The sequence below is a fragment of the Methylobacterium sp. WL1 genome, assembly GCF_008000895.1.
Taxonomy (GTDB): domain Bacteria; phylum Pseudomonadota; class Alphaproteobacteria; order Rhizobiales; family Beijerinckiaceae; genus Methylobacterium.
In genome coordinates this window covers 4499107-4556777 of sequence record NZ_CP042823.1, presented here as the reverse complement: position 1 = coordinate 4556777, position 57671 = coordinate 4499107, and the positions used below count along the sequence as shown (strand labels likewise).

49 protein-coding genes, 1 tRNA gene and 2 pseudogenes (2 of these 52 only partly in view) are annotated in these 57671 nt (G+C 69.2%); 32 read left to right on the top strand and 20 right to left on the bottom strand.

Going from position 1 to position 57671, the window contains the following annotated elements; genetic code table 11:
- The 4 genes in view from FVA80_RS22165 to bcsA are tightly spaced (at most 9 nt apart) and all read right to left on the bottom strand, a layout consistent with a single transcriptional unit that may run on beyond the window.
- On the bottom strand, positions 1-1363 hold the 5' portion of the coding sequence (locus tag FVA80_RS22165; RefSeq protein ID WP_147909450.1) for a hypothetical protein. 614 nt of this gene lie to the left of the window's left edge; the window shows 1363 of its 1977 coding nt (coding positions 1-1363); the start codon lies at positions 1361-1363; its stop codon lies off the left edge, out of view.
- Positions 1348-2493, bottom strand: a complete 1146-nt coding sequence (locus FVA80_RS22160) for a glycosyl hydrolase family 8 (protein ID WP_147909451.1) — start codon at positions 2491-2493, stop codon at positions 1348-1350. Before FVA80_RS22160 ends, FVA80_RS22165 begins: the two co-directional genes overlap by 16 nt.
- A 9-nt stretch (positions 2494-2502) precedes the next feature.
- A complete protein-coding gene (locus tag FVA80_RS22155) occupies positions 2503-5085 on the bottom strand; it encodes a cellulose biosynthesis cyclic di-GMP-binding regulatory protein BcsB (protein WP_246692447.1) in 2583 nt (860 codons plus the stop codon).
- A 5-nt stretch (positions 5086-5090) separates the two neighbouring features.
- Positions 5091-7481, bottom strand: a complete 2391-nt coding sequence (gene bcsA, locus FVA80_RS22150) for a UDP-forming cellulose synthase catalytic subunit (RefSeq protein ID WP_147910591.1) — start codon at positions 7479-7481, stop codon at positions 5091-5093.
- A 435-nt stretch (positions 7482-7916) separates the two neighbouring features.
- On the opposite strand from bcsA, the gene FVA80_RS22145 reads away from it, so the two are divergent.
- The 3 genes from FVA80_RS22145 to FVA80_RS32025 all read left to right on the top strand — a co-directional run bounded on the left by FVA80_RS22145 (position 7917) and on the right by FVA80_RS32025 (position 11685).
- Positions 7917-10325, top strand: coding sequence for a response regulator (locus FVA80_RS22145; protein ID WP_147910592.1), 2409 nt, complete (start codon positions 7917-7919; stop codon positions 10323-10325).
- 171 nt (positions 10326-10496) lie between these two features.
- On the top strand, positions 10497-11309 hold the full coding sequence (bcsS, locus tag FVA80_RS22140) for a cellulose biosynthesis protein BcsS (RefSeq protein WP_147910593.1): 813 nt from the start codon (positions 10497-10499) through the stop codon (positions 11307-11309).
- A gap of 244 nt (positions 11310-11553) precedes the next feature.
- Positions 11554-11685 (top strand): hypothetical protein, encoded by a 132-nt coding sequence (locus FVA80_RS32025; RefSeq protein ID WP_281408666.1) that lies wholly within the window; start codon positions 11554-11556, stop codon positions 11683-11685.
- 636 nt (positions 11686-12321) lie between these two features.
- Here FVA80_RS32025 and FVA80_RS22130 read toward each other — a convergent pair.
- Positions 12322-12543: pseudogene (locus FVA80_RS22130) on the bottom strand (transposase); the annotation flags it as partial.
- A gap of 728 nt (positions 12544-13271) precedes the next feature.
- On the opposite strand from FVA80_RS22130, the gene FVA80_RS22125 reads away from it, so the two are divergent.
- Genes FVA80_RS22125 through FVA80_RS22115 form a run of 3 tightly spaced genes read left to right on the top strand, consistent with a single transcriptional unit; the run spans position 13272 to position 15906 of the window.
- Entirely contained in the window at positions 13272-13805 is a 534-nt protein-coding gene (locus FVA80_RS22125; RefSeq protein WP_147910871.1) for a DUF3489 domain-containing protein, read from the top strand.
- A 41-nt stretch (positions 13806-13846) separates the two neighbouring features.
- Entirely contained in the window at positions 13847-14338 is a 492-nt protein-coding gene (locus tag FVA80_RS22120; RefSeq protein ID WP_246692083.1) for a DUF2924 domain-containing protein, read from the top strand.
- On the top strand, positions 14335-15906 hold the full coding sequence (locus FVA80_RS22115) for a recombinase family protein (RefSeq protein WP_147957875.1): 1572 nt from the start codon (positions 14335-14337) through the stop codon (positions 15904-15906). The genes FVA80_RS22120 and FVA80_RS22115 overlap by 4 nt, the downstream gene beginning before the upstream one ends.
- Positions 15907-16408: 502 nt before the next feature.
- Here FVA80_RS22115 and FVA80_RS22105 read toward each other — a convergent pair.
- Positions 16409-16484, bottom strand: a tRNA-Ala gene (locus FVA80_RS22105).
- A gap of 122 nt (positions 16485-16606) precedes the next feature.
- Here FVA80_RS22105 and FVA80_RS22100 point away from each other — a divergent pair.
- Both FVA80_RS22100 and FVA80_RS22095 read left to right on the top strand, forming a co-directional pair.
- A complete protein-coding gene (locus FVA80_RS22100; protein ID WP_147853438.1) occupies positions 16607-16909 on the top strand; it encodes a YggT family protein in 303 nt (100 codons plus the stop codon).
- A gap of 12 nt (positions 16910-16921) precedes the next feature.
- Positions 16922-17965: a MaoC family dehydratase gene (locus FVA80_RS22095; RefSeq protein WP_147910727.1), complete on the top strand. Its 1044-nt coding sequence runs from the start codon at positions 16922-16924 to the stop codon at positions 17963-17965.
- A 313-nt stretch (positions 17966-18278) separates the two neighbouring features.
- On the opposite strand, the gene FVA80_RS22090 is transcribed toward FVA80_RS22095, so the two are convergent.
- Positions 18279-18962, bottom strand: coding sequence for a hypothetical protein (locus FVA80_RS22090; protein WP_147910726.1), 684 nt, complete (start codon positions 18960-18962; stop codon positions 18279-18281).
- A 38-nt stretch (positions 18963-19000) separates the two neighbouring features.
- Positions 19001-19246 carry a hypothetical protein gene (locus FVA80_RS22085; protein WP_147910725.1) on the bottom strand — a complete coding sequence of 82 codons (246 nt, stop codon included), beginning with the start codon at positions 19244-19246 and terminating at the stop codon, positions 19001-19003.
- Positions 19247-19486: 240 nt separating this feature from the next.
- Between FVA80_RS22085 and FVA80_RS30695 the strand changes: the two genes are divergently transcribed.
- Positions 19487-19651: a hypothetical protein gene (locus tag FVA80_RS30695; RefSeq protein WP_187193470.1), complete on the top strand. Its 165-nt coding sequence runs from the start codon at positions 19487-19489 to the stop codon at positions 19649-19651.
- Between the two features lie 139 nt (positions 19652-19790).
- The gene (locus FVA80_RS22080; RefSeq protein ID WP_246692082.1) at positions 19791-20774 is read left to right on the top strand and encodes a helix-turn-helix domain-containing protein; all 984 of its coding nucleotides are present in this window, start codon (positions 19791-19793) and stop codon (positions 20772-20774) included.
- A 44-nt stretch (positions 20775-20818) separates the two neighbouring features.
- Here FVA80_RS22080 and FVA80_RS22075 read toward each other — a convergent pair whose 3' ends face one another.
- On the bottom strand, positions 20819-22255 hold the full coding sequence (locus FVA80_RS22075; RefSeq protein WP_147910724.1) for a diguanylate cyclase: 1437 nt from the start codon (positions 22253-22255) through the stop codon (positions 20819-20821).
- Between the two features lie 193 nt (positions 22256-22448).
- Between FVA80_RS22075 and FVA80_RS22070 the strand changes: the two genes are divergently transcribed.
- The 4 genes from FVA80_RS22070 (at position 22449) to FVA80_RS22055 (ending at position 25488) form a co-directional block, all read left to right on the top strand.
- Positions 22449-23366: an MFS transporter gene (locus FVA80_RS22070; protein ID WP_187193469.1), complete on the top strand. Its 918-nt coding sequence runs from the start codon at positions 22449-22451 to the stop codon at positions 23364-23366.
- Positions 23306-23857, top strand: coding sequence for an MFS transporter (locus FVA80_RS22065; RefSeq protein ID WP_187193468.1), 552 nt, complete (start codon positions 23306-23308; stop codon positions 23855-23857). The genes FVA80_RS22070 and FVA80_RS22065 overlap by 61 nt, the downstream gene beginning before the upstream one ends.
- Before the next feature lie 206 nt (positions 23858-24063).
- Positions 24064-24321, top strand: a complete 258-nt coding sequence (locus FVA80_RS22060; RefSeq protein WP_147910942.1) for a hypothetical protein — start codon at positions 24064-24066, stop codon at positions 24319-24321.
- A gap of 177 nt (positions 24322-24498) precedes the next feature.
- A complete protein-coding gene (locus FVA80_RS22055) occupies positions 24499-25488 on the top strand; it encodes a helix-turn-helix domain-containing protein (RefSeq protein WP_147910941.1) in 990 nt (329 codons plus the stop codon).
- Here FVA80_RS22055 and FVA80_RS22050 read toward each other — a convergent pair.
- On the bottom strand, positions 25481-26593 hold the full coding sequence (locus FVA80_RS22050; protein ID WP_246692081.1) for a hypothetical protein: 1113 nt from the start codon (positions 26591-26593) through the stop codon (positions 25481-25483). The two genes, FVA80_RS22055 and FVA80_RS22050, sit on opposite strands and share 8 nt — an antisense overlap.
- Positions 26594-27326: 733 nt before the next feature.
- The gene (locus FVA80_RS22045) at positions 27327-27887 is read right to left on the bottom strand and encodes a L,D-transpeptidase (RefSeq protein ID WP_147854512.1); all 561 of its coding nucleotides are present in this window, start codon (positions 27885-27887) and stop codon (positions 27327-27329) included.
- 665 nt (positions 27888-28552) lie between these two features.
- On the opposite strand from FVA80_RS22045, the gene FVA80_RS22040 reads away from it, so the two are divergent.
- Complete coding sequence (locus tag FVA80_RS22040; RefSeq protein WP_187193467.1) at positions 28553-29248, top strand: DUF2807 domain-containing protein; 696 nt, start codon at positions 28553-28555, stop codon at positions 29246-29248.
- Positions 29249-29343: 95 nt separating this feature from the next.
- Here the strand turns inward: FVA80_RS22040 and FVA80_RS22035 are convergent, their stop codons facing one another.
- Complete coding sequence (locus tag FVA80_RS22035) at positions 29344-29676, bottom strand: hypothetical protein (RefSeq protein WP_210249473.1); 333 nt, start codon at positions 29674-29676, stop codon at positions 29344-29346.
- A gap of 15 nt (positions 29677-29691) precedes the next feature.
- Between FVA80_RS22035 and FVA80_RS31525 the strand changes: the two genes are divergently transcribed.
- The 9 genes and pseudogenes from FVA80_RS31525 to FVA80_RS21995 form a co-directional block, all read left to right on the top strand.
- Positions 29692-29856, top strand: coding sequence for a hypothetical protein (locus FVA80_RS31525; RefSeq protein ID WP_246692080.1), 165 nt, complete (start codon positions 29692-29694; stop codon positions 29854-29856).
- A gap of 11 nt (positions 29857-29867) precedes the next feature.
- Positions 29868-30134: a hypothetical protein gene (locus FVA80_RS31520; RefSeq protein ID WP_246692079.1), complete on the top strand. Its 267-nt coding sequence runs from the start codon at positions 29868-29870 to the stop codon at positions 30132-30134.
- A gap of 286 nt (positions 30135-30420) precedes the next feature.
- On the top strand, positions 30421-31779 hold the full coding sequence (locus FVA80_RS22025) for an efflux RND transporter periplasmic adaptor subunit (protein WP_246692446.1): 1359 nt from the start codon (positions 30421-30423) through the stop codon (positions 31777-31779).
- A gap of 18 nt (positions 31780-31797) precedes the next feature.
- Entirely contained in the window at positions 31798-34986 is a 3189-nt protein-coding gene (locus FVA80_RS22020) for a multidrug efflux RND transporter permease subunit (protein WP_246692078.1), read from the top strand.
- Between the two features lie 293 nt (positions 34987-35279).
- Positions 35280-36896, top strand: a complete 1617-nt coding sequence (locus FVA80_RS22015) for an ABC transporter substrate-binding protein (RefSeq protein ID WP_147910354.1) — start codon at positions 35280-35282, stop codon at positions 36894-36896.
- Between the two features lie 9 nt (positions 36897-36905).
- A complete protein-coding gene (locus FVA80_RS22010) occupies positions 36906-37886 on the top strand; it encodes an ABC transporter permease (protein ID WP_147910353.1) in 981 nt (326 codons plus the stop codon).
- A 7-nt stretch (positions 37887-37893) separates the two neighbouring features.
- Positions 37894-38865 carry an ABC transporter permease gene (locus tag FVA80_RS22005; protein WP_147910352.1) on the top strand — a complete coding sequence of 324 codons (972 nt, stop codon included), beginning with the start codon at positions 37894-37896 and terminating at the stop codon, positions 38863-38865.
- On the top strand, positions 38862-39842 hold the full coding sequence (locus FVA80_RS22000) for an ABC transporter ATP-binding protein (RefSeq protein ID WP_147910351.1): 981 nt from the start codon (positions 38862-38864) through the stop codon (positions 39840-39842). The genes FVA80_RS22005 and FVA80_RS22000 overlap by 4 nt, the downstream gene beginning before the upstream one ends.
- Positions 39839-40801, top strand: a pseudogene (locus tag FVA80_RS21995) (oligopeptide/dipeptide ABC transporter ATP-binding protein); the annotation flags it as partial. The gene FVA80_RS22000 and the pseudogene FVA80_RS21995, both read left to right, overlap by 4 nt.
- 754 nt (positions 40802-41555) lie before the next feature.
- Here the strand turns inward: FVA80_RS21995 and FVA80_RS21990 are convergent.
- Positions 41556-42560 (bottom strand): helix-turn-helix domain-containing protein, encoded by a 1005-nt coding sequence (locus FVA80_RS21990; RefSeq protein ID WP_147910908.1) that lies wholly within the window; start codon positions 42558-42560, stop codon positions 41556-41558.
- Positions 42561-42850: 290 nt separating this feature from the next.
- On the opposite strand from FVA80_RS21990, the gene FVA80_RS21985 reads away from it, so the two are divergent.
- Positions 42851-43054 (top strand): hypothetical protein, encoded by a 204-nt coding sequence (locus tag FVA80_RS21985; RefSeq protein WP_147910909.1) that lies wholly within the window; start codon positions 42851-42853, stop codon positions 43052-43054.
- Positions 43055-43406: 352 nt separating this feature from the next.
- Here the strand turns inward: FVA80_RS21985 and FVA80_RS21980 are convergent, their stop codons facing one another.
- Both FVA80_RS21980 and FVA80_RS21975 read right to left on the bottom strand, forming a co-directional pair.
- On the bottom strand, positions 43407-43847 hold the full coding sequence (locus FVA80_RS21980) for an MEKHLA domain-containing protein (protein ID WP_187193466.1): 441 nt from the start codon (positions 43845-43847) through the stop codon (positions 43407-43409).
- Positions 43848-43928: 81 nt separating this feature from the next.
- Positions 43929-44969, bottom strand: a complete 1041-nt coding sequence (locus tag FVA80_RS21975) for an L-dopachrome tautomerase-related protein (protein WP_147910911.1) — start codon at positions 44967-44969, stop codon at positions 43929-43931.
- Positions 44970-45878: 909 nt separating this feature from the next.
- Here FVA80_RS21975 and FVA80_RS21970 point away from each other — a divergent pair.
- Positions 45879-46604 (top strand): ParA family protein, encoded by a 726-nt coding sequence (locus tag FVA80_RS21970; protein WP_147910569.1) that lies wholly within the window; start codon positions 45879-45881, stop codon positions 46602-46604.
- On the opposite strand, the gene FVA80_RS21965 is transcribed toward FVA80_RS21970, so the two are convergent.
- Complete coding sequence (locus FVA80_RS21965; protein ID WP_147910570.1) at positions 46595-47980, bottom strand: M20/M25/M40 family metallo-hydrolase; 1386 nt, start codon at positions 47978-47980, stop codon at positions 46595-46597. The genes FVA80_RS21970 and FVA80_RS21965 overlap by 10 nt on opposite strands.
- A 257-nt stretch (positions 47981-48237) precedes the next feature.
- Between FVA80_RS21965 and FVA80_RS21960 the strand changes: the two genes are divergently transcribed.
- From FVA80_RS21960 to FVA80_RS30690, 4 genes are all read left to right on the top strand, one after another.
- Complete coding sequence (locus FVA80_RS21960) at positions 48238-48762, top strand: (2Fe-2S)-binding protein (protein WP_147910571.1); 525 nt, start codon at positions 48238-48240, stop codon at positions 48760-48762.
- Positions 48759-49766, top strand: coding sequence for a xanthine dehydrogenase family protein subunit M (locus FVA80_RS21955; RefSeq protein ID WP_147910572.1), 1008 nt, complete (start codon positions 48759-48761; stop codon positions 49764-49766). The genes FVA80_RS21960 and FVA80_RS21955 overlap by 4 nt, the downstream gene beginning before the upstream one ends.
- Positions 49767-49776: 10 nt before the next feature.
- Complete coding sequence (locus FVA80_RS21950; RefSeq protein WP_147910573.1) at positions 49777-52029, top strand: xanthine dehydrogenase family protein molybdopterin-binding subunit; 2253 nt, start codon at positions 49777-49779, stop codon at positions 52027-52029.
- Between the two features lie 305 nt (positions 52030-52334).
- Positions 52335-52490, top strand: coding sequence for a hypothetical protein (locus FVA80_RS30690; RefSeq protein ID WP_187193465.1), 156 nt, complete (start codon positions 52335-52337; stop codon positions 52488-52490).
- A 9-nt stretch (positions 52491-52499) separates the two neighbouring features.
- Here the strand turns inward: FVA80_RS30690 and FVA80_RS21945 are convergent, their stop codons facing one another.
- The 4 genes from FVA80_RS21945 to FVA80_RS31510 all read right to left on the bottom strand — a co-directional run bounded on the left by FVA80_RS21945 (position 52500) and on the right by FVA80_RS31510 (position 55757).
- The gene (locus FVA80_RS21945; RefSeq protein WP_147910574.1) at positions 52500-53180 is read right to left on the bottom strand and encodes a glutathione S-transferase family protein; all 681 of its coding nucleotides are present in this window, start codon (positions 53178-53180) and stop codon (positions 52500-52502) included.
- A 167-nt stretch (positions 53181-53347) separates the two neighbouring features.
- The gene (locus FVA80_RS21940) at positions 53348-54760 is read right to left on the bottom strand and encodes a M48 family metalloprotease (RefSeq protein WP_246692445.1); all 1413 of its coding nucleotides are present in this window, start codon (positions 54758-54760) and stop codon (positions 53348-53350) included.
- Positions 54761-54857: 97 nt separating this feature from the next.
- Complete coding sequence (locus FVA80_RS31515; protein ID WP_246692077.1) at positions 54858-55151, bottom strand: hypothetical protein; 294 nt, start codon at positions 55149-55151, stop codon at positions 54858-54860.
- Positions 55152-55478: 327 nt separating this feature from the next.
- Positions 55479-55757 (bottom strand): hypothetical protein, encoded by a 279-nt coding sequence (locus FVA80_RS31510; protein WP_246692076.1) that lies wholly within the window; start codon positions 55755-55757, stop codon positions 55479-55481.
- A 582-nt stretch (positions 55758-56339) separates the two neighbouring features.
- Here FVA80_RS31510 and FVA80_RS21930 point away from each other — a divergent pair.
- Positions 56340-56750, top strand: a complete 411-nt coding sequence (locus FVA80_RS21930; protein WP_147909408.1) for a helix-turn-helix transcriptional regulator — start codon at positions 56340-56342, stop codon at positions 56748-56750.
- Positions 56751-56918: 168 nt separating this feature from the next.
- A protein-coding gene (metK, locus tag FVA80_RS21925) for a methionine adenosyltransferase (RefSeq protein ID WP_147909404.1) crosses the window boundary here: on the top strand, positions 56919-57671 show its 5' portion. Its footprint extends 426 nt past the window's final position; 753 of the gene's 1179 nt are visible here — the first part of the coding sequence; its start codon is at positions 56919-56921; the stop codon falls past the right edge of the window.

Sequence of the window (57671 nt, the reverse complement as noted above, 5' to 3'; positions counted from 1 at the left end):
GCTGCCGCTTCAGCCGCTGGAGCGTCAGGGCGTAGCCGAACACGGTGCCCTCGCTCGGCATCCAGGCGACGCCCCGCTGAAACCATTCCAGGGCCGTGTCGAACTGGCAGGAATTGTAGGCGTACCACGCGAGTCCCTGGGCGCCCTCGCCGGAGGTTGTCGCGGTAACGACCTGGGCGTAGCGGGCGATGCGCGCGGGCTCGATCGCGGGCGGGCGCGGCAGCGTCAGCTTCTGCTCCAGGATGTCGATGTAGAGCAGCTCGTTGCCCACGAACCGGTCGCGCCATGCATAAGCGACTTCCTCGGCCTCGCGCTGCATGTCGAGCTGGCGCAGGGTGAGGGCGAGCCCATGGGCGACCATGGCGTCGCCGCCCCGGGCGATCGCATGCTTGAACCATTCGAGCGCCTCCCGGTACTGCCGGCGCTTGTAGGCGTACCAGCCGAGCAGGCTGGTCTGGCTGGGATCGCCGCTCTTGCGGGCGACGGTCTGGAAGGCCGCGAGGTCGGCCGGGGTGGGGGATTCCGCACTCTCCTCGTGCAGGAAGGCGGCAATCCGCGCGCGGGTGATGTCGAGGCGGATCGCGTCGAACTCGGAGGTCCCGTTCGGGCCGCGGTGTCCCATCTCGATCAGGCGTTCCGCCTGCGCCATGCGCAGGTGCGCCATCGTCTTCTGGATGGTGGCGAGGCGCACGCCGGAATCGGCGTTGCCGTCGAGGATCGACTTGTACAGTTCGAACGCCTCGTCACCCGAACCGGAATCGCCGAGGGCATCGGCGACCATCCAGATGCTCTGGACGTCGAGGGGATCGAGGGCTCCGGGATCCGCCCGGTAGAGATCGATGATCGCGCTGGATTCCTTGCCGGTCAGCGCGGTGATCCGCGACCGGAACTCGGCCCGGCGGAGCTTGCGCGCCAGTTCCTCGGAGGGCTGCCAAGCGGGATCGATCGAGCGGCGGGCGGCGATCGCCGCGCGCAGATCGTCGAAGCGCCCCGCGGTGAACAGGTCCCAAAGGGCCGCCTCCTCGGGCGGGCTCGGCTGCAGGGCGTTGAGATCCGGGGGCTCGTTCCAGCCCGGATAGAGCCGCTTGAGCCGGGCGATCTCGGCCTTCATCCGGGCGGTCTGCTTCTGGGCGGCGTAGTAGCGCAGGGCGCTCTCGTCGACCATGTCGGTGGTGCGGGACGTGGCCGGGTCGGCCAGGATCGCGGGCGCGCGCGGGCCGTCGCCGTAGATGATGCGGGGCTCGGGCCGGGCCGAAGGGACGGCGTTCTGCGCCGCGGCGGGCGCGGCAACGAGCGCCAGCAGAAAGCAGGGACCGGCCCGCCGCATGCGGGCCCGGGAACGACCGGTCAGGACTTCAGGCATGAAGGGTAGCGCATGCGGGCCGCGGTCAGGGCGAGTAGGCTCAGGGTCGCCGGATAGTAGTTCTGATTGCCGATATCGCCCCGCGCATCCTCGGGAAAGGGCGTGCCGTCGAGGGCGCAGGCCACCAGCGCCGGGATCCCCAAATAGCCGGCCTCGGTGAGCCATTCGACCTTGCGCCCGTCGCCGGTATCGACGATCGGCAGCCGCTCCCGGTCGGCGCCCGACCACAGCGCCTGGAACGGCGCGAGGTCGTCGGGTCGCACCAGCCCAGCCCAGGCGAGGTAGAGCGGGATGCGGATGGCGTTGTAGGAGAACAGCGGCGGAAAGCCCGTGGCCGGATGCGGGGCGTCCTTGGCGGAGATCCACTCGGTGGGCAGGTTGCTGGGGCCGAAGCGGGACTGGCGCAGCAGCGCGAGGCCGCTGCGCGTCAGGGCCGCCCAATCGTATTCCGGCGCTACCAGGGCGAGGCGCGGGAAGGCGGGAAAGATCCAGTAGGACAGGTTGACGAGCGGCCCGTCCGGCCGCTCCCGGGCGGAGAAGCCGGAGACCGCAGGCAGCAGCAGCGCCCCGTGCGGATCCTTGAACAGGATGGTCTTGCGCCCGAACTCGATGGCGATCCGCCGAGCGGCGGTGCGGTAGCTCGGCTCGTTCCAGGCCTCGGCCGCCTCGGTCAGGGCCCAGGCGACGAGGATGTCGCCGTCGGTGGCGTTGTTCATGTCGGCCACCGCCGGCCTCTTGTCCGGAGACCAGCGCCACGCCAGCAGCTCGTCGCCGCGGACCATCAGGTTGGCGCGGGTCCAGCCCCAGATCCGCTCGAACGTCACCCGGTCGCCCGCCGCCACGGCGAGCAGCATGCCGTAGCCCTGGCCTTCGCTGTGGCTGATCTGGCCGTTGGCGGTGTCGACCACACGGCCCTGATCGGTGATGAACCGGGTGCGGTAGGCACGCCAGGCGGCATCGTTGCCGAGCTTGCCGGCGAGTCCCGAATTCGCCGGGCGGGAAGCCTGAGCGGGCTGCGCGCCCGGTTGCGCGGTGCTCGGCGGGACCACCGGCTGCTCCTGGGCCGAGGCGGGCAGGATTGCCGCGACGAGGATCGCCGCGGCGAGCGGGGAGCGGTCGCGGCGGCTCATGAATTCTTCCTACCGACGTTGCGCACGAGACTCGTGGTGGCGAGGCCGAGGCAGAGGGCCATGGCGAGGGTCATGCCGACGTAATATTCCGGGTTGATCGACAGCCAGGCCGCGGAGACGAGGCGCAGGTTCGCCAGGGAGCGCGGCTGCGTCTCGACGATCTCGATCCGCTCGGGCCGGGACGTCACGAGCGCGCCGGTCGAGGCATCGAGAAAGGCGGCGCTGCCGCCCAGCCGGGCCCAGACCACGGGATCGACGAGGCAGGAAACGGATGCCTTCAGCAGCGACGCGTTCGGCGCCGTGACGATCACGGTGTTGCTCGACTGGACCGGCGGCCCCTCGGCGATCAGCAGCGAGGCCGTGGCCGGGACCTCGACCGCATCGTCCGTTCGCATCTGCGCCGTCACCGTCTGGCGCAGGGATCGCACCGTGCCGGTGATCTCGTTCCAGACGGCGTCCAGGGCCGACCAGATCTGGCGCGAGCCGCGCGTCGAGGCTTCCCAGCGATCGATGAGGTCGCGGTCGGAGGAGAGCGCGGAGGTCTGGGACGGGCCGGCGGCCGCCTCGGCCTGGGGCGGGGACTGGGCCGGCTGTGTCTGGGTCGGCGGGGTCTGGGCCGGGCTGGGCCTGCCGGACCTGCGAGATCAGGGTGGGAAGGGCGCAGCGCATCGGCAGGTTGCGGCGCAGGCGGTCGAGGGTGAGCACGCCCTCGGGCCCGAACTGGCCGGGCGTGGCCACCATGTCGGCGCGGCCCTCCCAGACCCGCTGAATCTGCTGCGGATCGAATCCGACCGCCTCGAGCAGCGCCGGGTCGAGGGCGCGGGCGGGGGCGACCACGAGCTGGCTCGCATCGAACGCCACCTGCTGCTGGGTGACCACCTCGAAGTCGATGACCCGCTCCGAGGCCATCGCTAGCCGGGCGGCCAGGGTCGCGGCGGCATCGGCGCTGTCGCGGTCCGGTGTCGGCAGCACGAGACGCGGGCGCTGTCCCGGCACGACGAAGGGCACCGCCCCCCCCTTGATCGCCGCGAGGTCGGGGCTGCGCGCCGCCCGGGCGAAATGCGGGATCTCGATCCGGGAGCGATCGAGGAACAGGTAACGCGCCTGCTTGGCCGCCGGGCTGAGGGTGTCGCAGGTCTGGTCGGCGGCGTTGGGGAGCTGCGCCGAGATCTCGACGTGGTTCACCCCCGGGCGCCACAGGCTGAAGGGCAGGGGGATGGCGCTGTCGTCGAACACCTCGCCGCGTGCGTCCGGGAGCGGAATGCTGGCGGCGTTGCGTCCGTTGATGTCGATGACGATGCGGGCCTCCGAGGAGAGCCCGGCCACGTAAGCGCCGGCGAGGTGCAGCATGGCCTTGCCGTAATCGGCCGGGACGAAATCGCCGGGGAAGCGCAGGTCGAAGCCGACATGCAGCAGGCGTCCCGAGAACTCACGCGACGCCGCGCCGAGACGGTCGAGGGTCAGGTTCTCGCCGCCATAGACCATGTAGCCGCGGAAGAGCTGCACGGCTTTGAGCCCGCCGGGCGTCCCGGTCTCGGCGGAAACGGCGAGGTTGGCGATCGCCTGCCGGACGTCCTCCTCGCGGGACCCGGTGACCACGAGGGTCGGCGGTACGTTCGGCCGCGTCGGCAGCATGGCGAGACGGGGCCCGGTGATCGGACCGAGGTCCGAGACCCCTTCGATCCCGCCGATCTCGGAGGCGGTGCCGACGACGAGATTGATGCCGTTGCGGCCTTGAAGGGGCGGCCCGAAGGTCACGGTCGGACGGGCGACGCGCCCCACGAGCGCAAGAGCCTGCACCGCCTCGATCATCCGCTCCAGCCGCGCCAGGTTCGGGCGCTCGTTCAGGATCACCTGGATCGGCAGCGCACCGCTCTCGTCGGGCTCCGCGGCGGCGAGGGAGCGGACATCCATGTCCGTGGCGGTTCCGACCACGAGGCCCGACCGCGACGGATCGATCTGAGTCCACAGTTCGTAGGTCGCGGCCGTCGAGCAGTCGACGCGGTGGCGCTGGCTGGCCGTGAAGGTCACGGCATTGTAGCCGGGCTTGAGCACGCCCTCGCCGATGGCGAATTCCACGACCTTCACCGCGCCGGGAGCCTGGATGCGGGTCCAGCCGACCTTGGTGCCGTTGACGAAGGCGGCGAGTTCGGAACTCTCCGGCGCCACCGAGATCGCGGACAGGTAGGAGAGACGCAGCCGCGCCGGCCCCCGCGTCTGCGCGTCGGTGAGATAGACCGGATAGCGCAGGGAATCCTCCTCCCCGGTCAGGCGGAAACCCCGCGGGCCGGACGGAAGCCGCCGCGCCGGCGCGATGGTCGATTGGATCACCCCGCGCGGCACCGCCTGCGGGGCCGAGGCCCGCGGTGGCTCCGCGGCGCGCGGCACCGCCGGTCTCTGCTCCGCCGCCGGGGCATCCGGGCTCCGCGCCGGAGCCGTCCCGTCCTCGGTCGGAGCCCGCAGGGCGTTGCCGCTCGGCGGCACCGTCAGCCGCTCGGCCGGACCGCGGCCGAGGAAGCTCTGGGCCAGAGCGGGATGGCCCGCGAGGGCTAGCAGCAGCACCAGCGCGGAAAGGCCCAGCCGGACACCCATCGCCGTCACGCCGCGCTCGAGCGCCGGCCGCGAAGCTCGGCCAGGGTGCGCTCGTTCTCGTAATCCATCATCAGGCGGACCCAGTCGTCCCCACTCTCGGCGTCGGCGGTCTTGGCGGCAGCGGGAACGGGCGCCGCATGGCTCCCCGCTTCCGGAACGGGTACCGACGGGACGGCGGGCAGGGAGGCGGCGCCGGACGGTACGTCGTAGACCAGCGCCTCCCCGACCTCGACCGGCCGGGGGCGGCGGCTGGCCAGGAGATAGCTCAGCGCGCGGAACGGTTCGACCAAGCCCCACCACGCGAATTGCAGCGTGCCGGTGGGAATGTCCTTGTGCCGCCGCCGCCGGAGCTGGAAGCGGCGCATCGCTTCGGCGTCGCCGTACATCAGCCCCGCCAGCGCCGGGTAGTCGCGAACGGCCAGCTCGCCGAAGCTCAACCGCAGGACCAGTTCCCGACCGTCACGCGTCGCCTTTTCGAGATGGACCGGCAGGGGCGCGGGCCGCCTGGCCCCGGCCGTCGGCTCGACGCTGAGCGCCCCGCGCAACGAAGTACGGACGAGCCCCTGATCGAAGGCGCCACTCAGGAGACGGACAGTGCAGGCCTTGGCAGAGACCAGCTCAATCGCCACGTCGGTGCTGCGCCCCGACAGGCTGAGGACGCCGCGGCGATCGATCGCCAGCGATGGGGTGCGCTCGAGTTGGCGCCGCTCGGCGCAGACGCCGAGTGAGGCGCCCGCCGTGAGCAGGTTGAAGAAGTTCCACAGCCCGACCACCAGCATCAGGTTGGTCACGCCGGGCTCGAACAGGTAGCGCCACGCCGCGACGGCGCACCCGAGCATCAGGAGCAGGTATATGAGGAAGAACGGCAGTGCCAGCGACGAGATATGGTCGTGGTCGAGCGTCGCGCCCTTGTTGGTGACGTTGAAGGTCGGCTTGCGCGGCGAGGCGATGACCGAGACGATTGCCTTGGCGAGATAGACGCCCTGGATGTACTCGTAGAGCTCCGACACGAACGGCCAGCGGAACTTGCCGTAGATGTAGTTCTGGATCATCAGATTGATGATGATGTAGGTCAGCGTGTAGGCGATCGACTCGTCCACGCTGGCCACGAAAATCTTCAGATCGAAGAAGATGTGGAGCAGCGGCGCGAACATGAAGATCAGCCGCGGAATCGGGAAGAACCAGAAGGTCATGCTGGAGAGGTAGGCGATCTTCTGGACGGGCTTGAGACCCTTCTGGAAGATCGGGTTCTTCAGCATCAGGATCTGGAACATCCCCTGGCACCAGCGCGAGCGCTGGCCAATGAAATCCGTCAGCGTGTCCGGCTGCAGGCCGGCGATCAGTGGCCGGTCGACATAGGCGCTGGTCCAGTTGCGCGAGTGCAGCTCGAAGGCGGTCTCGCAATCCTCCGTGATGGTGATGCCCGAGAACCCTCCGGCCTCGTCGAGGGCGATGCGGCGCAGCAGAGCCGCCGAGCCGCAGAAGAACGAGCCGTTCCACTTGTCGAGGCCACGCTGCGTCACCGCGTAGAACATCTCGTTCTCCGCCGGCATGCGCTCGAAGGTGCGCAGATTACGCTCGATCGGGTCCGGATTGAGAAAGGCGTGCGGCGTCTGCACCAGGAAGAGGCGCGGGTCCTGCGCGAAATAGCCCACCGTCTCGGCAAGGAACGAGCGGAACGGGACGTGGTCGGCATCGAGCACCGCCACCAGTTCCCCCTTGGCATGGGCCAGGCCGTTGTTGAGATTGCCGGCCTTCGCATGCTCGTTGCGGGCGCGCGTGAGATAGCGGACGCCGAGTTCGTCGCATAGCGCCTGCAGTTCCCCCCGGCGCGCCCGCGCCGCCGCGGCCTTGGCCGGGTCGGCATCGCTGCACTTCTGGTCGGTACCGCCGTCGTCGAGCAGCCACACGGTCAGCTTGTCGGGCGGATAGTTGAGCTGCCGAGCCGCCGCCAGGGTCATGGCAAGGATCGCGGCATCCTCGTTGTAGCTCGGCACGAACACGTCGACCGTGGGCAGGTCGGCGGCCGCGGCCTTGGCCGGCGGGTCGCGCTGCAGCGGGTCCGCGTTGATGATCAGGCTGACGAACAGGATGAAGACGCAGTACAGCTCCGCCACCAGCAGGATCAGGCCGAACCCGAAGCTGATCGGATCGCCCGGCGAGGGCAGTGTGCTAGTGAGCCGCCACAGGATGTAGCGCAGCACCACCAGGCTGCCGAGCGCCATGAAGACGAAGCGCGTCCGCGGCCCGTCGAACACGGACCACAGCACGATCATCGCCGCCATGGCGGCGAGGCTCATGGCGAGCTGGGCCTGCGTCCCGACCGGCTGGCTGAGCACGGCGAGGCTGGCCAGTGTAGCCCCAACCCAGGCCAGCCAACGCAACGCCTGCCTCACGCTACCGCCTCCCGGGCCAAAAATCCCTCGGATCGAGGTGCAACGGCTCTAGGGCCGGATTTGTACAGCGATGAGGGTCAATGGACAAATGCCGTGATAATATCCAGCTCGATTTATGAGATCGGCAATTACGGTTAACTTAGGAAAACGGCCCATTGAGCAGACGGCGATCGCGCGACAGTCGATCGCTCTTCAAAAGCGAAATTGAGGCTTTGGCAACGCCATGAAAACTCTTTCCGCCAAACCGGCATCTTCGCGATAACCGACGATGACAGCGCGCAGGGCGGCATAGTGAGGCGGATATTTCGAACCGTTCTGGCGGCCCTCAGGACCCGTCGCCGCTGACGCCGTCGTCGCTCCCTGCGTCCGCCGACGGGCTTAATCGACCCTTAACGAAAATCGCGCCTCGCTCGGGACAGCTCCCCGGACGGACGGATGATCGCGAAGCCGCTGCAGATTTCTCTCAGACTCCTGAACGCGCTGCAGGTGGCGATCGCGGCCGCGGCGGGGTTCGCGGCCGCGCTCCTCGTCGTCGTTCCTGCCACGCAACCCGGCGTGCCGCTGTCCGTCCGGGATTCGGTGGGCGCGGCCTCGCGCGCCTACGTCGCAGCCATCACGGAGCGGCTGCGGCAGACGATCGGGGATGCCCGCAATGCCGCCCTGGCGCTGCGCGACGACGAGGGCCTGCTCTCGGCCGATCAGCGCGCCGCGCGCCTGCGCGAATGGCTCGGTCTGAATCCGATCTATCGCGATGGCCTGCTCGTGGCGTCCGACGGCACCGTGCTGGCAGCCCAAGACGAGCGGCTGGTCGGCCGCAGCGTCGCCCGGCAGACCTGGTTCCTGCGCGGCCGTGCGACCGGCGTGAGCGTGGTGACCGAGGAGACGGATGCCGAGGCGCCGTTCGGCGCCGTCGTCGCGCTGGGCGAGCGCGGGCAGGGCGGCCTACTGCGCCTCGATGCCGCACCGAGCTACTTCACCGGGATCGAGGAGGACGTCCGCCGCACCCTGACCATGCCCGAGACACTCGGTTTCGTCGTCGCCACCGCGGACAGCCGGGTCCTCGTCGGCACGCCGAGCCCGTTCCGGGCGGCCAGCGTGTCGGCCACAACGCCGATGCGCGCGGCGGCCGAGATCGGTTCCCCGGGATGGCTGGTGACGGCGCAGGCCGTTCCCTCCGGCGCGTCCCTGGCAGGCTCGCCGGACTGGCGGATGCCCGGCATCGGCCTCGCGCTCGTGGCCTGCGCGGCGGCCCTCGGCTTCGTCGCGGGGACGCGTCTGACGCGGCCGTTGCGGCGGCTGCTGACGGGCGAAGAGGCGGACGAGGCCGTCGGCGCGCGGACATGGATCGGCGAGTTCGCGGCGCTGTCGGACGCGTTCGCCGGGCAGCGGCGCAGCACCGGGCTGCTGGTGGCGGGCGTCGATTCGGAAGTCGCGCGGCTCAAGGCGCGGCTGACCACCTTCGAAACCGTGTCGGGCTGGGCCTGCTGCGAGATAGATCCCGAGACCGGCCGGACCCTGTTGAACGCCCGGAGCGAGGGCGGCGGCGAGGGAGCCCCGTTCGCCGCCTGCTTCGTCGCGGCCGACCGCCCACTTCTCGAGAGGACGCGCCTTGCCGCCCTCGCCGCCGACGGCCCGCACGACGCGGTCCTGCGCCTGCACGACTGGCCGGACCAGCAGGTGCAGGTGAGGCTGCTCTGCCTGCCCGATGTCAGAGGCGATCGGCGGCTGTTCGCGCTCATGCGGAAGCTGCCGGGCCACGCGGACGCGACCCTGCCGCAGCCGGTTGAGCCGCGCCGCAATCTCGTCCTGCGGCGGGTGACCGACGGGATCGTTCACGAATTCAACGACGTCCTCACCGTCGTCCTGACCAATCTCGCCCTGCTGACGCGCCGCCACTCCCTCGGCGACGAGCAGGACCGGCTGGTCGGGCGGGCGATGGTCGGTGCCCGCCGGGGCGCCGCGCTCACCCGTCGGATGCTGCACCTCGTGCGCGGCGACGAGACCGACATCACCCTCGCCGAGACCGACCTCGCCACCACCTTCGAGGCCTATCTACCGTTCCTGGAGGCGAACGCCCTCGGCGACATGCCGGTGCTCAATCGCATCCCCGCCGGCCTGCCGACGGTCCTGTGCAGCGAGCGCGTGCTGGAACTGCTGCTCCTCAACCTGGCCTTCCATATCCGCGACGCCTGCCTCGCCGGCTTCGCCATCGCGGCGGCCGAGGGCGTTCTGGATGACCCGAACGCCGAGGCGCCGCCCACCCCCTACGTGCGCATCCTCGTCAGCAGCGGCCGTCGCCCGGAGACGGCCTTGCCGCCGTCCGAGACGGGACGGACTTTGACCGCCGCGGCGGCGCTGGTCGCCGAGAGCGGCGGCGAGTGGCACGTCGTCCGCGACGGCAGCGGCGGCGAGCCCTTCCTGGCCGAGTTCTGGCTCCCGGCGGCGCGTCCGGCCGCGGCGAGGCTCTCTTCGCTCCCTGCGGTGACCAGGAAGATCCTGCTGGTGGAGAGCGACGGCCTCGTGCGGGCGAGCGTCGCCGAGGTAATCGCCGATCTCGGTCACGGGGTGGTCCAGGCCGCCTCCGGGGTGCACGCCCTCGAGGTGCTCGCGCGCGACGCCGCCTTCGACGCGATGATCGTCGATCAATCGATGCCGGTGATGGCCGGCCTTCAGCTCGCAGCTACCGTGGTCGAGCGGTATCCGGACATCCGGATCATCCTCGCCAGCCCGCACGGCCAGCTGCCGTCCTCCGCCGACGCCTTCCTGCGGATCGACAAGCCCTTCCGCAACGAGGACCTGCAGGTCGTCCTTGACGTCGCCATCAATCGCGCGCGCGCCGCTTGATCTCGAAGCGGCCCGGCCGGCCCGGGGCATCAGGCGAAGTCGCGTGCGCCTCGGCGCCCGATCTTGGCCGCAGGCGCACAGTTGGAAAGCAGTCTTTCCAAAATCCAATGTTAACCATTGTCGGCGAGTGTTGGCTAAAGCGTAAATCGTAGCTTAACGGAGCCGGTGAGTATGGGCGGGATCGCGGGACCGATTGCCCGAAAGCTGCCGTCTCCGTTTACGACAGCGCTCGCCGTTTTGTGTGCCTGCGCGGCTGCCGTCTCCGCCGCCGACGCGGCCGACCTCGCGGTGCGGTCGACGGGCGCCGACTGGTACACCGGCGCCTCGCAGCAGGCGGTCGATGACAGCTGGGCCGTCGCCGTCGACGGCTCGACCAGCGTCACCTCGAACAGCTCGGCCTTCGGCTCCGTCACGGTGACCGCCGCGCCCAACGGCTCACCCACGCGAGACGGCCTGCGGGTGCGCGTCGACGCCATCGCCGGCACCTATTCGTATCCCGGGCGGTCCGTGGCCACGCGGGTCACCGGCTACCAGGAGGAGGGCGCCCTCCAGGCGGGTTACGAGTGGGTCTGGAAGGACGCGGCCCTCGCCGGCTACATCGGCTTCAATGTCCGCAGCAATCAGCTGTCCGTCCCCGATCCGGGCAATCCAGTCGTGGGCACGGGCGTCGGGCTGAAGGTCGCCGGCAACTTCTACGCGACGCCGAGCGACCGGACTATGGTCTCGGCCTACGGCTCGTACTCGACCAAGTTCAACGCCTATTACTCCCGTCTGCGCGTCGGCTACATGGTCGCCGACGGCGTTTATATCGGCCCCGAGGCGCTGTTCCTCGGTGATGACTTTTTCCGGCAATATCGCATCGGCGCGCATCTGACCGGCGTCCGGTTCGGGCCCGTGCAGATGTCCGTCGCCGCCGGCTATGTCCGCGACCGGATCCAGGGCTCCGGCTATTATTCCAGCGTCGAGGCCCGCTCGACCTTCTAGCCCTTGGCCGGCGCGCAATCGGAGCGCGTCTGCGGCAATTCCGATCCTCTGACCCGCTGCCAGGGTGGGACGGCTCGGTTCGGTCGCCGGTCATCGCCGTCGCTTGCCCCGACCATCCGGCCAGGGCTGCTCCCCGGGATCATCCCGACGGCGATCGACGGGACGGGCTTACCGGGACGTTGCCAGGAGCTGGCTTGGCTTCAGGGGATCCCAGACGCCTTCCAAGACGGGCTGCATCGCAGCGTTGAGCGACTGCGCCGAGGAGACCGGCGAGGGGACCACCCTGGGCTGGAAGTCGATGAAGGAGGCGAACACCCCGACGAGCCCCACGGCGCAGAGACCAGCGATGATCCACCGCGGCGCCCCCCAGGTGTGAAGGACCCCGGCGAGGGTCGCGAAAATGGCAATTAGACCGATAAATTGATGCATTGGACACCTCTAGGCGGCGTCTAGTGCTAGATTAGAGCCAATGACTTCGTTCCAGAATGGAACATGATCTCAGATACGGCTTGTCATTTCCGGCCTTCGCCGCGCCGCTGCGGTCGAATGCGCCGTGCCCGTCCCGCGGGCGGGCAACCGGATCAATGCATCCCGGAGATGCCGATACTCTGAAGGTGGGACGCTGTATCCAGCTCCCTCGTCGGGAGGAGCCGAAGGTGGGGATTGGCGCAGACGGGAACCCACCGCACCTGATCGTTCACCACCATGTCCGTCTCCTCCCCGCGCGGCGGAGGCGAGAGCGCAACGCTCGGAGCGCGTTGGATGGTCGTAGCCCGAGCGCGAGGAAGGATGCGCGCCGATGCAGAGCCCGAGGCGCGGTCCTTAGATCGAGCGCCGCTCAAGCAGAAAGGCCTCGTCCCGCGGGATTGCACCCGGGGTTTTGCGGCGATGTCGCTTCTGCGCTTGATCTTCGTCTACGAGCAGGAAATTCAGCCGGACCCGTTACTCGAGCCCCTATTCTGCCAAGCCCCGTAACCGTCCACAGAAACGGCTCTTGCTCACTTTGCGTGGATCAGGTGGCGAGGACCATACGGCGCTGTAGGAGATCGAGACCCGCTCGACCGTAGCTTTGGCGCTTGATCAGCTTAAGCCGGTTGATCTGGCCTTCGGCCTGGCCACTGCTCCAGGGCTCGGTCAGGGCCGCCCTGACCGCGGCAGCGTCACCGTTCAGTCCCGAAGCGAAGGTGGCGATGGCAAGTGCGCCGGAAGCCTTGGCCTCTGTGATCCAAGGGTCGAGATCCGCGGCGGCACCCCGCGGCTTGCAGATGCCGCACTTCGTTGTAGATGGCCCGCCATCGCGTCCGGCTCAACGGCGGAACGTCCGCTTCGGGACGGAAAGCCAAGGTCCGGTTGCCACCCCGAGCCGAAATTGCCGGAGGGCTTACGAACGGCCGCTTTCGGGAAGCGCCAACGGCTTCTCAGGCGGCTGGGTTGGGTCGGTAGCAGGCCGTCGGCTTTTACGGCCGGCCTTCACTGAAGCGGACATTCTGCTTTCGGCAACCTTCGGTCATTCTGGTTCGATCAGACCTCCAGCAAGCAGACCTTCTGAAGGTCTGAGAAGGGTCACGAGCTTCCGTTCGCAGTGGACAACGGCGCGAAGTTTCGGACCGTTTCAGCCCAACCGTAGCTTCGACTTGACTGTCGAAGCGAACGGAGCGTGTGTGGTCTCCAGCCCGACGCACGGAAACTGGCTAATCATTATGACAAGCCTGAGCGTATCCCATAGAATCGACGCGTTGATCACAAGACTAAGCGACATTGGCGCGGTCACCAAGACTGTATTTGTATGGATCAGCCACAGTCTGGAAGTAGCGGAGTGGCAACGCGACGGCTGACGCATTCCTCTTTTCACTAGGTTGTCATTCCGACCATCCACGCTTTGCCCCGCCGGCCGGCCTTGCGCCGCCCGCGGGGTCCGGGTCGTGGCAGGGCCTGACCTGCCCCCGACGGAGACCCCGACCCATGACCACCATTTCGCTCACCCGCACCGAGACCAGCATCCTGCAGACCGCCGCATGCGAGGGCCGCCTACGCTTCGCACCAGAGATGAAACCGGCCAGTCGCAAACGGCTCATTGGCCGTCTCCTACGCGACGACCTCATTACCCCATCGGATGCGCCGGACGGACAGCATCGCCTGACGCCCACGGGCTACCTGGCAATTGGCCTCACCCCGCCCGCCCGGACCAACACAGCGTGCCGCCCGAACAAGAAGGTGCTGGTGCTGACGCTGCTGACGAGAGACAACGGAGCTACGCTCGCTGAGCTCATCGCGGCGACGGGCTGGCTCCCGCACACGACGCGCGCGGCCCTCTCTCGGATCCGGTCCGGGGGACAGCCGCTGGCGAAGGCAGCGCGGCCAGACGCGACGACGGCCTACCGCATCCTTCCACCCTCGCCCGCCGCTCGCACTCGCTCGCGGCGCAAGCGGGAGACGCTGACGCGGGGCGCTGAGGCTGAGCCGCAGGCTGGCATGCCGATTCCGGCCGTCGCCTGATGGCGCGGACCCAGCCCATTTTGGGGAGCGAGGCGGACCACGTGTCCGCCTTGCTCGACGCGCTCGCCGGGATGGACGCGGCGGCACTGGAACGGCGCTGGCGCCAGGTCTTCGGCGCAGCCCCGCCTCCCGGCCTCCCGCCGGCCCTGCGCGCGCGGGTGATCGCCTACCGCCTGCAGGCTCTGGCCTATGGTGACCTCGATCGCGATACCGCGCGGGCGCTCGAGCGGCTCGCACAGGCACGGGGCCCAAGAGGCCAGAGCGGGGACGATATGCCGATCCGCGTGTCGGTGCCGGTGCCGGACCGACGCGGGCACACACCCGGCGTGACGCTCTCGCGGGAATGGGCCGGTGTGATGCACACCGTGCACGTGTTGGACGCGGGCTACGCCTGGAACGGGGCGACCTATGACAGCCTGTCCCGCGTGGCGCAGGCTATCACCGGCACCAAGTGGAACGGCCCCCGCTTCTTCGGCCTGCGCGCCAAGACCACTGGCGGTGGGGAGATCGGTGTGGGGAGGGTTGAGGCATGAGTGCCCGGTCGTCCAAACCACGACAGGCACCGCCCCCCGGCACACGGCCGACGCTGCGCTGCGCGATCTACACCCGGGTCTCGACCGAGCACGGGCTCGATCAGGAGTTCAACTCCCTCGACAACCAGCGTGAAGCCGCCGAAGCCTACATCCGCTCTCAGGCGCACGAGGGCTGGCGCCTGCTACCCGGCCGCTACGACGACGGCGGCTTCTCCGGCGGATCGCTCGAACGCCCCGCCCTGCAACGGCTGCTCGTCGAGGTGCAGGCCCGGCGCGTCGACGTGATCGTCGTGTACAAGGTCGACCGGCTCACCCGGGCCCTGTCCGACTTCGCCAAGTTGGTCGAGCTGTTCGACGGGCACGGCGTCTCGTTCGTGTCGGTGACCCAGGCGTTCAACACCACCACCAGCATGGGCCGGCTCACGCTCAACGTGCTGCTGTCGTTCGCCCAGTTCGAGCGTGAGGTCACCGGCGAACGCATCCGCGACAAGATCGCCGCGAGCAAGCGCAAGGGGATCTGGATGGGCGGCGTCGTCCCACTCGGCTACCGGGTCGAGGACCGCGCCCTGCACGTCGTCGAGGAACATGCCGCCCTCGTGCGGGCGATCTTCGCGGGCTACCTCGCGCACGGCACGGTGGCGGCGCTCAAGCAGGATCTCGACGAGCAGGGCATCACCCTGCCGGCCCGCCGCGACGGGGCTGGGCGAGAGACCGGTGGGGGTCCGTTCTCGCGCGGGCATCTGTACAAGCTGCTCGGCAATCCGCTCTACATCGGTCAGCTTCGGCACAAGGGTCAGGTCCATGAAGGCCAGCATGCCGCGATCGTGGACGGGGCGACGTGGCAGGCGGTGCAGGAACGGCTCACCACCAACCACCATCAGCATCACCGCGGGCGATCTGAGAGCGTGCACCTCCTCACCGGGCGCCTACGCGATGTGGCAGGTGAGCCGATGGTGCCGAGCCATGCCCAGAAGGGTTCACTGCGTTACCGCTACTACGTCGCCCGTGAGGTCGGGCTGGATGGCAAGCGGCTGCGCTTGCCTGCCGGGCCGATCGAGGCGGTGGTCGTGGCTGGTCTACGGAGCATCGCTGCACCGAGCCCGGTACCGCTCGAAGACGCTGCCGTGGTCGCTGCCGAACTCGAGACGGTGACGGTGCATGCCGATCACCTCGTGCTGCAGCTCACCGGCGACCGCCCTCCCTTGTCGCTGCCCTTCGCGCATCAGCTGCAGCGCCGCCGCAGGGCGATCGTCGTACCGCCGGGGCGCGAGGGCGATCGGCTGCGGGCGATGAAGGCGGAGGATCGCACCCGCATGCTCGTAGGCATCGCCGCGGGCCGGACCTGGATGGGGGATCTCGTGGGTGGGCGAAGCACGAGCATCGAGGCGATCGCCAGGGCCGAGCAGGTCAGCGAGCGCTCGGTGCGCATGACGCTGTCCCTCGCCCTACTCTCCCCTCGCATCGTGCAGGTGATCGTCGAGGCGCGGCTGCCCCGGGGCATCGGCCTGCGTCATCTCTACGAGCTGCCCCCCGCTTGGAATGCACAGGAACGCATCCTTGGCTTGTGATAACTGAGCGTCCCGCCTGTGCTCCCCACGGCTGACGTCATCGCCTCCGGAAGCGATCAGGCGAATAGGCGCACCGCCATCCCGATCACCACCGTGGCTCCCAAGCAGCGCCGCCACGGGTTGACCCCGCGCAGCAACTCATCGCCCGCCCAGACCGCAAGGGCGATCCTCGATGCGAGATCCGCCCACCGCCCGACGGCGGTATCCTCCCCCCGCGATCCAAGCGACGGACAGCATCAGACCGAAAAGCCACAGCGGCGTGTTCGGCCACTGGCCGATCACGATGCGCCCGCTGGTGCGGTCGCGGAAGAACCAATCGAGGACCGCGGGTAGCATCGCAGGAAACGGGAATGAGGCCTGTGGAGACCGGGGTCCGAAGGGCCGGTGATCCGGCCCCGGAGACACGACAGAGACGCGGCTGAAGCAGGACGCTCGAGCTAAGCTACTGATATGACGTGACTTTCGACGACCACCTGGATCCTGCGGTTTGCGCAAGGACCCCTGGTGGAGCTGAGGGGAATCGAACCCCTGACCTCCGCAGTGCGATTGCGGCGCTCTCCCATCTGAGCTACAGCCCCGTCGAGGCGCCGGCCTTGTAGGCGCGGGCGGCTCAGCCTGTCAATTCCTGTTTCACCGCCGCCCGCCGCACACCGCTCCCGGTGACGCCGCGCGGGCGCCCCTAGGATACGCGCGGACCCGCATGAACGCCCTGATCTGGCTCTTCGACACGGTCGTCCAGCTCTTCATCTACGTCCTCATCGCCAGCGCGGTCCTGAGCTGGCTGGTGGCGTTCAACGTGGTGAACGTCCGCAACCCGATCGTCGCCCAGATCGGCGAGGTGCTCTACCGGATCACCGAGCCGGTGCTGCGGCCGATCCGCAACCTGCTGCCCAATCTCGGCGGCGTCGACATCTCGCCGATCATCCTGATCCTGCTGCTGCTGTTCATCAGCAAGCTTCTGCACGAATATGCCGTGCCCCAGGCTTACATGTACGCGCAGTAGGATCGAGTGACCGTGAAAACCAACCCCGGCCGGTTCTTCGAGGATTTCCGCCTCGGTGAGACCATCCGCCACGCCACGCCCCGCACCATCACGGTGGGCGACGTGGCGCTCTACACCGGCCTCTACGGCCCGCGCTTCGCCGTACAATCGTCGGACGCCTTCGCCCGCGCCTTCGGCTACCCGAAGAGCCCGCTCGACGACCTGCTGACCTTCCACATGGTGTTCGGCAAGACCGTGCCGGACGTCTCCCTCAACGCGCTGGCCAATCTCGGCTACGCGGAGGGCGGGTTCCGCCGGCCGGTCTATCCGGGCGAGACCGTGTCGACCGTCTCTGAGGTGATCGGCCTCAAGGAGAGCTCGAACCGGCAGACCGGCGTGGTCTACGTGCGCTCGGTGGGCTCCGACGAGGCCGGCGAGACCGTGCTGAGCTATTGCCGCTGGGTCCTGGTGCGCAAGCGCGACCCGGAGGCCGCCATCGCCGAGGAGCACGTGCCGAGCCTGGCCAAGGTGGTCGACCCGCAGGATCTCGCGGGCGCCCTGCCGAAGCTCTCGGCTGCCGCCTACGATTCGGAGCTCGCCGGCAGCCCGCACCGCTTCGGCGACTACGCGGTCGGGGAGAAGATCGACCATGTCGACGGCATGACCGTCGAGGAGGCCGAGCACCAGATCGCCACGCGCCTGTTCCAGAACACCGCCAAGGTCCATTTCGACGGCCTGGCCGCCAAGGACACCCGGTTCGGCCGCCGGCTGATCTATGGCGGGCACGTGATCTCGCTGGCCCGGGCGCTCAGCTTCAACGGCCTGGGCAACGCCTTCGCGCTCGCCGGCATCAATGCCGGCCGCCACGTGGCGCCGCTGTTTGCCGGCGACACGGTCTATGCCTGGAGCGAGGTCCTGGCCGCGGCCGATGTCGGGCGCGACGATGTCGGGCTCCTGCGCCTGCGCACGGTCGCCACCAAGAACCAGCCCTGCGGCGCCTTCCCGGACCGCACCGGCGAGGGCTACGACCCGGCCGTGATCCTCGACCTGGATTACTGGGCGTTCGTGCCGAAATAGGGCTCCACGGGGCGCGCGGTCCGCACAGCGGGCGCGCTTTCCCGCCTTCGTCCGGGGCTGTCGGGCTTCGCACATCTCCGGAGGACCCGGGTTCTCCCGATCGGGCGCATCCCTCACCCCAACCCTCTCCGGCACGGGCGGGGGGATGCCACGCCCCATGACGGCCGATGCGGGAACGCCGTAGGCTCTGCGGGGCTGGGGGCCCGCGGGTGCCGGTCTCTGCTGCCGATGGCGACGCTGGTGGCAAGCGCGCGGTCGGTGCTGACCGGAATTCGCTCCGCCGCACGCTGGACCGAGCCGAAACCAAAAAAACTCAGCGCAGGCCGTTGCGGGCGACGCCGGCCTCGACCGCCACGGAGAGGCGGTCCGTGACCGCCCACGTGACCCCGACCCGGGCGTTCGGCAGGAGCGCGATGCCCTCCCGGGTGAGGGGCGGGGTGATCGGGGTCGGCCCGACCCGCAGGGTGTCGTGCACCGCGCCGGCCCCCGCCTTGGCGTAGACCAGCACGTCCGGGCTCAGCAGCGTCCCGACCGTCACCTCCAGCGCGCCGGCCAGGTCGCGGCTGTAGGCGAGGCGCCCGAAGCCGGGGGTGAGGGCGCCATCGAGGCCGGCAAGGTAATCCAGGCCGCCGCCGATCCCATAGAGGATCGGCCCCGCCTGCCATGTCCGGCCGCCCTCGAAGCCGAAGGTCGGCCCCGCGTAGCTGCCGAGATGGCGGGACGTGCCGACCGCGTAGCCGGTGGACAGGCGGGCGTAGGAGCCGGTCCAGCGGCCCGCCGCATCCGCGGCCGGATCCAGGGCGAAGGACGGCACCGGCGCGAAGCCCACGGTGGGCGGCACCGCTTGGGACAGCACTACTTGGGACAGCACCGCTTGGCTCATCGCTGCCCGGGGCGGAAGCGCCTGGGCGGCGGCGGGGCCGGCCGGAAACAGGGCGCCCCCGAGGACGAGGCAGGCCGCGAATCGGCGCGGACGGGGACCGGCGGATCGAATCATGCCGGCATGGTAGCCCACCGCTCGGCACGCGAAACCGATCAGGCCGCGAGGGGCCGCTCCGCCATCGGCTGCCGGAACGGCTGCACCAGGACGCGCCGGCCGGTGAGGTCGTGCACGCTCACCTGCCAGTCCGACCAGTCGGTCTCGTCGGACAACGACCGCATCACGTCGGCGGCGACCCGGCGGGCCCGCACGGTGAGGCGCCCGGCCGCGCGGATCTCCGCGCCGCGGGCGTCGAAGACGCATTCCAGGCCATTGGTGCAGTGGAACCGGTATCGGGCCATCGGGGCTCCTGCCTCATCCTGCGCGGCGGCGGTTGGATGTTCTATATATGTTCCTTTTCGGGACGGACAGGTCCGGGTACGATCCGTCGCAGGTTATCCCGCCCGTCCGCGGATCGGGCAGTCGGCCTTACGGGGGCCGACGCCAGGGCTGCGCTCGAAGGCCCCGCACCGGGGTCCGGCCCGCGACCGGCCGATCCCGCGACTGCGGCCCGCGTCAACGCCTGCCTGCGCATACCGCTTTTGGAGTCTCGACTGCCCATCCTGGCGGCCAGCGCGATCTCGCTGACCCTCTCCGTCGTCCTGCTGAGGCTGTTCTCCCGGGACGTGTTCGGCGACCTGGTCGCGCGATCCCGTCCGCGCGTCGGGAAGATCGACCGGTTGCGGCTCGTCCCCGGGCCGCACTGATCCGCCCGCCGGCCGGCCCGGGCTTGGCCCGAAAACAACAGTCTTCGGGCCATACACAATGACGTTCTGCGCCACAGATAGGCTTCTCCCTTCCGGTCCGAGGCCGAGACTGGGTATCCGGCCGTAGAGTGAGCATCCCGTGTCCGCCGACCCCGTCAAAACGCTCGTCCAGAGCACGGCCGAGGTCGAACCCGAGCGGGCCTTCGAGTTCTGGCGCCACACCGCGCTGGCCATGACCGGCGTCGTCAGCAGCGGGCTGGACCGGTCGCCCGCCTTCGCGGCCCGCCGCCTCGTCGCCGAGACCGCGCACAGCACCCTTCTGCACACGCAGAGCAGGACCATCGACATCGCCCGGCCGGCGCAGCACATCCGGCGGGACGGACGCGACGCCATGACGATCGCGGTGTTCGTCCGGGGCACCGGATACGCCGAGCAGGGCAATCGCGGCGCCCGGATGGTGCCCGGCGACATCTGCATCGTCGACACCAGCCGTCCCTATCGCGCGGGCGGCTACGAGGATTACGAGGAGATCCGGCTGATCACGTCGCGAGCCCTGTTCCGGGCCCATGTCGGCGAGCCCGAGACCTTCGCCGGGCACACGATCGGCAAGGGCCATCTCAACACCCTCTTCGTGTCCTACATGCAGGCCTATGCCGGGCAGGTCGCGACGATGTCCGAGGCCCAGGCCGGGATCGCGGTCGAGGGGGGCCTGCACCTGCTGCGCAGTTTCACGGGGGTGTCGGAGGATCCGATCTCGGTCGACGCGCTGAAGTCCCTGGCCTCGGTGCAAATCCAGCGTCGCCTGCACGATCCGGAATTCGGCACGGACGCCCTGTGCCGAAGCCTGTGCGTGTCCCGCAGCCGGCTCTACACCGCCTTCGCGGACGGCGACGGCGTCGCGGCGTCGATCCGCGACGCGCGCCTGGACCGCGCGCACCGCTACCTCTCCGTCCCGGCGCACGCGCACGACAGCATCGCGACGATCATGCTCCGGTGCGGCTTCACCGATGCGTCGGCCTTCAGCCGGGCGTTCCGTCGGCGCTTCGGGGTCGCGGCGCGTGATGTCCGGTCGCCCAGGTTCGGGGACCGCCTCCTGGCCGCCGGCTCTCACGCCGTGGTCTGACGCGCGCTTACGCCGAACCGGTATCCACGTCGGCGGTGAGCGCTCTAGGAAAGCGCCCCCCGGTCCAGGCGCCCGGCCCACCGGTAGGTGCCGCGGCCCTGTGCCTTGGCCTGGTACAGGGCCCGGTCGGCGCTCTGGTAGATCGCGTCGGGCTCGATCCCGTCGGCCGGGATCAAGGCGACGCCGATGCTGACGCCCACGGACACGTCGCTGCCGTCGATCCGGCAGGGGGCGCTGATGGTCCGGGTCAGGCGCTCGGCCAGGATGGCCGCGTCGGCGGCCTGGTCCAGGCCGGTCTGGATGACCACGAACTCGTCGCCGCCCAGGCGCGCCAGCGTGTCCTCGATCCGCACGATGGCCCGCATCCGGTCCGCAAGGATGCGCAGCACGGCGTCGCCCGCGGCGTGACCGAGGGTGTCGTTGACGGCCTTGAACCCGTCGAGGTCGAGGCACAGCAGCGCGCAGCCGGCACCGCCGCGCTTCACCAGGGCGATCTCCCGGAGGAACTGCTCCCGGAACCGGGTCCGGTTGGCGAGCCCCGTGAGGGGATCGTGATGCGCGAGATGGGCGATCTGCTGCTCGGCGCGCTTGCGATCGGTGATGTCGAAGGTCAGGCCGACGACCCATTCCGGCTCGCCCCGGTCGTCGACCTCGACCCGGCCGGTTCCGCTGACCCAGCGCGTCTCGCCGTTCGCGCGACCGATGCGGAACTCGGTCTCGAAGGTGCCGCGCGTGGCGATGGCGCGGTCGAGGGCGGTCAGGGTCCGCTCGGCATCGTCGGGATGCACCAGCGGCCGCCAGTCCCGCGCGATGTCGATCTCGATCTCGGCCTCGCCCAGCCCGTGCTGCCGGGCCATCTCGGCCGAGAGGAGCACCCGCCCGGTGGCGACCCGGTAGTGCCACGTCCCGGCCTGGGCGGCCTTCAGGGCGAGGTCGAGCAGCAGGGACTTCTCGGCGAGCGTCTGGTGCATCACGCGGCTGTCGGTCTCCGTCCGGAGATCCTCGACGAGCCGGCGCTGCTGCGCGAGCAGGTGCCGCGCCTCCGCCTCGGCGCCGATCAGCCCGGCGGTCACCCGCTGCACCACGTCGATCAGGAGGATGTCGATCCCGGCGACGAGGGCGAACAGGGCCAGCGCGGTGAGGACCGTGCGGTCGAGGACGAACGAGCCCAGGGGCGGGATGAAGAAGTACCACGCCGCGACGCCGGACAGGACCGCGCAGACGGTGCCGGCGCGCGCGCCGCACAGGAACGTCGACAGGATGACCGCGGGGAAGAACGTGAAGAACGGAAATCCCGGCGGCAGAACGGGATGGAGTGCGAAGCGCAGCAGGAGCGCGACCAGGAAGGTGGCCGTGCCGATCGCAAAGCCCGGCACCGGCTGCCGGAGCCGTCCGCTCGCCGCCATCGACAGCTTCAGGATCTGGATCGCCCGCCCATCCGGTGCGTCGGTGTCGGCACCAAGAACAGCGGCGGTTCTCATCGTCACGGCTCAGGCTTCTATAGATCGATCAGTCACGTATTCATTCCTAGAGAAGCGTTAAAGCAGTCCATCACGTCTCCGTGTTGGGGCGACCGCGGGCGCGGCCGGCATCGGACTTTGAATCCGGAACCCGCGCCGCTATCAGGACCGCCCACCGGCTCGATCGCCTGTCGGTCGAACGGGGACCCCTGTGGTGAACGACGCATCCGCACGCCCTGCCGCCCCCCGCGGCGCCCCGCCATCCGATCCGCCCGGGTCCCTGACCGCGATCACGGCGCGGCTCGACGGCTTGCCGCTGACGCGGCTCCATCTGGCGATCCTGGCGGTGTGCACCCTCGGCCTGTTCACCGACGTGGCCGAGGTCGCCCTCAGCAACGCCCTGGCGGCGATCTTCCTGGCGCCCCCCCACAGCATGCCCCGGGGCGACCTGTCCCTGCTGCTGGCCTCGGTCTTCGCCGGGGGCGCCGTGGGGGCGCCGGTCTTCGGCCTGGTCGGCGACCGGTTCGGGCGCCGCCGGGCGCTCCAGGGCACCCTCGCGCTGATGGCGGTGGGGTCGCTGGCCGCGGCGGCGAGTTCGGGCCTCACGCAGCTCACCGGGGCCCGGGTGGTGTCGGGCTTCGCGATCGGCGGCTTCCCGCCCCTGGCCGCGACGTATCTCGCCGACGTGATGCCGCCCCGGCGGCGCGGGGCGATGCTGATGCTCTGCGCCGGGATCGGCTTCCTGGGCGCCTCCGCGGTGATCCTGCTGGTCCAGGGCCTCGCCCCGAGCCCGCCGCTGGGGATCGCGCCCTGGCGCTGGGCGCTGATCCTGGGCGGGGTGCTGGCCGTGATCGGCACCATCCTGTTCGCCCTGCTGCCGGAATCCCCGCGCTGGCTCGCCTCGGTCGGCCGGGCCGAGGCGGCCGACCGGGCCTGCGGGCGCTTCGAGGACGCGGCCGGCCTCGCGCCCCGGAGGGACCCGCCGGGGCGCCCGCCGCGGAGCCGGCGGCCGGTCCGGTGCGGGCGGGGCTGCGGGCGCTGCTGGCCGAGCCGCGGCAGCTGCGCCGGACCGTGCTGTTCGTCGCGCTCTACGGGCTCAGCCCCTGGGCGACGGTGGGCTTTCCCCTGCTGAGCGCCGTCGTGATGATCGGCAAGGGCTTTCGGATCGATCAATCCCTGATCTTCGCCGGGCTGTCGATGCTGGGGCCGCCGCTCGGAACTCTGCTCACCGCCACGGTGATCGACCGCCTGGAGCGGCGCGCCTGCCTGGTCGTCCTGGCGGTCGCGATGGTGGTCCTGGGCACGAGCTTCGCCGTCGCCGAGGCCTTCACGGTCCTGGTCCTGGTCGGCCTGGCGTTCAACACCGCCGCCGCGATCTACGGCGGCGTCCTCGCCATCTACGCGACGGAGCTGCTGTCGACCGCCCTGCGGGCCTCGGCCCTCACCTGCGCCTGGGCGACCGGCCGGATCGCGGCAGCCCTGACCCCGGTCGTCCTGCTGCCGATCCTCGAAGGCTACGGGATCCACGCCATGTTCGCCGTGATCACCGCGACCCTGGCCGCCAGCTGCGTGCTGGTGCTTCGCGGGCCGCGCGGCCGGTCGGGACGGCCGGTGGCGCGCTAGGGGCGCCCGGCGCCGGGGCGGCTGCGGCGCCGCCCGGCGGCCCGATCCTCCGGGTCCGACGGCCGGTCCCCGATCACGCATCGTCGTCCCGCGCAAGCCGGGGACGCCTGTCGCGGCTCCGCCCTAACGGCAGGGCGGCCCGCACCCTATCTCGGGAAGGATTCAGGACCGCCTTCGGGCCCCGTCGCCCGGGAAAGATGACCGCCATGACCTCCGTACGGATCCTGCCTGCCCTCCTGCTGATCGGCCTCGCGGGCTCGGCGCAGGCGCAGACCGTGCTGGCCCCCTCCGGCGATTCCGCGGTCACGCAGCCCGGCGGCACGCAGGGGCGGGGCGCCCGCCACAACCTCCGCCAGGCCGTCCGGGACGGCGACGTGGTCGGCGTCCCACCCGGCGCCCGCGGCGTCGATCTCGGGACGCGCCCCCTCCGGCGCGGGCCGTCCCGGCCCTATACCGGGCAGTAGGGCGCTCGCCGTCCCAGGGGGGCGCTCGGGACGCCGGCAGCAGCCCTTCGGGACGCCGCTCGCGCCGGCCGCCTGTTTACCCCTGGTTGTCTTCCGGGTCGCTCAGCTCTTGCTTTTGTCGATGCAGCCGGCAATCGCTGCGTGGCGGCCGGTTCCGTCCGTAGCGGAGCTTGCCCCGTGTCCCTCCCGGCCCTCGTCCCCAGCACCATCGAGACCACCCGTCATGTCGAGCCCAAGCGGGCGTTCGACTTCTGGTGCTCGACCGCGCTGGCGCCGCACGGTGATGTCGGCCGCATGCATCCCCGCGCGGCGTTCCAGGCCCGGAGGCTCGTCGTCATGGGCGCGGATTGGGGCCTGACCCATACGGTCAGCAGCCCGGTCGGTGTGACGGTCGGGGCCCGCCATATCGGCCGGAACCCCTCCGACGCGATGGTGATCGGCCTCGCCCTCGACGGGATCGGATACCAGGAGCAGGGCCTGCGCGGCGCGCGCCTGAGCGCCGGGGACATCAGCTTCCTGTCGCGCCAGCGGCCGTTCCTGGCCGGCACCCAGAGCGATTACGCGGAGATCCGGCTGGCGCTGCCGCGCGCGACCTTCGAGGCCTGGATCGGCACCGTCGAGGCCTTCGCGGGGCGCTGCATCGCCGACCGCCCCGCGCACGCGGCGTTCAAGGCCGCGTTCCGCACGTTCGCGGCGTCGGCCGCCTGGATGACCGAGGGCGAGGCGCAGGTCGCGCTCGAAGGCGTGCTGCACCTGCTGCGCACCCTCGTCCGGGACCAGCCCGGCAACCCGGCCGCCCCGGTCTCGTGCGAGGCGGTGGTGTCCCTCGCCCACGCCCACATCATGCGCCGGCTCCACGACCCGAGCCTTGGCCCGGCCGAGATCCAGGCGGCGCTCGGCCTGTCCCGGGCCCACCTGTACCGGGCCTTCGCGGGGACCGACGGCATCGCGGCGGCGATCCGCGACGCGCGCCTCGACCTCGCCCACCGCCGCCTGACCGCGCCGGGTCAGGACCGGCTGAAGATCGCCACGATCGCGTATGCCTGCGGCTTCACCGACGCGCCGACCTTCAACCGTGCCTTCCGCCGCCGCTTCGACCACGCGCCCGGCGATCTGCGCGCCAGAACGGGCGATCCCGGGATGGGTGCTGCGGGCGCCCTTACTTGAGGTGATAGGCGACGCCGGCGATCAGCGCCTTCTCCTCGGTATTGATCGTGGACCGGGGATCGCCGCCGAACTTGTTGTGCCAGTACTGGAAGCCGACGAACGCCTCGACCCGGTTGGGGGCGTGCTCGAGCAGCTGCCCGATATCCAGCACCAGGTTGGTCTGCGAGACGAACTCCGTCTTGGTCCGGTACTGGTTGACGTCGCCGTAGCGGCCCTTGGGCATCACGATGGTGTTGAACCCGGCCAGCGCCAGGGGCAGGCCGGTGAAGGCCAGCGGGATCGTGTAGGTCAGCTCGAATTCCGGCGTCGTCTTGAACTCGACGCTGCGGAAATGCGAATAATCGAAGCCCGGAATCGCCGGGATGCCGCTTTCCTGACGCGGAGGGTCCCCGGCGAAACCGTTGCGGGAGAATTCCTTGTAGGCCTGGACCTTCAGGTTCACGAACCCGACCGGCACGTCGAAGGCGAAGTTGAGCCCGAAGGTGCCGGCGCGCTTCTCGGAATCGAACGTCGTGTTCTTGGTGTTGACGTCGGCCCCGAACGCCAGCCCGATATCCTTGACCAGGCCCGGGATCGCGAACGCGGTGGTGTCGAAGATCTTGTTCGGGCTCAGGACGCCCCGGTAGATCAGGTAGACCTCCGTGGCGCCGTAATTTTTCCTCTGGCCCAGCTTGTCGCCCGCCGCGTCCTGGGAGCCCGACTGGAGGATGTCGAGGGAGATCAGGTTGGTGCCGTAGGCCCAGGAATTGGCGTGGAACAGGTTGACCACGTTCTTGGGCACCTCGCGGGGCACCAGCCGGCCCTTCGCCGTCCCGTCGGGCCGCCGCACCGAGAGGCCGGGCTCCGCCGAGGGCCCCTGGAACCGGTAGCTGATCACCGTGTCCGAGAAGGAGAAGTACGAGGGCGGCGGCGCGGCCATCGCGGTCGCGGCGGCGAGCGGCACCCCGGCCACCGCCCGGTGGTTCGCTGGTTTGCGCGCAGCGTCCGCCCGCCCGCCGGCGCCCGCATCCTCCACCGTCTCGGCCCGGGCGGCGGTGCCGACGACAACGACCGCGCCGACCGGGGCCAGCAGGGCCGCCGCGATCAGCAGGGCCGCCCGCTTCACCCGCCCGGGTTTCGCAACCAGCCCGCCGCGCGTGCTCCGCGGTCGCGCCGGCGCAGCCGGTCCGGGCCGGCCACGCCGGGCGGCTCGCGGCGGCCGCGGGCTTCGCGGTGTCTGGGGTTCGCGGTCGCCGCGGGCGGAAGCATCGAACGGACTTTCTGCCTCGGCCCACGCCGACTTTAAGCTGAACCTTGGACGTGTCGCCCAGTAGGCATGGGGATTATGCGCCCGTCAATGCAGTGCATCGAACGTTCTTAATTGATAATGTAAATACTGGACATGTAAATCTAATACAGAGTGGCGGCCGGTCTCTGTGGAGGAACGGGGCTTTCGGTTGGGTGTTCGGTGCGCACGGCGGTCGCAATACCCTGGCGTGCGGGGTGCGCCGCGGGCGGGCGTGAGACGAATCGACAACGGAAATCGGCGCCCGCGCCCGGGGCCCGCATTCCGTGTCCCGGGCGCCCACGACGTTCACGCATCGATCGAGGGGGCAGGGGGCGCCGCTGCGCCTCGTCCGGCGCCACCCCCATCCCCGACCCATGAGGGCCACGGATTACACGCGCTGGACGATTCATCGCCCGAGGATTGGTCCCCCATAGCCGATAACCCGCGCCGTCGTTCCGGGGCGCAGCAGGCGGGCCCGGAACCCAGAAATGCTGCGCGTGCAAGAGCTTGACACGTCGGCGTCTCTGGATCCCGGACCCCGGCTGTCGGCCCGGGCCGACCGGCGGCGCGGTCAGTCCCGCACCACCACCTTGGTGCCGACCCGGACCCGGTCGTAGAGATCGACCACGTCCTTGTTGGTCATGCGGATGCAGCCCGAGGACACCGCGGCGCCCATCGTCTCGGGCTCGTTCGAGCCGTGGATCCGGTAGAGCGACGAGCCGAGATAGAGGGCGCGGGCGCCCAGCGGGTTGTCCTGGCCGCCGGCCATGAAGCGCGGCAGGTCCGGGCGGCGGGCCAGCATCTGCTGCGGCGGACGCCAGGCCGGCCATTCCTTCTTCATCGTCACCGTCTTGGTGCCGGACCAGGAGAAGCCCTGCCGGCCGACGCCGACGCCGTAGCGGATCGCCTCGCTGTTCCCGAGGATGTAGTAGAGCCGGCGCTGGCGGGTGGAGATCACGATGGTGCCGGGCTTCTCGGTGCTGTTCCAGCCGATCGTCTCGCGCGGGATCGCCTGGCTGCGGAAGACGTTCAGGAAATCCGCGAGCGGGCCGCTATCGATCGGGCCGGCGGAGGCGGGCGCGCTCCCCAGCAGGGCGCCTGCGAGCGCGAGCATCGCGATCCGTCTCGACATGGTCTGTCATCCTCTCACTTTGGCCGGTCGCTTGGCCGGTCACTTGGCCGGTTTCTGCCGACGGCGTCGGCCGTCGCGGCCGGGCCGCGATCCCTGGGGCGAACCGGCCCGGACTTCGCGGCGAGGTTGAGGCCGGCCGGGGGGAGGGGGCATTTCCGGGCGTGAATGTGTGGTGGGCGCAACACTCTGCTCCCGGCGTGGAGCTGGGGTTTGGCGAACGGACCCTGCACCAGCCAGAACCACGCGCCGCTCGAAGAGCCCTTCGCAAAACGCCTGCTGCACCGTCGGGGCTCGAAGACGGGATCCCGGCCATCGCGCGTGGCGTGCAGAAGTCTCCGTATCGCGGGTCGCGTCCCCAGATGGGGCGGCGGATTTTAGCGCGGCGGGCAACGTTCCGCAGAGAGCGGATCCCGCCGCCTTTCCGAAAGATCTCCGGCCGCCTCGGCCCACATCGCAGCCTGGGTCTCGTCAAGAGTATGCGGTGGGCGCCCAACGATTTCATGCCACCTTGACGGATGTGACAGGCCCGCGTCTGATGGTGTCCTGACGAGATCCGGGAATCACGCAAGATTATAGGGCGCATCGATCAAGTCAAAATGGCCCGGACAATTCGTTCTCGGTCGGGCGGGGTGTACTATAGGGGCTGGGCGATGCGGAGGCGTCTCATGAAAATCGCATCCTGCGCCCGGATTCTATTTGTCGTATGCTCCTCGATCGTTGTTCCGACCTTCGTGACGGCGCGGACCGATGGCCGTCGCTCCTGGTGTGACGCCATGAAGGAGTCGAGCGCGAGTGCCCCTCGCACCAGTGTCGACCTCGGGTGGAGCGGAAGCGACTCCATCGACATCGGAATCCCGGCCCGGGTTCAATATCGGCCGGGTCCGAAAGCTGAAGCGACAGTGACCGGCAACGCAGATCTCGCGAGCCATGTGCGCCTGCGCGATGGCCAGCTCGAATGGGATAGCAAAGACTACGAGGACTGCTATCCCACCGACCTTGTCGTCCATCTCGTCGGCCCCCCGGTTGCGGAGTGGACCATCCACGGCACCGCGCACCTCGACCTGAACAACATCAGGCAGGATGTCTTGAAAATCACGAGGCACGGCATCGGACGGATCACCGCGGACGGCGACGTCAGAGAAACCTGGCTTCGGGCCTCGGGCAGGGGAAGCGCGGATCTCGGTCGACTTGAGACGCAGCGCGCGACGATCCGTATCTCAGGGAGCGGTGAGGTCGACGTGGCGCCACGCGAGGACGCTGACATTTCAATATCAGGGCGCGCAGTCTTAAGAATTCACGGGAACGGTGCCAAGCTTCACATTCAATCTCACGGCCGGGCCCAAGCCATACAGGTTCAGTGACGCGACCTGTCCGTTGGGATGGACGAATAAGTTTATGCCGATCGTCCCGGGCGCGATGCCCCGGACGACATGCTCGGGGATCGGCCGCCGCGTGGTCACCCGAGGTGCCGGTCGGCGGGAATCGCCGCCGTGGCGGGGATGGTCACCCGCGCCCCGTCGGCCTCGGCAAGTTCCACGATGCGGGTCTGCATACCCGGAGCGACGTACACGACCGTACCCCCGGCGCCGGCCGGCATCGGGTCGCCGTCATCCGGCATCGCCTCGTCGAGCCGCACGACGCGATCGAGATCCCGGATTGCGGGCTCGGCGCGTCGCGCCGCGTAAAGCGTCGCGACCGACAACCCTGTGCCGTGGCCTGCGCGCCCCGCACGTCCGCAAGCCATCAGCCCGGCGCGACGCCGTGGGTGATTGCGCCGGGGGACGGCCATGCTTATCTCGAGACCGTGATCCGATCCGTCGCCCTTCTGGCCCGCCGCGTCGCGGGCCCGCCGGACCGCCTCGTCCGGAGCCTCGCCGTGCTGGCGATGCTCGTCGTCGCGGCGGCTGCGCTGATGGCCGCGCCCGGCCGGCCCGGGCCGCCCCCGTGGCGGGCCCGGCCTGCTGGGTGACGAGCCAGGCCGTGGCCGTGCTGTCGGATGCGCGCGGGGTGGAGACGCGCAAGATCGAGACGCGTAAGGCCGGCTCCGAGGCCCGCCGGGCGCTGTTCGACGGCACCGACCTGTGTCCGGCCGATCTCGAGGTCGTCGGCGAACTCGGGCTCCCGCGCCGCCCCGTGGAAGCGCCCCGGCCGCGTCACGTCTCCGCCGCATCCTACGGTTATGCCCCGGCCGTCGCGCCGGCGTCCGGACCGGACGAAGCCCTGCACCGGCCGCCCCGGGCGGCCTGATCCGCGCCGCCGGTTCCGCCGGCCAGGCGCCCGATCTGCGCCCTAGCGGCGCGAGGCCCTCGTGCCGGATCCGGCGTGGCGGGCCAAACTCTCGATCGTGCAGCATCGTCCGTCCGGAAGCCGGAAAACCCCTTTCGGGGGAATGCGCGATCCGCCTCGACGAGGCGCGGCCCTTTCAGCGCCGCGCCGGCCTCTGCAGACGCATGTTATTCCAGGAGCGTCGGAACCCGTGACCCGCACTTCGTCCGCCCAATTCCCGTCCCCCGTCCGGCGCGCCACGCCGCGCGTGACCGTCCTGGGGGCGTCCGCCCTGCTGGCGCTCGGCCTCGCGGCCTGCAACCCGAGGCAGGTGGCCGCGCCGACGCCGCCGGTGCCGGAGGTCGGCTTCGTCACGGTGACCCCGCAGGCGATCCCCTACCTGCGCGACCTGCCCGGGCGGGTGGCGCCGATGCGGATCGCCGAGGTGCGGTCGCGGGTCTCCGGCCTCGTGGTCAAGCGCCTGTTCGAGCAGGGCAGCCAGGTCAAGGAAGGCGACATCCTCTACAAGATCGACCCGGCCCCGTTCGAGGTCGAGCTGGCGAGCGCGGAGGCCGTGCTGGCCCGCCACGAGGCCGCCCTGGTGCTGGCCCGGCAGCAGGCCGACCGGCTCGAGACCCTGCTGACCCGGGCCACCGCCAGCCAGGCCCAGTACGACGCCGCCTTCGCGGGCAAGAAGCAGGCGGAAGCCGAGGTCGCCGGCGCCAAGGCGGCCCGGGACCGGGCGCAGCTCAACCTGGGCTGGACCGACGTGCGCGCCCCGATCACCGGCCGGATCGGCCGGGCGCTGCTCACCGAGGGAACCCTGATCGAGCCGGGCTCGACGGGAGCGCTCGCCACGATCCAGCAGCTCGACCCGATCTACGTCGACATCACCCAGTCGGTGGGCGAACTGAACCGCCTGCGCCGGGATCTGGCCAGCGGCGAGCTCGCCCGGCTGGAGGACAACACCGCCAACGTCCACCTGATCATGGACGACAACTCCCTCTACCCGCTGGCCGGCCGCCTGCTGTTCTCGGACGTCACCGCCGATCCGAGCACCGGCCAGGTGACCCTGCGGGTGCAGTTCCCCAACCCGCACGACGAGCTGTTTCCGGGCATGTACGTCCGCGCCCGGATCAAGCAGGGCATCGATTCCGACGCCATCGCGGTGCCCCAGCAGGCCATCCAGCGCACCGAGGACGGCCGCGCCGAGGTCTGGCTGGTCCGGGCCGACGACACGGTGATGCGCCAGCCGGTCGAGGTCGGGCCGGTGGTCGGGCAGAACTGGCTGATCCGGGACGGGCTCAAGGCCGGCGAGCGGGTGATCGTCGACGGCGTCCAGAAGATCACCGCGGGCGTGAAGGTGAAGCCCCTGGACCAGACCCCGCTCCACGGCGAGGAGAGCCCGAAGCACGACGCCGACGAAGCCCCCGACGCGGCCGGCGACCAGAAGCCAAGTGATCAGAAATCAAGTGACCAGAAGCCAAGTGACCAGAAGCTTGGCGACCAGAAGCTTGGCGACCAGAAGCTTGGCGACCAGAAGCTTGGCGACCAGAAGCTTGGCGACCAGAAGCCCGGGGATAAGGCGCAGGTCGCCCCGCGCGCGGCCGCGGTCAACCGCCACTGAGCCCGGGAGACCTCGACCATGGCACGCTTCTTCATCGACCGCCCGGTCTTCGCCTGGGTGGTGGCCCTGTTCATCTGCCTGGGCGGCGCCCTGGCGATCCCGAACCTGCCGATCGCGCAGTACCCGGTGATCGCCCCGCCGCAGATCGCCCTGTCCACGGCCTATCCCGGCGCCTCGGTGGACAGCCTCTACGTCGGCACGACCCGGCTCATCGAGGATGAGCTGAACGGCGCGGCCGACATCATGAACTTCGAGTCGACCACCGACTCGTTCGGCTCGGTCAACATCACCGCGACCTTCCTGCCCGGCACCGACCCGGCGCTCGCCTCCGTGGAGGTGCAGAACCGGTTGAAGCGCGTGGAGGCCCGCCTGCCGGCGGAAGTCCGCCAGCAGGGCATCCTGGTGGAGGAGGCCTCGGCCGCGACCCTCAACATCATCACCCTGATCTCCAAGGACGGGTCGATGGACGAGGTGGGCCTCGGCGACTTCCTGATCCGCAACGTCATCAACGAGATCCGGCGCATTCCCGGGGTCGGGCGCGCCACGCTCTACTCCACCGAGCGCTCGCTCCGGGTCTGGGTCGATCCGGACAAGCTGCGCGGCCTGTCGCTGAGCGCCGAGGACGTGACCGAGGCGATCCGCAACCAGAACATCCAGGTCGCCTCCGGCTCGGTCGGCGCCCAGCCGAGCCCGACCAAGCAGGCGGTCACGGTGCCGATCATCGTGAAGGGCCAGCTCGGCACCATCGAGGATTTCGGCGCGATCGTGCTGCGGGCCAACTCGGACGGCTCGAACGTGCGCCTGCGCGACGTCGCCCGGATCGAGCTCGGCGGCGACGCCTACCAGTTCTCGACCCGGCTCAACGGCGGCCCGGCCGCCGGCATCTCGGTGACGCTGGCCCCCGACGGCAACGCGCTGGAGACCGCCAAGGCGATCCGCGCCAAGATGGTGGAGCTGTCGCAGTTCTTCCCGCCGGACCTGAAGTGGGACATCCCGTACGACATCACCCCGGCGGTCGAGGCCTCGATCGAGAAGGTGCTGCACACCCTGGTCGAGGCGGTGGTGCTGGTCTTCCTGGTGATGTTCCTGTTCCTGCAGAACATCCGCTACACCCTGATCCCCACCATCGTGGTGCCGATCGCCCTCATGGGCACGGTCACGGTGATGTGGATCTCCGGCTTCTCGGTGAACGTGCTCACCATGTTCGGCATGGTGCTGGCCATCGGCATCCTGGTCGACGACGCCATCGTGGTGGTGGAGAACGTCGAGCGGATCATGAACGAGGAGGGCCTGCCCCCCAAGGAGGCCACCAAGAAGGCCATGGAGCAGATCACCGGGGCGATCATCGGCATCACCCTGGTGCTGATGGCCGTGTTCATCCCGATGGCGTTCTTCCCCGGCTCGGTGGGCATCATCTACCGGCAGTTCTCGATCGCCATGGTCACCTCCATCGCGTTCTCGGCGCTGCTGGCCCTGTCGCTGACGCCGGCCTTGTGCGCGACCTTCCTGAAGCCGGTGGTCAAGGGCCACGGCCACGCCAAGGGCGGCGTGTTCGGGATGTTCAACCGCTTCGTCGACCGCGAGACCGCCCGCTACGGCCGCGGCGTGGCGGGCCTCATCCGCAAGTCCGGCCGGGTGATGCTGGTCTACCTCGCCCTGGTGGCAGGCACGGCCTACGCCTTCGTCAACCTGCCGGAGGGCTTCCTGCCGGTGGAGGACCAGGGCTTCTTCACGGTGGACATCCAGACGCCCCCCGGCGCCTCCTACAACCGCACCCAGGAGGCCAACCGCCGGGTCGAGGAGCACCTGCTGGCGCAACCCGGCGTCGCCACCGTGACCATGCTCAACGGCTTTTCGTTCTCGGGCCAGGCCCCGAGCACCAGCCAGGCCTTCGTGACCCTGAAGCCCTGGAGCGAGCGCGACGCGAAGAACTCGGCCGCCGCCCTGGTGGCCGGGACCAACGCGGCGCTGGCGAACTACCGCGACGCCACCGTGGACGCCCAGGAGCCGCCCCCGGTGGACAACCTCGGCAATGCCGCCGGCTTCTCGTTCCGCCTCCAGGACCGGGCGAACCGCGGCTACGCGGCCCTGCTCTCGGCCCAGGACCAGCTGCTCAAGCTCGCCCAAGGCAGCCCGATCCTGCAGAAGGTGAAGATCGAGGGCCTGCCGCCGACCCCGCAGGCGGAGCTGATCGTCGACCGCGAGAAGGCGGCGGCGCTCGGCGTCAAGTTCGAGGACATCAACGCCACGATCCAGCTCAACCTCGGCTCGGTCTACACCAACGACTTCCCCAACCGGGGCAAGATGCAGCGCGTCTACGTCCAGGCCGAGCAGCTCCAGCGCATGAACGCCTCGGACATCCTCAACTACGCGGTGAAGAACGCCGGCGGCACGATGGTGCCGATGTCGTCCTTCTCGGAGCTGAAATGGGGCATGGGGCCGAGCCAGATCGTCGGCTTCAACGGCTACCAGTCAGTCCGCATCACGGGCGAGCCGAACCCCGGCTACACCTCGGGCGACGCGATCAACGAGATGGAGCGGCTGATGCTGCAGCTGCCCAAGGGTTTCGGCTATGCCTGGACCGGCCAGTCGTTCCAGGAGAAGCAGGCTGGCAGCCAGGCCAGCCTGCTGCTGGCGCTCTCGGTGCTGATCGTGTTCCTGTGCCTGGCCGCGCTCTACGAGAGCTGGGCGATCCCGGTCTCGGTGCTGTTGGTGATCCCGCTCGGCGTGATCGGCGCGGTGGCGGCCGTCTACCTGCGCGGCATGCCCAACGACGTGTACTTCAAGATCGGCCTGATCACGATCATCGGCCTCTCGGCCAAGAACGCGATCCTGATCGTGGAGTTCGCCAAGGACCTCTGGAAGCCCGGAACCTCGGTGATCCAGTCCGCCATCGAGGCCTCGACGCTCCGGTTCCGGCCGATCGTGATGACCTCGCTCGCCTTCATCTTCGGCGTGGTGCCGCTGGCCATCGCCACCGGCGCCGCCTCGAAGAGCCAGCAGGCGATCGGCACCGGCGTGATGGGCGGCATGATCACCGCGACCGTGCTGGCGGTGTTCTTCGTGCCGGTGTTCTTCGTGGTGGTGATGCGCCTGTTCCGGCGCAAGGCCGTGGCCGACGGCGAAAGCGGGGCGCGGGCGAGGCGGCGGCGCAGCGGCTCCCCACCACGCGGCGGCGGCCGAGTAGGGGCGGGATCGGGCGCCTGAACCGCGACGCGTTTTCCCTCCCCTCCGCAGGGGAGGGCCGGCGCATGTCACCTCCGGATCGGCCCTCCCGCGAGCCACGGATCACCGACACCTGACGCGCGCAGCCGTCGGCTTGCACCCGTCGATGTCTGAACACCGTCGACCATCACCCTGCATTTTGTATGCGGATGGTCCGAACCTTGCTGTGGGTGTGTGGCCGGCGCGGTTTGCCCGCGCGCTTCTCTCGGCCTAGGCTCAACCCCTGCGCTGGTGGTGGCGGCCTGCCATCAACTTCCACGGTTTCGGAGATCCGCTTGTCCCGTTCGACCCTGAAGATCCTCGCCCGCGGCGTGGCCGCAGGCGCGGTCGCGACCTTCGCGCTGGCGGCGCTGCCCGCGCAGGCCGCCAACGTGTTCCGCTTCGCGTTCCAGGGCGATCTCAAGTCGCTGGATCCCTACTCCCTCAAGGAGAGCTTCACCGAGGGCATGCAGCAGGCGGCCTACGAGTCGCTGGTCACCCTCGACAAGAACCTGAAATTCGCCCCCGGTCTGGCCGAATCGTGGGAGACGCCGGAGCCGACCCGCTGGCGCTTCCACCTGCGCAAGAACGTCACGTTCCACGACGGCTCGCCGTTCACCGCCGACGACGTGCTCTTCTCCGCCCAGCGCGTCCGGGCCTCGGGCTCGAACTTCACCACGAACGTCCCGGCCGACGCCGAGTTCGTGAAGGTCGACGACCACACCGTCGACATGGTGCTGAAGAAGCCGAACCCCATCGCGCTCGCCCAGTTCCCGACCTGGCTGATCATGTCGAAGAGCTGGTCGGAGAAGAACGGCGCCGCCCAGCCGACCCCGGCCAACGCCACCAGCCCGAGCTACGCCACCCTGCACGAGAACGGCACCGGCCCGTTCGTGATCGCCGAGCACCAGCCCGGCGTGAAGACGGTGTTCAAGAAGTTTCCCGGCTACTGGGGCAAGGTCGAGTCGAACCTCGACGAGGCGGTGCTGACCACGATCGCCAACCCGGCGACCCGCGTCGCCGCGCTGCTCTCGGGCGAGGTCGACTGGATCGATCCCGTGCCGTTGCAGGATCAGCAGCGGGTGAACGCCAGCGGCACCGCCATCGTGATGGCGGGCCCCGAGCTGCGCACCATCTTCCTCGGCATGGATCAGGACCGGGACGAGCTCAAGGATTCGAGCGTCAAGGGCAAGAACCCGTTCAAGGACATCAAGGTGCGTGAGGCGTTCTACCTCGCCATCGACGAGGAGACGATCGCCAAGCGCGTGATGCGCGGGCAGGCCGTGCCCTCCGCCCTGATGATCGCGCCGAGCCTCTACGACCGTGGGGCCGAGTTCAAGCGCCCGGCCACCGACCTCAAGAAGGCCAAGGAGCTGATGGCCCAGGCCGGCTACCCGGACGGGTTCTCGCTGACCATGGATTGCCCCAACGATCGCTACGTCAACGACGAGGCGATCTGCCAGGCGGTGGTCTCGATGCTCGCCCGCATCAACGTCAAGGTGAACCTTAACGCTCAGCCGAAGGCGAAGTACTTCGCCAAGGTGCTGGCCCCGAATTTCGACACCTCGTTCTACCTGCTCGGCTGGACGCCGTCGTCGCTCGACAGCCACAACATCCTCTACGAGATCGTCGGCTGCCGGAAGCCCGGCGACAAGTCGGGACGCGGCAGCTGGAACCTCGCGGGCTACTGCGACCCGAAGATCGATGAGATCGCCGACAAGGTCGAGGGCGAGACCGACAAGACCAAGCGCGACGCCCTGATCAAGGAGGGCTTCGACGTCCTGAGCGCCGACTGGGGCTACATCCCGCTGCACCAGCAGGCCCTGGCCTGGGGCGTCTCCAAGAAGGTCCACCTGACCCAGCGCGCCGACAACCTGCTCCTGCTCTACTGGGTCTCGAAAGATCCCCAGTAGGCGCCGGGCGTGCTCGCCTTCCTGCTGCGCCGGGTGATCCAGGCGGCCGCGGTGCTCGCGGTCGTCGGGCTCATCGCGTTCTCGATGTTCCGGTTCGCGGGCGACCCCGTGAACCAGATCGTCGGGCCCGACACGCCTGCCTCCGAGCGGGCCGAGATCCGCAAGAGCCTCGGCCTCGACGATCCGGTGCTGATGCAGTTCGCCCGCTACGCCGGCGACGTGGTCCGGGGCCGGCTTGGGATCTCGTACCAGTTCCGCCAGCCGGTCTCACAGCTGCTCGCCGAGCGCATGCCGGCGACCCTGGAACTCGCCTTCTGCGCCACGGTGTTCGCGCTCGTGGTCGGCGTCCTGATGGGGGTCTACTGCGCGCTGCGCCGGGACTCCTGGCTCGCCGGGCTGTTCCAGGCGGTCTCGCTGATCGGCATCAGCCTGCCGACCTTCCTGATCGGCATCCTGCTGATCTACCTGTTCTCGGTGACGCTCGGCTGGCTGCCCTCCTACGGGCGCGGCGACACGGTGCGGCTCGGCTGGTGGACCACCGGCTTCCTCACCTGGTCGGGCCTGAAGGCGCTGATCCTGCCGTCCGTCACGCTGGGCCTGTTCCAGATGACGCTGATCATGCGGCTGGTGCGCGCCGAGATGCTGGAGGTGCTGCGCACCGACTACATCCGCTTCGCCCGCGCCCGGGGCCTCTCCACCCGGGCGGTCCACCTGCGCCACGCCCTCAAGAACACCCTCGTGCCGGTGATCACCATCGCGGGGCTGCAGCTCGGCTCGGTCATCGCCTTCTCGATCATCACCGAGACGGTGTTCCAGTGGCCCGGCATGGGCCTGCTGTTCGTCCAGGCCGTGCAGAACGTCGATATCCCGATCATGTCCGCCTACCTGCTGCTCGTCGCGCTGATCTTCGTGACCATCAATCTCGTGGTCGACATCCTCTACACCGTGGTCGACCCGCGCCTGCGGCTGTCGTCCGCGCGGACCGCGTGAGGCCGGCATGAGCGGACGCGACATCGACGCCGGCAACGCGCCGCCGGTCCCGCTGGCGGCGGCCACGCCCGGACGGCTCGCGCGCTGGCGCGATTCCGACCTGGTCGCCAGCTTCCTGCGCTCGAAGACCGCGATCGTGGCGCTGCTCGCCACGGTGCTGATGGTCGGGCTCGCGGTGGCGGCCCCGCTGATCTCGCCCCAGAACCCCTACGACCCGGCCCAGCTCGACCTGATCAACTCCAACCTGCCGCCGATCTGGCAGGCGGACGGCCAGGCGCCGTTCTACCTCGGCACCGACGACCAGGGCCGGGACGTGCTCTCGGCGGTGCTGTACGGCCTGCGCCTGTCGCTGATCGTGGGCGTGCTCGGGGTGATCACCTCCGGCGTGCTCGGCATCGCGCTGGGCTTGGTCGCCGGCTATGCGGGCGGCGCCCTCGACACGCTGATCATGCGGGTCGCCGACGTGCAGCTCACCTTCCCGGCGATCCTGATCGCCCTGGTGGTGGACGGCGTCGCCCGGGCGAGTTTTGGCGGCGCGCTGGATGTCGGGCCGCTGATCGGGCTGATCGTGATCTCGATCGGCCTGTCGTTCTGGGTGCAGTACGCCCGCACGGTGCGCTCCTCCGTGATGGTCGAGAAGGGCAAGGACTACGTCCAGGCCGCCCGGCTGATCGGCCTGACGCCCCCGGTGATCCTGGTCCGCCACGTGCTGCCCAACGTCACCGGGCCGGTCTTCGTCATCGCGACGATCAACCTGGCGCTGGCGATCATCACCGAGGCGACCCTGTCGTTCCTCGGCACCGGCCTGCCCGAGACCATGCCGTCGCTCGGCACCCTGATCCGCACCGGCAACCGGTTCCTGTTCTCCGGCGAATGGTGGATCGTCGCCTTCCCGGGCCTGGCGCTGGCCGGCCTCGTCATCGCCATCAACCTCCTGGGGGATTGGCTGCGCGACGCGCTCAATCCGAAGCTGCAATGACCGAAACCATCCTCTCCGTGCGCGACCTCACGGTCACGTTCGACACGCGGCGCGGGCCGCTCACCGCCATCGACCGGGTCTCGTTCGACATCGGCCGGGGCGAGATCCTGGGGGTCGTCGGCGAATCCGGGGCCGGCAAGTCGGTCACCGGTTCGGCGGTGATCGGGCTGATCGACCGGCCCGGCCGGATCAGCGGCGGCGCGATCACGTTGCGCGGCGCGCGCATCGACAACCTGCCCCCCGAGGCGATGCGGCGGGTGCGGGGCAAGCGGATCGGCATGATCTTCCAGGACCCGCTGACCTCGCTGGACCCGTTGTTCCGGGTCGGCGACCAGATCGTCGAGACCCTGCGGGCCCACACCGACCTCTCCGCCCGGGCGGCCCGCACCCGGGCCATCGACCTGCTCGCCGAGGTCGGCATCCCGGCGCCCGAGCGGCGGATCGACGGCTATCCGCACGAATTCTCGGGCGGCATGCGCCAGCGCGTGGTGATCGCGCTGGCGCTCGCCGCCGAGCCGGAGCTGATCATCGCCGACGAGCCGACCACGGCGCTCGACGTCTCGGTCCAGGCGCAGATCATCACCCTGCTCAAGCGCCTGTGCCGCGAGCACGGCACCGCGGTGATGCTGGTGACCCACGACATGGGCGTGATCGCCGAGGCCGCCGACCGGGTCGCAGTGATGTATGCCGGGCGGGTCGCCGAGATCGGCCCGGTCGCCTCCGTGATCGCAAAGCCGCACCACCCCTACGCGGTCGGCCTGATGGGGGCGATCCCGACCCTGTCGCAGGAGGCCGACCGGCTCAGCCAGATCCCCGGCTCGATGCCGCGGCTCACCGCCATCCCGCAGGGCTGCGCCTTCAACCCGCGCTGCCCGAAGGTGTTTGCCCGCTGCCGCGTCGAGCGGCCGGAGCCGATCCTGGTGGGCGAAAGCCGCGTCGCCTGCCACCTGTACGACGTCACGGAGAAGGCGGCGTGAGCGCCTATGTCGAGGTCACCGACCTGCGCCGCCTGTTCGATGTCTCGAAACCCTGGCTGAACCGGGTGATCGAGCGCGAGCCCCGCCGGTTCCTCACGGCGGTGGACCGGGTCGGCTTCACCATCGCCAAGGGTGAGACCTTCGCGATCGTCGGCGAATCCGGTTCGGGCAAGTCGACCGTGGCCCGGATGGTGGTCGGCCTGCTGCCGCCCTCCGCCGGCGAGGTGCGGATCACCGGGGTCTCGATGACCGATCCCCGGGAGGCGGCGGCGCGGCGGCGGCTGCGCTCGCGCATCCAGATGATCTTCCAGGACCCCTACGCGTCGATGAACCCGCGCTGGCGCGTGGGCAAGATCATCGCGGAGCCGATCCGCGCCTTCAACCTGATCCAGGGGGAGGGGGCGATCCGCGCCCGGGTCGGCGAGCTGCTCGGCCTGGTCGGCCTCCACCCGGACGATTCCAAGAAGTACCCGCACGAATTCTCCGGCGGCCAGCGCCAGCGCGTCGCCATCGCCCGGGCGCTCGCCAGCCAGGCGGAGTTCCTGGTCGGCGACGAGCCGACCTCGGCGCTCGACGTCTCGGTGCAGGCGCAGATCCTCAACCTGATGCGCGACCTGCAGGACCGGCTCGGGCTGACCTACCTGTTCATCTCCCACAACCTCGCCGTGGTCCGCCACATGGCGACCCGGGTGGGGGTGATGTATCTCGGCCGCCTGGTCGAGGTTGCGGCCGCAAAGGATCTGTTCGCGCGGCCCCGCCACCCGTACACGCGGATGCTGCTCGACGCGGTGCCCGACCTCGCCCATGTCGGCCGCGCCCGGGTGCCGGTCTCCGGCGAGATCCCGAACCCGATCGACCCGCCCCCCGGCTGCACCTTCAACCCCCGCTGCCCGCTCGCCAACGACCGCTGCCGCACCGAGGTCCCGGCCCTGCTGGACGGCGTCGCCTGCCACGCCGTGCAGGAGGAGGGCGGGCCTGAAGGCCGGCGCGGGCGGGGTCGGATGCGCGCTGCCGTTCGCCGCGGGGGATTGCTCGCCTTTCGCTTTGGGGCGGCGATGCTTGGAAACGGACATCGTCGCCGAGCCCGCTCACGACCCGTTGCAGAAAGTCGGGCGGTCCGCTCAGAGGCAGCTTGTTGGTCGAGGACCGACGTTCGGGTTGGGTGCTTTGCTGCTGGTCAGCTTTCGGGAGCTAACCCGGAGAAACCGGACGTCCGCTTGGATGGGGACGTATGGCAGTTCGCGATTACTCTGTTCCCTCAAATGATCCGCAGCGGCATCCTAAAATCAGACTTGCGAACTCAAATCGCGTTTGCGCCGCGTGCCGCGTGGTGACGAGCCGACCAAGTGATCCCACCTAGAGAACATAAGATATTATTTGACTATGATAGCTTGAGCCCGCATAGCATCCGATGCACCGCAACTATTTCGGCTTGTGAATATTTACGTATTCCTTTTTATCCGCTCTGCCATAATGCAGATTATCGCACTACGATCATTTTCAGACGGGAGGGCGTCCCAGAGCTGGATCATGATGCGAAATTGGTCGATGAGATTGTCGCTCTGATATAGGTCTTCTATAGGCTTGTTGAGCAACTTGGCAATTTTATGTAACGAAGCTATTCTTTTTTTATGGTCCTTGCCTGAGTCAGCCATGTGAAGCATCCAAATATCAAAAAATGAAATCACCGCCTAAAACAGGAAAAATTCAGTCTCATCTTTTCCGGAGCGTTTCGGATGGTTTCTCGTGGAACCGCATGCGGTAGATTTTGGCAAATTCACTCATGCTGATAAATCCCCAGGCTGCGGCTATATCTGCTACTGCGTTGGGGCATTGATCATTCAGAAGATCACGCCGGGTTCCTTGCAAACGGCGTTCTTTGAGAAATTGACTGGGCGGGTAGCCCCGGAACCGGCGGAACGCCTCAGTCAATGTTCGAAGGCTGCATCCGACCGCACGGGCGACTTCCGTCATCGTCGGCAATTCGGCCGCATGATCGGCCATATATTGCTCTGCCCCACGGACAACGCGCGGCGCCAAACGGTTCGATGGTTCGTTCAGGTTCAATCCGGCACGTGAAGCCCATTCGTTTAGCAAGTGCACACAAATCATCTGTTCGAGATGGCGCCCGGCCCGGCCATAAGCAAGTTGGTTCGGTGCTTCCGCAATGCAGCTCACAACGTACTCTATTAAGCGCAACCAACTGGACTCGGCGCCGCCAATAGCACATTTATGACGCCATAGAGTATCGCCCGGGATAAAACCAAACCAATCCTGGCAAACTTGAGCCATCAGATCTGGCGGTATGGTAATATTCAATTGAAGGTGATCGTCGTCAAAATCCAAATCATAGTCAACATTACTGCAATCTAATATGAAACTATTATTATTAAATATTTCTACGGACTCAGATTTATTAATATGATGTCGTGATTTACCTTCCAGTGTCGTAAGCACAATAATGTTCGCCATTTTGTCCAGATGGCCGGTGATATTGACAGGAATTCCGTAAGCAAATCGAGTAATAGTGATGCGCCCTACTTGAGCAGAATGCATTAAAGAACGGGGTGCTACAATTTTTCCTGTAGGGACTACGCTATAAGGCATATAGACTTTGTTGGACCAGTCTTCGATTTCCTCCCAGCTCTCCGAGTATATTTTATGATGCTGGCGGATAGCATTGCCCTGAGCATCTACGATAAGTGCGTCGCGGAGCATTGGCTGCCTGCTAGGTGCATCGTGGGTCGAAAAGAGTGAAGCCTTCGATGGGGATCGGCGTGTTGGAGTCTGTCTTATTTTTTGCCGAATCGCGGCATTAGCTGCCGATATCCGGCATCCGGGAGGTCCGCCCTTATATAGATTTTAAAGAGGTTTCAAAGGGCCGCTCTCAATATCGAACGCCGCAGATCACGCGGTGCAGCTTTGAATGGTGGGCGAAGATAATCTTTGTGAAACGGCTCTGATTGCTGAAACTCAACAAGTTGAGAGTTTTACATTAAGGTACTCAAATGACAGGCAGCGACGATGAAGATTTTGATGTCATATCGGATCTCTGTATCAATGCTTGTCAGGCAGTATTAGCCTCCGGATCGGCCGAAATGCGGGCGTTGGCGCGTCTGATGCTTTATGTTCTTGCTCGGGAAACAATAGAGCGCATGACAAAATCGGATTTAGATCTTGATAATTCGCCTAACCTGCCGAGTGTTTGTTAGTTAATTTTACATATGATAAGATACAGATAATAAATAGAAGTATATATCTTATTCAAATCAAGCATTCGCTGAGTTCTTGTAGGGTCTGATTGCGATCCTGTTCCTGTGTGCTTTTGTTTTATCCAGACGGACGAGAAGCGACCGGCTCGGGCCGTGGGAGGAGTGTCCGGTTCTCGCCGAGCGTCCAAGTGCCGCTCCAACCCCGAGCCGAAGTTGCCGGAGGGCTGACGAGCGGCTGCTTCAGAGAAACGCTAACGGCGGATCATGAGGCTGGGGCGGGCCGCAAGCGGAACCCAGCGCGCGTCGAAGGTCACCCACCCCCCATCCGCGAGAGGGTGCGCCTGACCCCACCTCACGCGTCGCGCCATTCCGAAAACGTCGCCGCCTGGCCCACGCTCACGCCGTCGCGGTCGAGCTGCCAGACGATCGCCTGCTCGATCCAGAAGCGCCGGCCGCCCTTGGCGATGCGCAGGCCGCGGTAGCCGCGGGTGAAGCCGTCCCGGGCGACGGCGTCGAGGAGGCGCTGCCGCTCGGCGCGCTCGGGGGCCTCGGCCGAGAGCCGCGAGGGCAGGCCGACGAGTTCCTCGCGACGGTATCCGAAGCAGGCCTGCGCGGCCCGGTTGGCGTAGACGAAGCGCGGGTCGGCGCCGCAATCATGGGCCAGCACCACGAAGGGTGCCTGCTCGTACAGCCAGGCCGCGTCCGCCCGCTCCGGCACCAAGGCCGCGCCGAGGCGCCGCCGGTAGCTGCCGGTGAGGACGGCGAAGAAGTCGGGATCGAGCGAGAGGTCCATCACGGCAATCCGGAAGCTGATGCGCCATCGAGGATTCGGCGCATACCGCGTGGCGGGCCTGCCGCGGTGTGCCGAATCCCACTACAGGACCGGGTCCGCGTCGATGCGCATGCGCAGGATCGCGTAGGGCGGCTGCTGCAGGTCCTGGCCGCGGTTGAATTCCGGCCGGCGGTTGACCTGGGCGCTCGAGATGTAGAGCCACCGGTCCGGGGTGATCCAGAACGTGTCGGCCCAGATCAGGCGCGGGTCGGCGGCCAGCACCTCCACGGTGCCGTCCGGCAGGCGCCGGCCGACGGCGTTGTGCTCCTGCAGGCTGAGATAGACCCGGTCCTGCGAATCGGTGGTCAGGCCGCCGGTCATGCCCTTCTCGCCGAGATCCTGCACCGTGGCGGCCAGGGCCGCGTCCGATACGTTCGGGTCGAGGAGCGCCGCAGTCTCCACTGCGTAGAGGCGCCGGCTCATCAGCGGCGCGTAGTACAGGCGGCGGCCGTCCGGGCTGATCGCGATGCCGTTGGCCCCGCCCTTCGGGTGCTTCGCCGGTGCATCGCCCTTCCGCTCCATCACCGGCCGCAGTTCCACGAACTTGACCAGCCCCTCCTGGGTGGCCGTGCTCGGGTGGTCGGCCAGGCGCCGGCTCACCCGCCCGCTGGCGAGGTCCACCGCCAGGATCGCGCCCTGGCCGCCCTGGCCCTGGTCGGTGATGTAGGCGAGCGCCCGGCCGTCGCGCACGTCGACCCGCAGGTCGTTCAGGGACGACTCGGCCACCACGCCGGCATCGAGCGGGATCACCCGGCGGATCTTGTCCTGGGTGATGTCGATCTCGAGGAGCTTGGCGGCCCCCGGCACCGGCTTGCTCTTGCCCTCGGTCAGGCCGGAATCGAGGATCCAGAACGCATCGTTGCGGTCGAACACCCCGTTGGGGACGTGGAACAGGGTCGCCTGCGGGTCCTTCGGGTCCGGCTTGTTGGCCCGCGCGTCGGGGTAGGGCTTCACCGAGCCGTCGGGGAGCACCTCGCCGAGGGTGACCGTCTCCGAGCCGGTGAAGCGCGGCATCATCACGAAGATCCGGCCGCCCCGGGCGATCGCCAGGCCGGTGGGCGTGGACGGGGCGTTGGCCGCCATCGCCAGCTCCAGCACCCCGGCGGGGCGGCTGGTGGGGGCTCGCGGCCGGCGGGTGGCGTGGCGGACGCTGGGGCGGGCGATGGCGTAGCGGGCGATGCGGCTTGAGCCGATCCGGCCGCGAGGGCGACGAGGCCCGATCCGATCAGGCGGCGGCGGTCGAGGGACATGCGGTTCCTGGGGGCGGGTTGGCGGGCGGCGTCCCGCGGCCGGCGGACTCAGCGGCCTCGCGGCCCGCGGGACCGGGCATACCGGCCCAACGCGCCGCGACGGCGGGCGATCCCGCCTGGGGCACGGCCCGCGGGCATCCGGAGCCGACGGCGCGGCTGGAGCGGGGGCCGTACTGGACTTCGTCCCGCAGATCGGGCGCCGATGATGCCGGAACTATTTCGTGTTCGTCGATCTCTTCGGTATCGGCGCTGTTCTTGCTAGCGACCTTCTGTTTCCAGTCGATTTTAGTGTCTTGCTTGATCGTCAATAAAATTATTGACATTTCTACGGCAGTTACGCTATGAACCGCACTGTAGCCGTCATGCGCTGCCCAATATTCTGCGTACTCTATCGTCAGAAACGCGGTGTAGTCGCAGATCAGAGTGAGTCCGTAGGCTGCGTTCAGCCGTAGAAAACTCGGCTCTGCTGCCGAGGGTTCTGGTTTGTTCCGGATGAGCCGCCCGCGGACCTCCGGTGTTCATGATCTCAACGTCATGATAGCTGGATAGCTGGAGTACGGTCGCCGCTGCGGCGGTGCCCTGCCGGGCCGGGCCTGCGCGACGGGGCCTCACGCGCAACACGGGTCGGGACGGCCATCGTCCGGCGCTGCGACGATCGTCGCGGGGACCGGGCCCGAGATCGACAGGCAGGAGACGCATGGATCCCCAAGGAATGGATCCCCAAGGAATGGACCCCCCGGGAATGGATCCGACAGTCATCGATTCCCCAGGCTCCCTACAGGGATCGGAGACCGCACCGCGCCGGAGCGCCCAGCCGCGCATCCTCGCGGTGGCGGTGCAGAAGGGCGGCACCGGCAAGACCACGCTGGCGGCCTCTCTGGCCGTCGCGGCGGCGCAGGCGGGTGAGCGCGTGACCGCCCTCGATCTCGATCCGCAGGGCTCGCTGGCCGGCTGGGGAGCGCTGCGCGACAGCGACGCCGTCGCAGTCGACCGGATCCAGCCCTGGGAGATCGCCCAGCTCCCGGAGATCCTGGACATCCTCGCCCAGCAGGGCACCACCCTCGTGGTCCTCGACACCGCCGGCAGCGCGGCCGGGCTGGCGCCGGCCCTGAAGGGCGCGGATTTCGTGCTGATGCCGGTGCGGCCCTCGCGCCTCGACATCGTGGCCGCGCGCCCGACGCTCCAGGCCCTGATGGCGCTCGGCCTGCGCGGCCGGTTCGCCCTGGTGCTGAACCAGTGCCCGCCGCCGCCCTCGCCCCGCACCAGCGCCTATGCCGCGCAGTTGCGGGCGCTGGGCGTGCTGGCCGAGCCCGGCATCATCCACCGGGTCGACCATCAGGACGCCCTGGCGACCGGGCTCGGCGTCACGGAATACGCCCCCGCGAGCCCCGCCGCCGAGGAGATCCGGGCCCTGTGGGCCTGGATCGACGCCAAGATGCAGGCGCCCGGCCCCCGTGCTCAGCCTTGAGCGAGCGCCGCGAGGATCCGCGCCCAGGAGCGCGTGCCCTTGTGGAAGCTCGTCAGGTCGTACTTCTCGTTGGGCGAGTGGATCCGGTCGTCGTCCAGGCCGAAGCCGATCAGCAGCGTGTCGCGATCGAGCAGCCGCTTGAAGTCGCCGACGATCGGGATCGAGCCGCCGGCCCCCACGGTCACGGCCGGCACGCCCCATTCCTCGGCCAGCGCCGCCTTGGCGGCCCCGAGCTGCGGCATGTCGAAGGGCAGGCTGATCGCCCGCGAGCCCTTGTAGGTGATGACCTCGACCGTGCAGTCCGCCGGCACCCGCGCACGCACGAAGGCCTCGAACCGTTCGGCCAGAACCTTCGGATCCTGGTCGTCCACGAGGCGGAACGAGATCTTGGCCGAGGCGGTCGAGGCGATCACGGTCTTGGTGCCCTCGCCGGTATAACCGCCGATGATGCCGTTGGCGTCGCAGGACGGGCGCGACTGCACCAGCTCGATCGGCATCCGCCCGCGCTCCCCGGCCGGCTCCTTCAGGCCGATCGGCCCGAGCAGGGCCTCGGGCGTCAGGCCGAGGCCGCGCCACTGCTCCAGCACCTCGGGCGGCCGCTCGTGCACGCCGTCGTAGAAGCCCGGGATCGTCACCCGCCCATCGGAATCGTGCAGGTCCGCGATGATCTTGGCGAGCACGTGGATCGGGTTGCGCGCGGCCCCGCCGAAGAAGCCCGAATGCAGGTCGCGGTCGGCGCAGGTGACCTTCACCTCGAAATACGCGAGCCCGCGGAGCGACGAGGTGATCGCCGGCGTGGACCGGTCCCACATGCCGGTGTCGCAGACCAGCACCACGTCGCAGCCGAGCTTCTCGCGATTCTGGGCGACCCATTCGGGAAGCCCTTGCGAGCCGCTTTCTTCCGCCCCCTCGATCAGGATCGTGACGCCGCAGGGCAGCTCGCCGCTCATGGCGATGTAGGCCCGGCACGCCTCCACGAAGGTCATGACCTGACCCTTGTCGTCGGAGGCGCCGCGCCCGACGATCTTCTTCCCGCCCTGGCCGTCGTTCGCGATGTGCGGCTCGAAGGGCGGCGTCTTCCACAGGTCGAGCGGATCGACCGGCTGCACGTCGTAATGGCCGTAGAACAGCACGTGCGGCGCACCGGGCTTCGGCTTGGTCGCGAGCACCACCGGGTGCAGCGAGGTGTCCTCCACGGAGGTCTCGAAGCCGAGCGCCGTGAGGTCCTGGGCGAGCCACGCGGCGGCGGCGCGGCAATCGCCGGCATAGGCGGGGTCGGTCGAGATCGACGGGATGCGCAGGAAGGCGAACAGCCGCTCGAGGGCGTTCTCCAGGTCCGTGTCGATGTCGTTGAGGATCGCGTCGAGCGCGGCCATCGGGGGCTCCGGGGTGCGGCGGGGACTCTGCCCGTCGAGGGTTACCCGAGGCGAGGCGGGCGCCGCAACGCCTGGATCGCCCGAGACTGAGACCGTTCGTCGGCGGAACGGGAGCAGATTGGAATGGTTATCGACAGGACCGGCGACTCGGCATTCTGGCGGCATCCTGGCAGCACTTGCCCGCCGCCGCCCGTTGCCGCCCTGACCGATCCGTTTCCCGCCCGGCCCCGCGGCCGGCCCAGATCGTGGACGACAGCATGCTTCTCGAACACAGTCCGCCGGTGCGGGCCGATACCGGCCTCGACATCACCCTGACGATCAACGGGCAGCGCCGGGAACTCCAGGTCGCGCCCTGGACCACCCTTCTCGATCTGCTGCGCGAGAAACTCGACCTCACCGGCACCAAGAAGGGCTGCGACCATGGCCAGTGCGGCGCCTGCACGGTGCTGGTCAACGGCACCCGGGTGAATGCCTGCCTGACGCTGGCGGTGATGAAGGACGGCGCCGAGATCACCACGGTCGAGGGTCTCGCCGGGCTCGGCGACCGCGGCGGCAGCAACGCGCTGCACCCGATCCAGGAGGCGTTCATCGAGCACGACGCCTTCCAGTGCGGCTACTGCACCCCCGGCCAGCTTTGCTCCTCGGTCGGGATGATGAACGAGGGCCATGCGACGTCGCGTGAGGAAATCCGCGAGGCGATGAGCGGCAATCTCTGCCGCTGCGGCGCCTACACCAACATCGTCGACGCCATCGAGGACGTGATGCAGGGAGCCGGCCGATGAACCGCTTCGATTATGTCCGCGCCGGCACGGTGGCGGAGGCGGTCCAGGCCTACGGGGCGGGCGCGCGGTTCATCGCGGGCGGCACCAACCTGATCGACCTGATGAAGTACGACGTCGAGAAGCCGGGCCGGCTGATCGACATCACCCGGCTGCCGCTGGACGCTATCGAGGCCCACGAAAACGGCCTGCGGCTCGGCGCGCTCGCGACCAACGCCAAGGTGGCCTACGACGAGCGGGTCACGGCGCAGTATCCGCTGCTGCGCAACGCCATCCTGGCCGGCGCCTCGGCGCAGCTGCGCAACGCCGCCTCCACGGGCGGCAACCTGCTGCAGCGGACCCGCTGCTACTATTTTTACGACACGGCCACGCCCTGCAACAAGCGCGAGCCCGGCTCCGGCTGCCCGGCGATCGGCGGCGTCAACCGCATCCACGCGATCTTCGGGGCCAGCGAATCCTGCATCGCCACCCACCCGTCCGACATGTGCGTCGCCCTCGCGGCGCTCGAGGCGACGGTCCGGGTCAGCGGGCCGCAGGGCGAGCGTACGATCCCGTTCGCGGACTTCCACCGGCTGCCCGGCGATAGCCCGGAGATCGACACCAACCTCACCCCCGGCGAGATCGTCGTCTCGGTCGACCTGCCCGCCAGCAAGTTCCCGCAGCACTACACCTACCTGAAGCTGCGCGACCGGCTGTCCTACGCCTTCGCGCTGGTCTCCGTGGCGGCGGGCGTCGAACTCGACGGCGACACGATCAAGACCGCCCGGCTGGCGCTCGGCGGCGTCGCCCACAAGCCCTGGCGCAACCGCGAGGCCGAGGCCCTGCTCGAGGGCAAACCCGCCACCCGCGAGAGCTTCCAGCAGGCGGCCGACCTCATCGTCTCCGAGGCCAAGCCGCAATCGGCCAACGGCTTCAAGATCGAACTCGCCCGGCGGGCCATCGTGCGCGGCCTCGAACAGGCCGCTGCCGGCACGCCCCAGTCGCTCAGCGACAAGCGCATCCAGTAGGCACCCGCAGATGACCCAGACCTTCAGCTCCACCGGCCGCGACACCTTCGTCGGCAGCCCGCGCAGCCGCATCGACGGACCCGCCAAGGTCACCGGCCTCGCCAAATACGCCGGCGAGTTCGCCGCCCCGGACCTCGCCTACGGCACGGTCGTGTCGAGCGCCATCGCCAAGGGCCGGATCGTGGCGATCGACTCCGCCGAGGCCGAGGCGGTGCCGGGCGTCCTCAAGGTGATCACCCACGAGAACCGGCCGCGCACCGCCTGGCGCGACAAGAACTTCCAGGATGCGGTGGCGCCCCCCGGCTCGCCGTTCCGCGCCCTCTACGACGACCTGATCGTGTTCAGCGGGCAGCCGGTCGCCCTGGTGGTGGCCGAGGATTTCGAGACCGCCCGCTACGCGGCCTCGCTGATCCAGGTCCGCTACGAGGCCCAGGAGCCCGTCACCGACATCACGGCCGCGCGCGGCGACGCCTACGAGCCGCCCTACAAGCGCGAGGGCATCAAGCCGCCGCCGGAGCCGTGGGGCGACGCCGACCAGGCGTTCGGCCGCGCGCCGATCCGCGTGCAGGGCGGCTACACGCTCGCCAACGAGCACCACAACCCGATGGAGCCGCACGCCACCACGGTGGTGGTCGAAGAGGACGGGACCTACACGGTCTACGACAAGATCCAGGGCGTCTCGAACAGCCACCAGTATCTCGCCAACGTGTTCGGCCTGAAGCCCGATCAGGTCCGGGTGCTCAACCCCTATCTCGGCGGCGGCTTCGGCTCGGGCCTGCGCCCGCAATACCAGGCCTTCCTGGCGATGCTGGCCGCCCAGGAGTTGAAGCGCTCGGTCCGGGTGACCCTGACCCGCGACCAGATGTGGTCCTTCACCTACCGGAGCGAGGCGCTGCAGACCGTCTCCCTCGGCGCCGAGCGCGACGGCACCCTGACGGCGCTCCGGCACGATGCCGTGCAGGGCACGTCGCACTTCGAGGATTACCAGGAGGTCGTCGTCAACTGGTCGGGCGTGCTCTACCGCTGCGATAACGTCGCCCTGACCTATCGGATCGCGAAGCTCGACACCGCCACCCCGGGCGACATGCGCGCGCCCGGCGCCGTCGCGGGCGTCTTCGCCATCGAGACCGCCATGGACGAGCTCGCCTACGCGACCGGGATGGACCCGATCGCGTTGCGGTTGAAGAACTACGCGGTCTCGGACGCCACCGCCGAGGGCAAGCCGTTCGGCTCGAAGGAGCTGAAGGCCTGCTTCACGCAAGGCGCCGAGCGCTTCGGCTGGTCCAGGCGCAGCCCGGAGCCGCGCTCCATGCGCGAGGGCCGCGAACTCGTCGGCTGGGGCGTCGCCACGGGCGTCTGGGAATCGATGATGATGCAGTCGAACGCCATCGCGACCCTGACCGCCGACGGCCGGCTGACGGTGGGCAACTCCACCGGCGACATCGGCACCGGCACCTACACGATCCTGACCCAGATCGCCGCCGACACCCTGGGCCTGCCCATGGAATCGGTCACCACCAAGCTCGGCGACACGCGCCTGCCCGAGGCGCCGGTCGCTGGCGGCTCCTGGACGGCGGCCTCCTCCGGCACCGCCGTGATGAAGGCCTGCCGCAACGTCGGCGAGCAGGTGTTCAAGCTGGCCCGCGGGCTGGAGAACTCGCCGCTCGCCAATGTCGACTTCGACCGCGCCGTGTTCTCGGACGGCCGCATCTCGGTGGCGGGCGATCCCGGCCGCAGCGTCTCGATGGTCGACGTGATGCGGGCCGCCGGCATCGACAAGGTCGAGGCGGTCGAGGAGGCGGGCCCCGACAAGGACTTCAACGACACCTACCAGGCCTACACCCATTCGGCGATCTTCGTGGAGGTCAAGGTCGACGAGGAGCTGGGCCAGATCCGGCTCACCCGGGTGGTGTCGGCGATTGCGGCCGGCAAGATCCTCAACCCCAAGACCGCGCGCAGCCAGATCCTGGGCGGCGTGGTGATGGGGATCGGCTCGGCCCTCGAGGAGGAGTCGATGCTCGACCACCGCCTCGGCCGGTTCATGAACCACAATCTCGGCGAGTATCACGTGCCGGTCCACGCCGACATCCAGGATATCGACGTGATCTTCGTGGACGAGGAGGACAAGGCCAACCCGCTCGGCGTCAAGGGGCTGGGCGAGATCGGCATCGTCGGCACCGCGGCGGCGATCACCAACGCGGTGTTCCACGCCACCGGCAAGCGCGTGCGCGACCTGCCGATCACGATCGACAAGCTGCTGTGACCGTGGGCAGCCGATGTTTCCCGTGAAACATCGGCTGCTTTTTTAACCGCTCCGAGTCCTGCCGGACGGCGTGCCACTCGCGAGCGTCGCAGGCCCTCCGGACGCGTGACGTTCGCGCGAACCGCGCCGGTTCGCCGGGACCGCCGAGGTTGGTCCACGATGACCGGGCGCGTCGGCATCGGCTGGCTCGGCCGGGACGGGTATGCGGAGCCCGCCGCCTCCGACCCCCGATGGATGAGCGCCAGCGCACCGATCCGTTTACCCGTCGGGCGCATCCTGCCGGTCTCTTGCGAAGGAGACCTCCCATGGAATCGGTCTATCGCGGCTTCGAGACCTCGCTGCTCGGTCTCGCCCTCTGTCTCGGCCTCGCCGCCTGCCTGACGCTCGGCACCACGCCGATGCCGGGCGACGGCTTCGCCGTCACCCTGCCGATGGTCTCCGTGACCCTCGCCGGCCCCTGATCCGGCGCGCTACGCGACGCGCCTGGTCGCGCGGAACATGAAGCCGCGCGCCGTGTCGTCCATCTCGGCCTTGAAGGTGTGCCTGTCCTTCAGCCCCTGTGCGGCCACGGCGGCCGGGCGGGCGCTGATCGCGTCGAGGTGCCGCTTGACGTGGGGCAGGCCCGCGAAGGCGTCGTCGCCCAGCACGAACGGCACCATGCGGGCCCAGCCCCACACCGCCATGTCGACGATCGTGTAGGTTTCGCCCAGCACGTAGGTGCGGTCCGCGAGGCGCTGGTTCAGGATCTCCCAGTGGCGGCGTGCCTCGAAGGCGTAGCGCTCGGTGGCGTAGGCGCCGCCATCGGGGGCGAAGTGGCGGAAGTGGACGCACTGGCCGGAGAACGGCCCGATGCCGGTGGCCACGAACATCAGCCAGGACAGCATCTCGCCCCCATCCGGCTCGCCCTCGGGCAGGAACCGGCCGGTCTTGCCCGAGAGGTAGAGCAGGATCGCGTTCGAATCGAACACCGTCACGTCGCCGTCGACGATGGTCGGCACCTTGCCGTTCGGGTTGAGCGCCGCGTAGGCGGGTTCGAACTGCTCGCCCTTGCGCGTATCCACCGGCACCGGCTCGTAGGGCAGGCCCAGCTCCTCCAGGCAGAGGGCGACCTTCATCGGGTTGGGGCTGAGATTGTAGAAGAATCGAATCACGGCGCTCTCCCTGACGCAGCGTCCCGAACGGCCGTCGGCGGCCCTCGGAACACGGCGACGCCAACCAAAACCGCCGCTCGCCCCTTCGGGATACCCGATCCGGCGCGACGGACGCGCGACGGTCGTCCGGGAGCGAGGCCGGCGCAAGCTGCCGCGATGCGGGGCGGCTATTCCACCACGATCTTGTAGCTCCGGCCGGGCACCAGGGCGGCGCCGCGCTCCAGGCCGTTGAGGACCAAGAACCGGTCGAGCGGCCGGTCCGGCACCGCCATGCGGCGGGCGAGCTCCTCCGCGCTGGTCGAGCCGGCCTGGACCACCTGCAGCCGCAGGGGACGCAGCACCGCCTCCTCGGGGGGGACCGCCGCGAGGCTGGCGATCCAGGGCCGGAAGGCGGGATCCGGGTCGGTGGCGCCCTTGGCGGCCATGATCATCCGGACGGTGGTGTCGCCGATCCGGATCGCCGCCAGCCGGAAGGTCCAGTCCTTGCCCCGCGACAGCGCCAGGGCCGCCGGGTGGCCGCCGACCTCGCGGGTCTCGAACCCGGCCGGGTCGAGCGCGTCGTTCCAGCTGCCCTTCAGGGCCGCGTCGAGGGCCTGGCCGTCCTTCGCCTCGATCTGGTCGAACAGCAGGCGCCGGTTGCCGTCCGGCGTCGTGCCGAGCACCGCCGAGCGGGTGTTCTCCAGGACGAACCCCGCCGGCACGTCGAATGCGATGCCGAGCCCCGGATGGACGAAGCGGTGGCCGCGCACCGCGCCATCGCGCGGGTTGTCGCCGTACGGAAGCCCGTCCAGGGCGGCGAGGTAGGCTGCGCGGTCGTCGGCCCCGATCCCCGGGGCCCCGATCCGGCGCGCCGCCCGGGTGACCTGGGCGATGCGCTCGGCGGTGCCCGGGTGGGTCGCCAGCATGTCGGGTTCGCCCCCGGGGCCGGCGCCGGCCTTCAGGGCGGTGGAGCGGTTGAGCGCGGTGAGGAAGCGGCCGGCCGCGAACGGATCGTAGCCGGCCTTGGCCAGCGTGCGCACCCCGGTGGCGTCCGCCTCCAGTTCCTGCTCGCGGGAGAAGCGGGCGAGCGCGAAGCGGGACTGGTGCTGCAGCTGCGCGCCGGTATCGGGATCGTTCAGGACGTCGGCCACCACCCGGCTGACCAGCGCCGAGCGCAGCTCCAACTCGCTCCGGGCGGTCGCGTGGTTGAGGGTCACGTGCGCCATCTCGTGGGCGAGCACGGCCGCCGCCTCGGAGGTGTCGCTCGCCAGCGCCACCAGCCCGCGGGTGACGTAGAGCCGCCCGTTCGGCAGCGCGAAGGCGTTGACCACGGGCGAATCGAGCAGCGTCACCGCGTAGGTCTGGTCCGGCCGCTCGCTCGCCTTCACGAGACGGTCCGTGATCTCGGTGAGCATCCGCATCACGTTGGGTGCGCGCACCTCGCCTCCGAACGAGGCCACGAGCTTGAGGTGATCCGCGTCGGCGGCGCGCTCGCGCCCGGTGGTGCGCGGGGCCTCGGCGGGCACCCGGACTACGGCCGGCACCACCGGGCCGGCGGCCTGGTCGGCCACGCAGGCGCCGAGGGCGGCCAGCACCGCCACCCGGCGCACGCCGTCGCCAAGCCGGCACAGGCCGTCACAACGCCGCGCAGGCGCTGCCCCGCCACCCGAAATCGCTCCGTGATCCCGCCCATCGCGATCAGCGCCGCAGCTCCCGTTCCCCCACCGGCTCGGCCTCGCGCCGGTCCGGTTCGCCCAGAACCTCGATGGCGTCGGCGGTAGCCTCCAGGGTCGGGCCGCGCCAGACCTCCAGGATGCCGCGGACCCGCACGCGCCGGCCTTCGAGCGATGCCGCACTCAAACCACGGGCACGCATCATTCGCCAAGTGCGTTTCGGTACCATGACCGTGAGGCCGTCCGCGCCGCGGGCCACGAAGTCGAGATAGGTGCGGGCGCTGCGCTCGCCGACATGGCCGATCCGGCCCTCCACCACGGCAAAGCGCCCGGCCAGCGCCCGGAGCGCCGGGCCGTCCGCGGCCTCGGGACAGGACCGGGTCGCGCCACAAGCCGCGCTTGCTGTCCCGGGCCCCGGCCTCCACCGCGCGCAGGGCCGGGCGGCACAGGCCGTCGCGCTCGTTCGCGTCCGCGACGGCGAGCCCGGCACCGATCAGGCCGCCCGCGAGATCGATGTCGCCATCCGCGGCTTGGCTATCCACGACTCGGCCATCCGCGACTCGGCCATCCGCGACTCGGCCATCCGCGACCTGGATGTCGGCCCGCTCCCGGCCCCAGCGGTCGGGCGGCCCGCGCAGGACCACGATCAGGCGCAGCCCCGCCGGGCGTCTAGCCAGGCGCGCGCCGCCTCCGCGGCGTCCGGGGCGTCCGGCCAGCGCAGGGAATCGAGCACCGCCCGGGCACCGGAGCCGAGGCGGATCTCGCCCCGCAACCCGATCCCGTCGAGGGTCTCGGAGCGGGCCGGTCCCTGGCGGCAGTCTCCGGATTCCGAGCCCGCGGCTCCGGCCGGCCCGGCAAGGCCGCAGGCCGCCAGCACCAGCGCCGCCGCGCGGCACAGCCGCCACCCTGCCGTCGTCCGGATCATCGACCGCCTCCCGGATCGACCATGCTCCCGGATCGATCATGCCCCGGAACGCCGGCGCACGCACCGCGCGGTTGGCCTGTCCGGACGTTGATGCTATGGAAATCGCGGTCGTCTCCGTAGCTCAGCTGGACAGAGCACAGGTTTCCTAAACGGTCACAATTGGGCGTCGCGCCGGGAAACCACGCGACGGATCCGCTCAAAGTCGGGGAAAGCTTCCGGCGCCGGGACACCGGCGTCCTGCCGATCCCGAGCCAAGCCCGCCCGGCGCGAACGCGTCGGCGGGAAGGTGTAGAGACTAGACGGGCGGCACCTAACGGCCGGGCGCGAGCGCCGGCCCACGGTGAAGGGATAGTCCAGGCCACGAACGCGGCTCTTCGGGGGCGCGGCGGCGAAAGCCGAAGTGGTATGAAACCTGGGGTCGCAGGTTCGAGCCCTGCCGGGGACACCAGAATCCAGGTCGCGGACGTGTGTCCGGCGCTGCGCGGAAACGTTTACCGCGATGATGGCCCGCCGGTGACACGGACTCGCGATGCGGTTAAGCTTCGCCGCCCGAAATTCGCGGCAGGGGTAGGCAAGTTCTACATGGCGGGTCAGAAAACCGATCAGCGCGACGTGTATGTCGGTCAACGCATCGCCGAGCAGCGCCGGAAGGCGTCGCTGACGCAGCGCCGCGTCGCGCAGAGTTTCGGGATGTCGGCAGCACAGTTGCAGAAGTACGAGAAGGGCACCAACCGGATCAGCGCCGTCCATCTCGATATCTTCTCCCGGATGACCGGGGTGCCGATGGATTACTTCTTCAAGGGCATGCCGCGGAACGACGACTTCACGGCGCCGGGCTTCGCGGAGCCGGAGCAGGCCCCCTTGAGCGAGGGCGGCGGCCTGCAGGGCCTGGCCGAGATCGTCGGGCGTCACATCACCGAGCATTTCACCGAGGAAGCCCGCCGGGACGTCGCCGCCGCGATCCGCGCGCTGGACAATAAGCTCAACGGCTGATTGCTGAGGCGCGCCGCGGACGGGCGTTTTTTCACCCGTTTCGTGCGTTATAGCGGATCTGTTCGGCGATCCGCCTTGACCGTCCTCCGACCGGGTGCGAGAACCCCGACCCCATAAGGGTCGAACGCCGCGATCGCGACGGCGTACCCGTGATCGGGATCCGTCCAGATGCCGCGTTCCAACTACCTGTTCACCAGTGAGTCGGTCTCCGAGGGCCATCCCGACAAGGTCAGCGACCGCATCTCCGATACGGTGGTGGACGCCTACATCGCGGCGATGCCGGAGGCCCGGCTCGGGGTCGAGACCATGACGACCACGAACCGCGTCGTCATCGCGGGCGAGGTGCGCGGCCCGGATTCGGTGACCTTCGAGAACCTCGAGGAGCTGACCCGCCAGGCCGTGAAGGACATCGGCTACGAGCAGGACGGCTTCCACTGGAAGCACAACGAGGTCGCGATCTACCTCCACGCCCAGTCCGCCGACATCGCCCAGGGCGTCGACGCGGCTGGCAACAAGGACGAGGGCGCGGGCGACCAGGGCATCATGTTCGGCTACGCCGCCGACGAGACCCCGGAGCTGATGCCGGCGCCGCTGTTCTACGCCCACAAGATCCTCAAGGACCTCGCCGACGCCCGCAAGAAGGGTGAGGGCGATGCCGCCAAGCTCGGGCCCGACGCCAAGAGCCAGGTCACGGTCCGCTACGAGAACGGCCGCCCGGTCGAGGCGACTCAGATCGTGCTCTCCACCCAGCATCTCGACGAGTCCCTGGACTCGGCCGACGTGCGCGCCATCGTCGAGCCCTACATCCGGGCGGCCCTGCCGCAGGGCTGGGTCAACGAGGGCACCGTCTGGCACGTCAACCCGACCGGCAAGTTCGTGATTGGCGGCCCGGACGGCGATTGCGGCCTCACCGGCCGCAAG

Coding starts and splice junctions, on each gene's coding strand:
- FVA80_RS21930 (WP_147909408.1), top strand. CDS start 56,340: ATGGCGGGTCAGAAAACCGATCAGCGCGACGTGTATGTCGGTCAACGC.
- FVA80_RS22155 (WP_246692447.1), bottom strand. CDS start 5,085: ATGGGTGTCCGGCTGGGCCTTTCCGCGCTGGTGCTGCTGCTAGCCCTC.
- FVA80_RS21965 (WP_147910570.1), bottom strand. CDS start 47,980: ATGGCCGCGCTCGACGCGATCCTCAACGACATCGACACGGACCTGGAG.
- FVA80_RS21955 (WP_147910572.1), top strand. CDS start 48,759: ATGAACCGCTTCGATTATGTCCGCGCCGGCACGGTGGCGGAGGCGGTC.
- FVA80_RS22085 (WP_147910725.1), bottom strand. CDS start 19,246: ATGGCCCGATACCGGTTCCACTGCACCAATGGCCTGGAATGCGTCTTC.
- FVA80_RS22145 (WP_147910592.1), top strand. CDS start 7,917: ATGATCGCGAAGCCGCTGCAGATTTCTCTCAGACTCCTGAACGCGCTG.
- FVA80_RS22040 (WP_187193467.1), top strand. CDS start 28,553: ATGAAAATCGCATCCTGCGCCCGGATTCTATTTGTCGTATGCTCCTCG.
- FVA80_RS22125 (WP_147910871.1), top strand. CDS start 13,272: ATGACCACCATTTCGCTCACCCGCACCGAGACCAGCATCCTGCAGACC.
- FVA80_RS22035 (WP_210249473.1), bottom strand. CDS start 29,676: ATGGCCGTCCCCCGGCGCAATCACCCACGGCGTCGCGCCGGGCTGATG.
- FVA80_RS31510 (WP_246692076.1), bottom strand. CDS start 55,757: ATGATCCGGACGACGGCAGGGTGGCGGCTGTGCCGCGCGGCGGCGCTG.
- FVA80_RS30690 (WP_187193465.1), top strand. CDS start 52,335: ATGGAATCGGTCTATCGCGGCTTCGAGACCTCGCTGCTCGGTCTCGCC.
- FVA80_RS21990 (WP_147910908.1), bottom strand. CDS start 42,560: ATGCTCCGCGACGCACTTATCGTAGATGCTCAGGGCAATGCTATCCGC.
- FVA80_RS22115 (WP_147957875.1), top strand. CDS start 14,335: ATGAGTGCCCGGTCGTCCAAACCACGACAGGCACCGCCCCCCGGCACA.
- FVA80_RS21960 (WP_147910571.1), top strand. CDS start 48,238: ATGCTTCTCGAACACAGTCCGCCGGTGCGGGCCGATACCGGCCTCGAC.
- FVA80_RS22060 (WP_147910942.1), top strand. CDS start 24,064: ATGACCTCCGTACGGATCCTGCCTGCCCTCCTGCTGATCGGCCTCGCG.
- FVA80_RS22160 (WP_147909451.1), bottom strand. CDS start 2,493: ATGAGCCGCCGCGACCGCTCCCCGCTCGCCGCGGCGATCCTCGTCGCG.
- FVA80_RS22045 (WP_147854512.1), bottom strand. CDS start 27,887: ATGTCGAGACGGATCGCGATGCTCGCGCTCGCAGGCGCCCTGCTGGGG.
- FVA80_RS21970 (WP_147910569.1), top strand. CDS start 45,879: ATGGATCCGACAGTCATCGATTCCCCAGGCTCCCTACAGGGATCGGAG.
- FVA80_RS21980 (WP_187193466.1), bottom strand. CDS start 43,847: ATGGACCTCTCGCTCGATCCCGACTTCTTCGCCGTCCTCACCGGCAGC.
- FVA80_RS22090 (WP_147910726.1), bottom strand. CDS start 18,962: ATGATTCGATCCGCCGGTCCCCGTCCGCGCCGATTCGCGGCCTGCCTC.
- FVA80_RS22075 (WP_147910724.1), bottom strand. CDS start 22,255: ATGAGAACCGCCGCTGTTCTTGGTGCCGACACCGACGCACCGGATGGG.
- bcsS (WP_147910593.1), top strand. CDS start 10,497: ATGGGCGGGATCGCGGGACCGATTGCCCGAAAGCTGCCGTCTCCGTTT.
- FVA80_RS21975 (WP_147910911.1), bottom strand. CDS start 44,969: ATGGCGGCCAACGCCCCGTCCACGCCCACCGGCCTGGCGATCGCCCGG.
- FVA80_RS22005 (WP_147910352.1), top strand. CDS start 37,894: ATGAGCGGACGCGACATCGACGCCGGCAACGCGCCGCCGGTCCCGCTG.
- FVA80_RS22100 (WP_147853438.1), top strand. CDS start 16,607: ATGAACGCCCTGATCTGGCTCTTCGACACGGTCGTCCAGCTCTTCATC.
- FVA80_RS21985 (WP_147910909.1), top strand. CDS start 42,851: ATGACAGGCAGCGACGATGAAGATTTTGATGTCATATCGGATCTCTGT.
- FVA80_RS22020 (WP_246692078.1), top strand. CDS start 31,798: ATGGCACGCTTCTTCATCGACCGCCCGGTCTTCGCCTGGGTGGTGGCC.
- FVA80_RS21950 (WP_147910573.1), top strand. CDS start 49,777: ATGACCCAGACCTTCAGCTCCACCGGCCGCGACACCTTCGTCGGCAGC.
- FVA80_RS22000 (WP_147910351.1), top strand. CDS start 38,862: ATGACCGAAACCATCCTCTCCGTGCGCGACCTCACGGTCACGTTCGAC.